The organism is Sphingopyxis terrae subsp. terrae NBRC 15098 (genome assembly GCF_001598815.1).
In the GTDB taxonomy this organism is placed as follows: domain Bacteria; phylum Pseudomonadota; class Alphaproteobacteria; order Sphingomonadales; family Sphingomonadaceae; genus Sphingopyxis; species Sphingopyxis terrae.
In genome coordinates this window covers 1-52,464 of record NZ_BCZQ01000016.1, presented here as the reverse complement: position 1 = coordinate 52,464, position 52,464 = coordinate 1, and the positions used below count along the sequence as shown (strand labels likewise).

At 64.4% G+C, this 52,464-nt stretch carries 67 protein-coding genes and 1 pseudogene (1 of these 68 only partly in view); 20 read left to right on the top strand and 48 right to left on the bottom strand.

Features of this window, described 5'->3' with window-relative positions:
• From secY to rpsL, 27 genes are all read right to left on the bottom strand, one after another.
• Positions 1 to 1,162, bottom strand: the 5' portion of a protein-coding gene (gene secY, locus STE01S_RS10275) for a preprotein translocase subunit SecY (protein WP_062767475.1). 212 nt of this gene lie to the left of the window's left edge; the window shows 1,162 of its 1,374 coding nt (coding positions 1-1,162); the start codon lies at positions 1,160 to 1,162; its stop codon lies beyond the left edge, outside the window.
• 237 nt (positions 1,163 to 1,399) lie between these two features.
• Positions 1,400 to 1,882, bottom strand: a complete 483-nt coding sequence (gene rplO / locus STE01S_RS10270; RefSeq protein WP_062767596.1) for a 50S ribosomal protein L15 — start codon at positions 1,880 to 1,882, stop codon at positions 1,400 to 1,402.
• Between the two features lie 43 nt (positions 1,883 to 1,925).
• Positions 1,926 to 2,132 (bottom strand): DUF1737 domain-containing protein, encoded by a 207-nt coding sequence (locus STE01S_RS10265; protein WP_003042257.1) that lies wholly within the window; start codon positions 2,130 to 2,132, stop codon positions 1,926 to 1,928.
• Between the two features lies 1 nt (position 2,133).
• Positions 2,134 to 2,319, bottom strand: coding sequence for a 50S ribosomal protein L30 (gene rpmD, locus STE01S_RS10260; RefSeq protein WP_003042255.1), 186 nt, complete (start codon positions 2,317 to 2,319; stop codon positions 2,134 to 2,136).
• Between the two features lie 4 nt (positions 2,320 to 2,323).
• Complete coding sequence (rpsE, locus tag STE01S_RS10255; protein ID WP_003042253.1) at positions 2,324 to 3,037, bottom strand: 30S ribosomal protein S5; 714 nt, start codon at positions 3,035 to 3,037, stop codon at positions 2,324 to 2,326.
• Positions 3,038 to 3,039: 2 nt separating this feature from the next.
• Entirely contained in the window at positions 3,040 to 3,393 is a 354-nt protein-coding gene (rplR, locus tag STE01S_RS10250) for a 50S ribosomal protein L18 (RefSeq protein ID WP_003042250.1), read from the bottom strand.
• A 3-nt stretch (positions 3,394 to 3,396) separates the two neighbouring features.
• The gene (gene rplF / locus STE01S_RS10245) at positions 3,397 to 3,930 is read right to left on the bottom strand and encodes a 50S ribosomal protein L6 (protein ID WP_003042248.1); all 534 of its coding nucleotides are present in this window, start codon (positions 3,928 to 3,930) and stop codon (positions 3,397 to 3,399) included.
• A complete protein-coding gene (gene rpsH / locus STE01S_RS10240; protein ID WP_003042244.1) occupies positions 3,930 to 4,334 on the bottom strand; it encodes a 30S ribosomal protein S8 in 405 nt (134 codons plus the stop codon). Before rpsH ends, rplF begins: the two co-directional genes overlap by 1 nt.
• A 12-nt stretch (positions 4,335 to 4,346) precedes the next feature.
• Positions 4,347 to 4,652 (bottom strand): 30S ribosomal protein S14, encoded by a 306-nt coding sequence (gene rpsN, locus STE01S_RS10235; protein WP_003042242.1) that lies wholly within the window; start codon positions 4,650 to 4,652, stop codon positions 4,347 to 4,349.
• A 52-nt stretch (positions 4,653 to 4,704) separates the two neighbouring features.
• Complete coding sequence (rplE, locus tag STE01S_RS10230) at positions 4,705 to 5,283, bottom strand: 50S ribosomal protein L5 (RefSeq protein WP_003042239.1); 579 nt, start codon at positions 5,281 to 5,283, stop codon at positions 4,705 to 4,707.
• Positions 5,276 to 5,596, bottom strand: coding sequence for a 50S ribosomal protein L24 (gene rplX, locus STE01S_RS10225; RefSeq protein WP_040589516.1), 321 nt, complete (start codon positions 5,594 to 5,596; stop codon positions 5,276 to 5,278). The genes rplE and rplX overlap by 8 nt, the downstream gene beginning before the upstream one ends.
• A gap of 2 nt (positions 5,597 to 5,598) precedes the next feature.
• Positions 5,599 to 5,967 carry a 50S ribosomal protein L14 gene (gene rplN, locus STE01S_RS10220; RefSeq protein ID WP_003042233.1) on the bottom strand — a complete coding sequence of 123 codons (369 nt, stop codon included), beginning with the start codon at positions 5,965 to 5,967 and terminating at the stop codon, positions 5,599 to 5,601.
• A 68-nt stretch (positions 5,968 to 6,035) separates the two neighbouring features.
• A complete protein-coding gene (gene rpsQ / locus STE01S_RS10215) occupies positions 6,036 to 6,302 on the bottom strand; it encodes a 30S ribosomal protein S17 (protein WP_003042229.1) in 267 nt (88 codons plus the stop codon).
• Between the two features lie 10 nt (positions 6,303 to 6,312).
• Positions 6,313 to 6,516: a 50S ribosomal protein L29 gene (gene rpmC, locus STE01S_RS10210; protein ID WP_003042226.1), complete on the bottom strand. Its 204-nt coding sequence runs from the start codon at positions 6,514 to 6,516 to the stop codon at positions 6,313 to 6,315.
• Positions 6,517 to 6,521: 5 nt separating this feature from the next.
• Complete coding sequence (rplP, locus tag STE01S_RS10205; RefSeq protein ID WP_003042223.1) at positions 6,522 to 6,953, bottom strand: 50S ribosomal protein L16; 432 nt, start codon at positions 6,951 to 6,953, stop codon at positions 6,522 to 6,524.
• 11 nt (positions 6,954 to 6,964) lie between these two features.
• Positions 6,965 to 7,672, bottom strand: a complete 708-nt coding sequence (gene rpsC, locus STE01S_RS10200) for a 30S ribosomal protein S3 (RefSeq protein ID WP_003042222.1) — start codon at positions 7,670 to 7,672, stop codon at positions 6,965 to 6,967.
• 1 nt (position 7,673) lies between these two features.
• The gene (rplV, locus tag STE01S_RS10195; RefSeq protein WP_003042218.1) at positions 7,674 to 8,054 is read right to left on the bottom strand and encodes a 50S ribosomal protein L22; all 381 of its coding nucleotides are present in this window, start codon (positions 8,052 to 8,054) and stop codon (positions 7,674 to 7,676) included.
• Positions 8,054 to 8,329 carry a 30S ribosomal protein S19 gene (gene rpsS / locus STE01S_RS10190; protein ID WP_003042215.1) on the bottom strand — a complete coding sequence of 92 codons (276 nt, stop codon included), beginning with the start codon at positions 8,327 to 8,329 and terminating at the stop codon, positions 8,054 to 8,056. Before rpsS ends, rplV begins: the two co-directional genes overlap by 1 nt.
• A 3-nt stretch (positions 8,330 to 8,332) precedes the next feature.
• Complete coding sequence (gene rplB, locus STE01S_RS10185) at positions 8,333 to 9,169, bottom strand: 50S ribosomal protein L2 (protein ID WP_003042210.1); 837 nt, start codon at positions 9,167 to 9,169, stop codon at positions 8,333 to 8,335.
• Positions 9,170 to 9,191: 22 nt separating this feature from the next.
• On the bottom strand, positions 9,192 to 9,500 hold the full coding sequence (locus tag STE01S_RS10180) for a 50S ribosomal protein L23 (protein WP_003042207.1): 309 nt from the start codon (positions 9,498 to 9,500) through the stop codon (positions 9,192 to 9,194).
• Positions 9,493 to 10,119: a 50S ribosomal protein L4 gene (gene rplD / locus STE01S_RS10175; RefSeq protein WP_003042204.1), complete on the bottom strand. Its 627-nt coding sequence runs from the start codon at positions 10,117 to 10,119 to the stop codon at positions 9,493 to 9,495. Before rplD ends, STE01S_RS10180 begins: the two co-directional genes overlap by 8 nt.
• 2 nt (positions 10,120 to 10,121) lie before the next feature.
• Entirely contained in the window at positions 10,122 to 10,880 is a 759-nt protein-coding gene (rplC, locus tag STE01S_RS10170; RefSeq protein ID WP_040589724.1) for a 50S ribosomal protein L3, read from the bottom strand.
• Positions 10,881 to 11,183: 303 nt separating this feature from the next.
• Positions 11,184 to 11,495, bottom strand: coding sequence for a 30S ribosomal protein S10 (gene rpsJ, locus STE01S_RS10165; protein ID WP_003042199.1), 312 nt, complete (start codon positions 11,493 to 11,495; stop codon positions 11,184 to 11,186).
• A gap of 147 nt (positions 11,496 to 11,642) precedes the next feature.
• The gene (gene tuf / locus STE01S_RS10160; RefSeq protein WP_003042197.1) at positions 11,643 to 12,833 is read right to left on the bottom strand and encodes an elongation factor Tu; all 1,191 of its coding nucleotides are present in this window, start codon (positions 12,831 to 12,833) and stop codon (positions 11,643 to 11,645) included.
• Between the two features lie 153 nt (positions 12,834 to 12,986).
• Positions 12,987 to 15,080, bottom strand: coding sequence for an elongation factor G (fusA, locus tag STE01S_RS10155; RefSeq protein WP_003042194.1), 2,094 nt, complete (start codon positions 15,078 to 15,080; stop codon positions 12,987 to 12,989).
• A gap of 96 nt (positions 15,081 to 15,176) precedes the next feature.
• Entirely contained in the window at positions 15,177 to 15,647 is a 471-nt protein-coding gene (rpsG, locus tag STE01S_RS10150; protein ID WP_003042192.1) for a 30S ribosomal protein S7, read from the bottom strand.
• 73 nt (positions 15,648 to 15,720) lie between these two features.
• On the bottom strand, positions 15,721 to 16,092 hold the full coding sequence (gene rpsL / locus STE01S_RS10145; RefSeq protein WP_003042180.1) for a 30S ribosomal protein S12: 372 nt from the start codon (positions 16,090 to 16,092) through the stop codon (positions 15,721 to 15,723).
• A 289-nt stretch (positions 16,093 to 16,381) separates the two neighbouring features.
• Here rpsL and STE01S_RS10140 point away from each other — a divergent pair, with 289 nt between their 5' ends.
• The gene (locus STE01S_RS10140) at positions 16,382 to 16,879 is read left to right on the top strand and encodes a DNA-deoxyinosine glycosylase (RefSeq protein WP_003042177.1); all 498 of its coding nucleotides are present in this window, start codon (positions 16,382 to 16,384) and stop codon (positions 16,877 to 16,879) included.
• Between the two features lie 97 nt (positions 16,880 to 16,976).
• Here the strand turns inward: STE01S_RS10140 and STE01S_RS10135 are convergent, their stop codons facing one another.
• Positions 16,977 to 18,278 (bottom strand): metal-dependent hydrolase family protein, encoded by a 1,302-nt coding sequence (locus tag STE01S_RS10135; RefSeq protein ID WP_062767473.1) that lies wholly within the window; start codon positions 18,276 to 18,278, stop codon positions 16,977 to 16,979.
• Between the two features lie 115 nt (positions 18,279 to 18,393).
• Here STE01S_RS10135 and STE01S_RS10130 point away from each other — a divergent pair, with 115 nt between their 5' ends.
• Positions 18,394 to 19,068, top strand: coding sequence for a pyrimidine 5'-nucleotidase (locus STE01S_RS10130; RefSeq protein WP_062767594.1), 675 nt, complete (start codon positions 18,394 to 18,396; stop codon positions 19,066 to 19,068).
• A 14-nt stretch (positions 19,069 to 19,082) separates the two neighbouring features.
• A complete protein-coding gene (gene dapD / locus STE01S_RS10125) occupies positions 19,083 to 19,925 on the top strand; it encodes a 2,3,4,5-tetrahydropyridine-2,6-dicarboxylate N-succinyltransferase (protein ID WP_062767592.1) in 843 nt (280 codons plus the stop codon).
• A 91-nt stretch (positions 19,926 to 20,016) separates the two neighbouring features.
• Here the strand turns inward: dapD and gpmA are convergent, their stop codons facing one another.
• Positions 20,017 to 20,703: a 2,3-diphosphoglycerate-dependent phosphoglycerate mutase gene (gene gpmA, locus STE01S_RS10120; RefSeq protein ID WP_062767590.1), complete on the bottom strand. Its 687-nt coding sequence runs from the start codon at positions 20,701 to 20,703 to the stop codon at positions 20,017 to 20,019.
• A 207-nt stretch (positions 20,704 to 20,910) separates the two neighbouring features.
• On the opposite strand from gpmA, the gene STE01S_RS10115 reads away from it, so the two are divergent.
• Positions 20,911 to 21,366, top strand: a complete 456-nt coding sequence (locus STE01S_RS10115) for an Hsp20 family protein (RefSeq protein WP_003042165.1) — start codon at positions 20,911 to 20,913, stop codon at positions 21,364 to 21,366.
• An 82-nt stretch (positions 21,367 to 21,448) separates the two neighbouring features.
• On the opposite strand, the gene STE01S_RS10110 is transcribed toward STE01S_RS10115, so the two are convergent.
• From STE01S_RS10110 to STE01S_RS10055, 12 genes are all read right to left on the bottom strand, one after another.
• Positions 21,449 to 21,931 carry a GNAT family N-acetyltransferase gene (locus tag STE01S_RS10110; RefSeq protein ID WP_082813299.1) on the bottom strand — a complete coding sequence of 161 codons (483 nt, stop codon included), beginning with the start codon at positions 21,929 to 21,931 and terminating at the stop codon, positions 21,449 to 21,451.
• Positions 21,928 to 23,037, bottom strand: coding sequence for a M14 family metallopeptidase (locus STE01S_RS10105; RefSeq protein WP_062767471.1), 1,110 nt, complete (start codon positions 23,035 to 23,037; stop codon positions 21,928 to 21,930). The genes STE01S_RS10110 and STE01S_RS10105 overlap by 4 nt, the downstream gene beginning before the upstream one ends.
• Positions 23,034 to 23,660: a DUF4136 domain-containing protein gene (locus STE01S_RS10100; RefSeq protein ID WP_062767469.1), complete on the bottom strand. Its 627-nt coding sequence runs from the start codon at positions 23,658 to 23,660 to the stop codon at positions 23,034 to 23,036. The genes STE01S_RS10105 and STE01S_RS10100 overlap by 4 nt, the downstream gene beginning before the upstream one ends.
• 73 nt (positions 23,661 to 23,733) lie before the next feature.
• Positions 23,734 to 24,366: a cell wall hydrolase gene (locus tag STE01S_RS10095; protein WP_062767467.1), complete on the bottom strand. Its 633-nt coding sequence runs from the start codon at positions 24,364 to 24,366 to the stop codon at positions 23,734 to 23,736.
• Between the two features lie 195 nt (positions 24,367 to 24,561).
• A complete protein-coding gene (locus STE01S_RS10090; protein WP_058810834.1) occupies positions 24,562 to 24,900 on the bottom strand; it encodes a DUF1491 family protein in 339 nt (112 codons plus the stop codon).
• Between the two features lie 21 nt (positions 24,901 to 24,921).
• Positions 24,922 to 25,386 carry a PTS sugar transporter subunit IIA gene (locus tag STE01S_RS10085; protein WP_003042148.1) on the bottom strand — a complete coding sequence of 155 codons (465 nt, stop codon included), beginning with the start codon at positions 25,384 to 25,386 and terminating at the stop codon, positions 24,922 to 24,924.
• Positions 25,387 to 25,550: 164 nt separating this feature from the next.
• The gene (gene hpf, locus STE01S_RS10080) at positions 25,551 to 26,126 is read right to left on the bottom strand and encodes a ribosome hibernation-promoting factor, HPF/YfiA family (protein WP_003042145.1); all 576 of its coding nucleotides are present in this window, start codon (positions 26,124 to 26,126) and stop codon (positions 25,551 to 25,553) included.
• A gap of 47 nt (positions 26,127 to 26,173) precedes the next feature.
• Entirely contained in the window at positions 26,174 to 26,875 is a 702-nt protein-coding gene (gene dnaQ / locus STE01S_RS10075) for a DNA polymerase III subunit epsilon (RefSeq protein WP_003042143.1), read from the bottom strand.
• A 19-nt stretch (positions 26,876 to 26,894) separates the two neighbouring features.
• Positions 26,895 to 27,518, bottom strand: a complete 624-nt coding sequence (coaE, locus tag STE01S_RS10070; protein WP_062767465.1) for a dephospho-CoA kinase — start codon at positions 27,516 to 27,518, stop codon at positions 26,895 to 26,897.
• Positions 27,515 to 28,339, bottom strand: coding sequence for a shikimate dehydrogenase (gene aroE / locus STE01S_RS10065; RefSeq protein ID WP_058811258.1), 825 nt, complete (start codon positions 28,337 to 28,339; stop codon positions 27,515 to 27,517). The genes coaE and aroE overlap by 4 nt, the downstream gene beginning before the upstream one ends.
• Positions 28,336 to 28,935 (bottom strand): Maf family protein, encoded by a 600-nt coding sequence (locus tag STE01S_RS10060; RefSeq protein WP_082813298.1) that lies wholly within the window; start codon positions 28,933 to 28,935, stop codon positions 28,336 to 28,338. Before STE01S_RS10060 ends, aroE begins: the two co-directional genes overlap by 4 nt.
• Positions 28,932 to 29,750: a pyruvate, water dikinase regulatory protein gene (locus STE01S_RS10055; protein WP_062767463.1), complete on the bottom strand. Its 819-nt coding sequence runs from the start codon at positions 29,748 to 29,750 to the stop codon at positions 28,932 to 28,934. Before STE01S_RS10055 ends, STE01S_RS10060 begins: the two co-directional genes overlap by 4 nt.
• 336 nt (positions 29,751 to 30,086) lie before the next feature.
• Between STE01S_RS10055 and hemE the strand changes: the two genes are divergently transcribed.
• The 6 genes from hemE (at position 30,087) to STE01S_RS10025 (ending at position 34,505) form a co-directional block, all read left to right on the top strand.
• Positions 30,087 to 31,115 carry a uroporphyrinogen decarboxylase gene (gene hemE / locus STE01S_RS10050; RefSeq protein WP_062767461.1) on the top strand — a complete coding sequence of 343 codons (1,029 nt, stop codon included), beginning with the start codon at positions 30,087 to 30,089 and terminating at the stop codon, positions 31,113 to 31,115.
• A 4-nt stretch (positions 31,116 to 31,119) separates the two neighbouring features.
• On the top strand, positions 31,120 to 31,572 hold the full coding sequence (locus tag STE01S_RS10045; protein WP_003042130.1) for a CopD family protein: 453 nt from the start codon (positions 31,120 to 31,122) through the stop codon (positions 31,570 to 31,572).
• Between the two features lie 192 nt (positions 31,573 to 31,764).
• On the top strand, positions 31,765 to 33,021 hold the full coding sequence (gene rho / locus STE01S_RS10040) for a transcription termination factor Rho (RefSeq protein WP_003042126.1): 1,257 nt from the start codon (positions 31,765 to 31,767) through the stop codon (positions 33,019 to 33,021).
• 6 nt (positions 33,022 to 33,027) lie between these two features.
• The gene (locus STE01S_RS10035; protein ID WP_003042123.1) at positions 33,028 to 33,321 is read left to right on the top strand and encodes an antibiotic biosynthesis monooxygenase family protein; all 294 of its coding nucleotides are present in this window, start codon (positions 33,028 to 33,030) and stop codon (positions 33,319 to 33,321) included.
• A gap of 8 nt (positions 33,322 to 33,329) precedes the next feature.
• Entirely contained in the window at positions 33,330 to 34,040 is a 711-nt protein-coding gene (locus STE01S_RS10030; RefSeq protein ID WP_062767584.1) for a TerC family protein, read from the top strand.
• 63 nt (positions 34,041 to 34,103) lie between these two features.
• A complete protein-coding gene (locus STE01S_RS10025; protein ID WP_062767459.1) occupies positions 34,104 to 34,505 on the top strand; it encodes a DUF1489 family protein in 402 nt (133 codons plus the stop codon).
• Here STE01S_RS10025 and STE01S_RS10020 read toward each other — a convergent pair.
• The 3 genes from STE01S_RS10020 to STE01S_RS10010 are packed head-to-tail and all read right to left on the bottom strand — an operon-like array spanning position 34,502 to position 37,221.
• Entirely contained in the window at positions 34,502 to 36,100 is a 1,599-nt protein-coding gene (locus STE01S_RS10020; RefSeq protein ID WP_062767457.1) for an FMN-binding glutamate synthase family protein, read from the bottom strand. The genes STE01S_RS10025 and STE01S_RS10020 overlap by 4 nt on opposite strands.
• 15 nt (positions 36,101 to 36,115) lie before the next feature.
• Positions 36,116 to 36,526 (bottom strand): nuclear transport factor 2 family protein, encoded by a 411-nt coding sequence (locus STE01S_RS10015; protein WP_062767455.1) that lies wholly within the window; start codon positions 36,524 to 36,526, stop codon positions 36,116 to 36,118.
• Entirely contained in the window at positions 36,523 to 37,221 is a 699-nt protein-coding gene (locus tag STE01S_RS10010; protein WP_062767453.1) for a dienelactone hydrolase family protein, read from the bottom strand. Before STE01S_RS10010 ends, STE01S_RS10015 begins: the two co-directional genes overlap by 4 nt.
• A 93-nt stretch (positions 37,222 to 37,314) precedes the next feature.
• Here STE01S_RS10010 and STE01S_RS20005 point away from each other — a divergent pair, with 93 nt between their 5' ends.
• The 9 genes from STE01S_RS20005 (at position 37,315) to STE01S_RS09965 (ending at position 48,199) form a co-directional block, all read left to right on the top strand.
• Positions 37,315 to 37,611 carry a DUF6489 family protein gene (locus STE01S_RS20005; protein ID WP_003042105.1) on the top strand — a complete coding sequence of 99 codons (297 nt, stop codon included), beginning with the start codon at positions 37,315 to 37,317 and terminating at the stop codon, positions 37,609 to 37,611.
• A gap of 8 nt (positions 37,612 to 37,619) precedes the next feature.
• The gene (gene mnmE, locus STE01S_RS10000) at positions 37,620 to 38,939 is read left to right on the top strand and encodes a tRNA uridine-5-carboxymethylaminomethyl(34) synthesis GTPase MnmE (protein ID WP_082813297.1); all 1,320 of its coding nucleotides are present in this window, start codon (positions 37,620 to 37,622) and stop codon (positions 38,937 to 38,939) included.
• Between the two features lie 86 nt (positions 38,940 to 39,025).
• Complete coding sequence (mnmG, locus tag STE01S_RS09995; protein WP_062767449.1) at positions 39,026 to 40,897, top strand: tRNA uridine-5-carboxymethylaminomethyl(34) synthesis enzyme MnmG; 1,872 nt, start codon at positions 39,026 to 39,028, stop codon at positions 40,895 to 40,897.
• A 244-nt stretch (positions 40,898 to 41,141) separates the two neighbouring features.
• Complete coding sequence (gene rsmG / locus STE01S_RS09990; RefSeq protein ID WP_062767447.1) at positions 41,142 to 41,798, top strand: 16S rRNA (guanine(527)-N(7))-methyltransferase RsmG; 657 nt, start codon at positions 41,142 to 41,144, stop codon at positions 41,796 to 41,798.
• Positions 41,795 to 42,577, top strand: coding sequence for a ParA family protein (locus STE01S_RS09985; RefSeq protein WP_003042095.1), 783 nt, complete (start codon positions 41,795 to 41,797; stop codon positions 42,575 to 42,577). The genes rsmG and STE01S_RS09985 overlap by 4 nt, the downstream gene beginning before the upstream one ends.
• Complete coding sequence (locus STE01S_RS09980; RefSeq protein WP_062767445.1) at positions 42,578 to 43,537, top strand: ParB/RepB/Spo0J family partition protein; 960 nt, start codon at positions 42,578 to 42,580, stop codon at positions 43,535 to 43,537. It abuts the gene before it with no gap.
• 285 nt (positions 43,538 to 43,822) lie between these two features.
• The gene (locus STE01S_RS09975) at positions 43,823 to 44,320 is read left to right on the top strand and encodes a DUF4402 domain-containing protein (RefSeq protein ID WP_058810817.1); all 498 of its coding nucleotides are present in this window, start codon (positions 43,823 to 43,825) and stop codon (positions 44,318 to 44,320) included.
• 225 nt (positions 44,321 to 44,545) lie between these two features.
• Positions 44,546 to 45,373, top strand: a complete 828-nt coding sequence (locus STE01S_RS09970; RefSeq protein WP_062767443.1) for a fimbrial biogenesis chaperone — start codon at positions 44,546 to 44,548, stop codon at positions 45,371 to 45,373.
• A gap of 33 nt (positions 45,374 to 45,406) precedes the next feature.
• Positions 45,407 to 48,199, top strand: a complete 2,793-nt coding sequence (locus STE01S_RS09965) for a hypothetical protein (protein WP_062767441.1) — start codon at positions 45,407 to 45,409, stop codon at positions 48,197 to 48,199.
• A 34-nt stretch (positions 48,200 to 48,233) separates the two neighbouring features.
• Here the strand turns inward: STE01S_RS09965 and glpX are convergent, their stop codons facing one another.
• A complete protein-coding gene (gene glpX / locus STE01S_RS09960) occupies positions 48,234 to 49,208 on the bottom strand; it encodes a class II fructose-bisphosphatase (RefSeq protein ID WP_003042088.1) in 975 nt (324 codons plus the stop codon).
• A 102-nt stretch (positions 49,209 to 49,310) separates the two neighbouring features.
• On the opposite strand from glpX, the gene STE01S_RS09955 reads away from it, so the two are divergent.
• Complete coding sequence (locus STE01S_RS09955; RefSeq protein ID WP_082813296.1) at positions 49,311 to 49,724, top strand: hypothetical protein; 414 nt, start codon at positions 49,311 to 49,313, stop codon at positions 49,722 to 49,724.
• On the opposite strand, the gene STE01S_RS09950 is transcribed toward STE01S_RS09955, so the two are convergent.
• From STE01S_RS09950 to STE01S_RS09940, 3 genes and pseudogenes are all read right to left on the bottom strand, one after another.
• A complete protein-coding gene (locus tag STE01S_RS09950; RefSeq protein ID WP_062767437.1) occupies positions 49,721 to 50,551 on the bottom strand; it encodes a hypothetical protein in 831 nt (276 codons plus the stop codon). The two genes, STE01S_RS09955 and STE01S_RS09950, sit on opposite strands and share 4 nt — an antisense overlap.
• Positions 50,552 to 50,605: 54 nt before the next feature.
• The gene (locus tag STE01S_RS09945) at positions 50,606 to 51,925 is read right to left on the bottom strand and encodes a homoserine dehydrogenase (protein ID WP_062767435.1); all 1,320 of its coding nucleotides are present in this window, start codon (positions 51,923 to 51,925) and stop codon (positions 50,606 to 50,608) included.
• Between the two features lie 111 nt (positions 51,926 to 52,036).
• Positions 52,037 to 52,464: pseudogene (locus STE01S_RS09940) on the bottom strand (hypothetical protein); the annotation flags it as partial.

Sequence of the window (52,464 nt, the reverse complement as noted above, 5' to 3'; positions counted from 1 at the left end):
TCACGGTGATGCGGGTCAGCACGAAATCGAGATAGGCCGCGGTATTCTTGCCCGGACGGATGCCGGGGATGAAACCGTTCTGGCGCTTCAGATTGTCGGCGGTTTCCTCGGGGTTGAAGACGACCGCGACGTAGAAGAAGCAGAAGAAGATGATGCCCGCGGCATAGAGCGCCATATAGAGCGGCTGGCCGTGCGCGAGATACTGGTTGATCGTGATGAGGAAATCGCCCCAGGCGGTGTCGCCCTTCACATTATTGCCCAGCATCTGCGTGACGGTCAGCGGCATCAGCAGCAGCGACGAGGCGAAGATCGGCGGAATCACGCCTGCAGTATTGACCTTCAGCGGCAGGTGGCTGCGCTCGGCCTGCATCACGCCGCGCTGCGTCGCGCGCTTCGGATATTGCACCAGCACGCGGCGCTGTGCGCGTTCCATGAAGCTGATGAAGGCGATGATGATGATCGCGCCGCCGATGACCGCGACGATCGTGCCGCCGCCCATCGATCCTTCACGAACCTGCGTGAACATCTGGGCAAAGCTGCGCGGAAGCTGCGCGAGGATGCCCGCCATGATGATCAGCGAGACGCCGTTGCCGATCCCGCGGCTGGTGATCTGTTCGCCAAGCCACATCAGGAACAGCGTACCGCCGACGATGCTGATGACTGCGCCGACGCGGAACATCATGCCTGGGTCGACGACCGCGGCGATGCCCTGGCTCTGCCCGAGCGTTTCCAGGCCGACGGCAATGAAATAGCCCTGGATCGCGGTGAGCAGCACGGTGCCGTAGCGCGTATATTGGTTGAGCTTCTTGCGGCCGCTTTCGCCCTCTTTCTTGAGCGCGGCGAGGCTCGGGGCCAGCGCCGCGGCGAGCTGCACGACGATCGACGCCGTGATATAGGGCATGACGCCGAGCGCGATGATGCTCATGCGCTCCAGGCTGCCGCCCGAGAAGGTGTTGAAGATGTCGAGGATGCCGCCCGACGCCGCCTGGCTGTAAAGGCGCGACAGCGCCACGGGGTCGACCCCGGGCAGCGGCACGAACGACAGGAAGCGGAAGACGATCAGCGCACCGATCGTGAACCAGATGCGGTTCTTGAGTTCGGTCGCCTTGCCGAACTTCGAAAAATTGATGCTGGAAGCAAGCTGGTCGGCGCGAGAGGCCATGGGTAGTTTCCTCGAGGATATTCCGGACCGCGCCCCCGGCGACCCCGCGCCTATGTGCGTTCGGCGGTTACGAAGCGCAAGGGGAAAGGCCCATTTTTGATGGGGCGTTCATTCGCCCCATCGATCCGCTCGCATCTGGCGGGGCCGGAATGCCTCTCGAACCTGCGCTATCGAACGGGAATAGAGATGATCACAAAGACGAAGGGCGATCCCTTTCGGAACCGCCCCTTGTCCGAATTACTCGGCCTTCGCTTCGGCCGCCGGCAGGTCGACCTTGCCGCCCGCCTTTTCGACCGCCTCGATCGCGCCCTTCGACGCGCCGGCAACGGCGAAGTTGAGCTTCGCGGTCAGTTCGCCCTTGGCGAGGAGACGGACGCCGTCCTTGCCGCCGCGGGCCACACCGGCAGCCTTCAGCGCCGCGTGGTCGACGGTCGCCTTGGGGTCGAGCTTCTTGGCATCGACCAGCTTCTGCACCTGGCCCAGGTTCACGATCGCGAAATCCTTGCCGAAGATGTTGTTGAAGCCGCGCTTCGGGATGCGCATGTGGAGCGGCATCTGGCCGCCTTCGAAGCCGTTGATCGCGACACCGCTGCGGGCCTTCTGGCCCTTCTGGCCGCGGCCGGCGGTCTTGCCCTTGCCCGAACCGATGCCGCGTCCGACGCGCATGCGGCCCTTGCGGGCGCCATTGTTGTCACGAAGATCGTTAAGCTTGATAGTCATTTTGCACTCGCTTTCGCTTTTGTCGCGCTTTGAACCCGGTGTTTCAGTCGGGTTCGATTTCACTCGACGGTTGGAAGCCGGGATAGGGCCCGGCCTTTTCCATCACGATCGCCTGCGCCACATGGCCGCGGCCATCGACGCAGGTGATCGACGGACTTCCGTGAAGTTGCCACCCCCGATTGAGCAGCCCTTCGACACGCGCGCAGAAGGCGGCATCATCGGGACCGGTCAACAGGCGATAGAGCTTCACCTTAGCCCTCGATTACTTCCACCATGTGGGGAAGCTTGCGGATCATGCCGCGCACTTCCGGGGTGTCGACCAGTTCGACTTCGCGGTTCATCTTGCCCAGGCCGAGGCCGGTCAGGATCTTGCGCTGGTCCTTGGGACGACGGATCGGCGAACCGATCTGGCGGATCTTGATCTTCTTGTCGGCCATTGTCTTACTCCGTCACCGCCGCGGCCTCAGCCTCGGCTGCACGATCGGACACGCCGCCGCGCTTGATCAGGTCCGAAACCTTCTTGCCGCGACGCTGCGCGACCGACTTCGGGCTGGTCTGTTCGCCGAGCGCCTGGAAGGTCGCGCGGATCATGTTGTAGGGGTTCGACGTGCCGACCGACTTGGTCACCACATCGGCAACACCGAGCGATTCGAACACGGCACGCATCGGGCCACCAGCGATGATGCCGGTACCTGCAGGCGCCGAACGCACGGTGACGTTGCCGGCGCCGAAATGGCCGCGCCCGTCATGGTGCAGCGTGCGGCCATCGCGCAGCGGAACGCGAATCATCGCCTTCTTCGCAGCGGCGGTCGCCTTCGAAATGGCTTCGGGCACTTCGCGCGCCTTGCCATGACCGAAACCGGCGCGGCCCTTGCCGTCACCGACGACGACGAGCGCGGCGAAACCAAAGCGCTTGCCGCCCTTCACGGTCTTCGAAACGCGGTTGATGTGAACGAGCTTTTCGATCAGCTCTTCGCCACCATCCTCGTCGCGCGGACGCCGATCGTCGCGGCGACCACGGCCACCGTCGCGACCGCCACGTCCGCCATCACGACCGCCGCGACCACGGCGACCCGTGACTTCGGCGTTGGTGGTTTCAGGCGCCAGGATCGCCTCGGGCTGGTTGCCCTGACCCGTGGTGTTTTCGTCAGCCATAATCAGAACTCCAATCCGCCTTCGCGCGCCGCGTCGGCCAGCGCCTTGATGCGCCCGTGGAACAGGAAGCCGCCGCGGTCGAACACGACCTGCGTCACGCCCGCCTTCTTGGCGGCGTCGGCAAGGCGCTTGCCGACTTCGGCAGCAGCCGAAGCCGTCGCGCCGGTCTTGCCGCGCAAATCCTTGTCGAGCGTCGAAGCCGCAGCCAGCGTCTTGCCGGCGGCGTCATCGATGAGCTGCGCATAGATGTGGCGGCCCGAGCGGTGCACCGAAAGGCGCGGACGCCCGGCAGCACGCAGACGGAGTGCGGTACGAACGCGCTGGCGGCGTTTTTCGAAAGGGGTAAGATGTGCCATGGCTTACTTCTTCTTGCCTTCTTTGCGGAAGATGTACTCGCCGCGATACTTGATACCCTTGCCCTTATAGGGTTCGGGCTTGCGCCAGCGACGGATTTCCGCCGCGACCTGGCCGACCTGCTGCTTGTCGATACCGCTGATCTCGATCGTCGTGTTATCCGGCGTCTTGATCTCGATGCCTTCCGGCACCGCGAAATCGACATCGTGGCTGTAGCCGAGCTGCAGCTTCAGATTCTTGCCCTGCGCGTTGGCGCGGTAGCCGACACCCGTGATTTCGAGCACCTTGGTGAAGCCTTCGGTCACGCCCGTGATCAGGTTCTGCACCAGCGTGCGCTGCATGCCCCAGAAAGCGCGCGCTTCGCGGCTTTCGTTCGCGGGCTGCACCGAGATGGCGCCTTCGCCGACTTCATATTTAATGTTGTCGGACAGCGGCATCGCCAGCGTGCCCTTGGGGCCCTTGACCGACAGCTGGCCGCCGTCGATCGCAGCGGTAACGCCGCTGGGGATCGCCACTGCCTTTTTACCGATGCGCGACATTAGAACACCTCCGCCAGCACTTCGCCGCCGACATTATGCTCGCGTGCTTCGGCGTCCGAAAGGACACCGCGCGGGGTCGACACGATGGTGATGCCCAGGCCGTTGCGAACCACCGGCAGTTCTTTCGAACCCGAATAGACGCGGCGACCCGGCTTCGAGACGCGCGCCACGTGGCGGATCGCCGGCTGGCCTTCGAAATATTTGAGCTCGATGCGGATGCCCTTGTGCTGGCCCTTGGTGCCGAGCACTTCTTCGCTGTAGCCACGGATGTAGCCTTCGCGCTTGAGCACGTCGAGAACGCGGACACGCAGCGTCGAAGCCGGCGTCAGGACGCTGTCCTTCTTCGCCTGCTGGCCGTTGCGGATGCGGGTGAGCATATCACCCAAAGGATCGGTCATTGCCATGTTGCGTGTTCCTTACCAGCTCGACTTCACAACGCCGGGGATCAGGCCCTTGTTGGCCAGATCGCGGAGCTGAATACGGCACAGCCGGAATTTGCGATAATAAGCGCGCGGACGGCCCGTCAGTTCGCACCGGTTACGGATACGGGTCGGGTTACCGTTGCGCGGAATTTCCGCCATCTTGAGGCGCGCGATCAGACGCTCGCCGTCGTCGAGCGAGGTGTCGGCCGCAATAGCCTTCAGTTTCGCATAGCGGCCGGCATATTTCTTCACCAGCTTCTTGCGACGCTCATTCTTGTTCACCGAACTCAGTTTCGCCATGACTTAAGTTCTCTTTCCTTGTTCCTGTCCGGCCCGAGGTCCCAGCGGGGACTCAGGCGGCTTCCTTGGCCTGGGCTTCGATCGGGAAGGGGAAGCCGAACAGCTTGAGCAGTTCGCGGGCTTCCTCGTCCGTACGTGCCGACGTGGTCACGATCACATCCATGCCGCGCACCTGATCGATGCGGTCATAGTTGATCTCGGGGAAGATGATCTGTTCCTTCAGGCCGAGGGCATAGTTGCCCCGACCGTCGAAGCTCTTCGGCGACACGCCACGGAAGTCGCGGATGCGCGGCATCGCGATGGTGATCAGGCGGTCGAGGAATTCATACATCCGCTCGCGACGCAGGGTCACCTTGCAGCCGATCGGCATGCCTTCACGCAGCTTGAAGCCGGCAATCGACTTCTTCGCCTTGGTGATAACGGGCTTCTGGCCCGCGATCAGTTCCATTTCCGAAGCGGCCGTTTCGACCTTCTTCTTGTCCTGGACCGCATCGCCCACGCCCATGTTGAGCGTGATCTTCTCGATCTTCGGAACTTCCATCGCATTCTTGTAACCGAACTTTTCGGTCATCGCCTTGACGATCTGGTCGTCATAGAGCTTGCGCATGCGCGGGGTGTAGTTGTCAGCCATTGATCGTCTCCCCGGACTTCACGGCCACGCGGACCTTCTTGCCGTCCTTGGTTTCAAAGCGGACGCGCGTCGGCTTGCCGGTCTTGGGATCGGCAACCGCGACCTTGCTGACGTGCAGCGGCGCTTCCTTGCGCTCGAGGCCGCCCTGCGGATCCTGCTGGTTCGGCTTCTTGTGGCGGGTGATGATGTTGACGCCAGCGACGACGACCTTGCCGTCCTTCGGCAGGCTCTGCGTCACTTCGCCGGTCTTGCCCTTGTCCTTGCCGGACAGGACGACGACGGTGTCACCCTTCTTGATCTTGGCCATACCCATGGTCAAAGCACCTCCGGCGCCAGGCTGATGATCTTCATATAGCCCTTGCCGCGCAGTTCGCGGACGACGGGGCCGAAGATACGGGTGCCGATCGGCTCTTCATTCTTGTTGACGAGCACGGCGGCGTTGCTGTCGAAACGGATCACCGAACCGTCGGCACGACGAACGTCCTTGGCGGTGCGAACGATGACGGCACGATGCACGTCGCCCTTCTTCACCTTGCCGCGCGGCTGGGCTTCCTTGATCGAGACGACGATAAGGTCGCCCACGCCAGCCGTGCGACGCTTCGAGCCGCCCAGCACCTTGATGCACTGGACGCGCTTCGCGCCGCTGTTGTCGGCGACTTCCAGTTGTGACTGCATCTGGATCATCGATGCATTTCCTTCTTCCTTGGCCTACCGGGCCATCCCGGCGGTTCCGTGAAACTTGCGTGAAGCCCTCAGGCTTCGGCCGCTTTCGGCTTGGTGGAGGTTTCGACCTTTTCGAGAACCTTCCACGTCTTCAGCTTCGAAATCGGCTTCGTTTCCTCGATGCGGACGGTTTCGCCAGCCTTGATGGCGTTGTCCTCATCATGGGCGTGATACTTCTTCGAACGCCGGATGATCTTGCCGTAGAGCGGGTGCTTAACCTTACGCTCCACCTTCACCACGACGGTCTTGTCGCCCTTGTCGGACACTACCGTGCCGGTCAGAATGCGCTTCGGCATGACAGTCTCCTTACTTCGCCGCCGCGCGAACGCGCGCGGTTTGTTCGGTCTTGATGCGGGCGATCGTGCGCCGCACTTCCTTGACCCGCGAAGCCTTTTCAAGCTGGCCCGTGGCGGCCTGGAAACGGAGGTTGAATGCCTCGCGCTTCAGTTCGCCAAGCTGTTCGGCGAGCTGGTCGTCGGTCTTCTTGGTCACATCTTCGGTCTTGGCCATGGCCCTCAACCCTCCAGGTGCGAGGTGTCGCCGAGGCGGGCGACGACCTTCGTCTTGATCGGCAGCTTCATCGCCGCACGCTCGAACGCCAGCGCGGCCACTGGGCCGGGAACGCCGTCGAGTTCGAACAGGATGCGGCCGGGCTTGACGCGAGCGGCCCAATATTCGGGCGCGCCCTTGCCTTTACCCATACGGACTTCGGCGGGCTTCGACGACACGGGAAGGTCGGGAAACACGCGAATCCAGAGGCGGCCCTGACGCTTGATCGCACGGCTGATCGCGCGGCGAGCCGCTTCGATCTGGCGCGCGGTGATGCGCTCGGGTTCCATCGCCTTCAGGCCGTAGGAGCCGAAGTTCAGGCTGGTGCCACCCTTGGCATTGCCATGGATGCGGCCCTTGAAGGCCTTGCGGAACTTGGTTTTCTTCGGTTGCAACATGTCAGCGTTCCTTAACGGCGTTCATCGCGCGCCGGGCGAACGCCCGACGTCTGCGCGTCGAGCATCAGCCGGTCGGTCGCCATCGGGTCGTGGCCCAGGATCTCGCCCTTGAAGATCCAGACCTTCATGCCACACACGCCATAGGCGGTGTGGGCTTCGGCCTCGGCATAATCGACGTTCGCACGCAGCGTGTGCAGCGGAACGCGGCCTTCGCGATACCATTCGGTGCGGGCGATTTCCGCGCCGCCGAGACGACCCGCACAGTTGATGCGGATGCCTTCGGCACCCAGACGCATCGCCGACTGAACCGCGCGCTTCATCGCACGGCGGAAGGCAACGCGGCGTTCGAGCTGGTCGGCAATGCCCTGCGCGACGAGCTTGGCATCGACTTCCGGCTTGCGGATTTCGACGATGTTCAGGCTCACGTCGCTGCCGGTCATTTCGCCGAGCGCCTTGCGCAGCTTTTCGATGTCCGCGCCCTTCTTGCCGATGATGACGCCCGGACGGGCGGCATAGATCGACACGCGGCACAGCTTCGCCGGACGTTCGATGACGACCTTCGAAATCGCGGCCTGCGGCAGGGTCTTGAACACATATTTGCGGATCTTCAGATCCTCGATAAGCATGCGTCCATAATCCTGGCCTTCCGCGAACCAGCGGCTGTCCCAGGTGCGGTTGACCTGCAGGCGCAGGCCGATCGGATTGCTCTTCTGGCCCATCTTACGCCTCTTCTTCCTGTTCGCGGACGACGATGCGGATGCGGCTGAACGGCTTTTCGATCCGGGTCGATTTGCCGCGACCGCGCGCATGCCAGCGCTTCATCGTGAACGACTTGCCGACGCTCGCTTCCTTGACGACGAGTGCATCGACATCGAGGTTGTGATTGTTTTCCGCGTTGGCGACGGCGCTGGCGAGAACCTTGCGCACGTCGACAGCCATCGCCTTCTTCGAGAAAGCGAGGACGTTCATCGCGTCTTCGACCTTGCGGCCGCGAATCAGCGCGGCAACGAGGTTCAGCTTCTGCGCCGAACCGCGAATCTGCGTGCCGACCGACAGCGCCTCATTGTCCGCAACGCGGCGAGGGGATTTTTCCTTGCCCATTAGCGTTTGCCCTTCTTGTCGGCCGCGTGACCGGGGAAGAAGCGCGTCGGCGCAAATTCACCCAGCTTCATGCCGACCATGTCTTCATTGACCGACACCGGCACGAACTTGCGGCCGTTGTAGACGTTGAAGGTCAGCCCGACGAACTGCGGCAGGATAGTGGAGCGACGCGACCAGGTCTTGATCGGCGCTGAGCTGCCGCCGTCCTGAGCCGCTTCGGCTTTCTTGAGGAGATGAAGGTCGACGAACGGACCCTTCCAGACCGAGCGTGCCATGGCTTACCTCTTCTTCTTCGCGTGACGCGACCGGATGATCATCTTGTCGGTCGACTTGTTGTGGCGGGTACGGGCGCCCTTGGTCGGCTTGCCCCACGGGGTGACCGGGTGACGGCCGCCCGAGGTGCGGCCTTCACCACCGCCGTGCGGGTGGTCGACCGGGTTCTTGGCGACGCCGCGGGTCAGCGGACGCTTGCCGAGCCAGCGGCTGCGGCCGGCCTTGCCCAGGTTGGTGTTCTGGTTGTCGGGGTTCGACACCGCACCGACCGTGCCCATGCATTCACCGCGAATGTAGCGCTGCTCGCCGGAACCGAGACGCACGATGACAAGACCGCGGTCACGACCGACGACCTGGGCATAAGTGCCGGCCGAACGGGCGATCTGGCCGCCCTTGCCCGGCTTCATCTCGATATTGTGGACGATCGTGCCGACCGGCATCTGCGACAATTCCATCGCGTTGCCGGGCTTCACGTCGGTCTTCTTGTCCGCGACGACCGTATCGCCGACCGCCAGGCGCTGCGGCGCCAGGATATAGGCCAGATCACCGTCCTCATATTTGATGAGCGCGATGAAGGCCGTGCGGTTCGGGTCATATTCGAGCCGTTCGACGGTCGCCGGAACGCCCCACTTGCGACGCTTGAAGTCGATGAAGCGATACTTCTGCTTGTGACCGCCGGCGATGCCGCGCGAGGTCACATGGCCCTTGTTGTTGCGGCCACCGGTCTTGCGCTTGCCTTCGGTCAGCGCCTTGACGGGCTTGCCCTTCCACAGCGACGACTTGTCGACGAGGATCAGGCCACGCTGTCCAGGGCTTGTCGGATTATAGGATTTGAGTGCCATTTTCTCTGCCTTCCCCTATCCGTCAGACGCCGGTGGTGACGTCGATCGACTGGCCTTCGGCCAGGCGAACGATCGCCTTCTTCACGTCGCTGCGGGTGTAGGGCTTGCCCTTCCAGCGCTTGGTCTTGCCCTTGGTGACCAGCGTGTTCACGCTGAGCACCTTGACATCGAACAGCGCCTCGACGGCGGCCTTGATCGCCGGCTTCGTTGCGTCGTTGGCGACGCGGAAGACGACGGCGTCGTTTTCGCTGAGCAGCGTCGACTTTTCGGTGATCACTGGCGACAGGATCACGTCATAGTGACGCGCATCGATGGTCTTTGCCTTAGCCATTGCAGCGGGCCTCCAGCTTTTCGACCGCCGCGCGGGTCAGGACCAGCGTGTCGGCGCGAAGGATGTCATAGACGTTGGCACCGATCGCCGGCAGCGAATCGACGCCGACGATGTTGGCCGAAGCCTGGGCGAAGCTGTCATGGACCGCATCGCCGTCGATGAAGAGCGCACGGCGACCGAGGTCGAGCTTGCCGAGCTTGCCGGCCAGCACCTTGGTCTTGGCTTCCTTGAGCTCGAGCGTGTCGATGACAACGAGCTTGCCGCCCTTTGCCTTGTCGCTCAGCGCCATCTTGAGACCAAGAGCGCGGATCTTCTTGTTCAGCGAGTGGCCGAAAGTGCGGGCCCGGGGACCGTGCGCCTTGCCACCGCCGATGAAGATCGGCGCCTTGCGATCGCCGTGACGGGCGGTACCGCCGCCCTTCTGGCGACCGAACTTCTTGCCGGTGCGGGCAACGTCGCTGCGCTCGCGGGCGGCGCGGGCGGGGCCGCGACGCTTTTCGAGCTGCCAGGCGACGACACGGTGGAGGATGTCCGCCCGCGCGTCGACGCCGAAGACGTCGTCGTTAAGATCGATGTCGGCGCCAGCCTTGCCATCGAGGGTCTGTACCTTGACCTTCATGATCAGGACTCCTGTGCGCCGTCGGCCGCGGTCGTTTCGACCTCTGCTTCCGCAGGGGTTTCAGCCGGGGCATTGTTGCTGTTCGCCGCGCTCTTGACCGCCGCCGGATAAGGGGCTTCGGGGTGACGCGGCAGCTTCATCGCATCGCGCACCAGCAGCCAGCCGCCCTTCGAGCCAGGGACCGAACCCTTGACGAAGAGAAGACCGCGCTCGGCGTCGGTGCGGACGATTTCGAGATTCTGCTGGGTGCGATTGCGCGCGCCCATGTGGCCAGCCATCTTCTTGTTCTTGAAGACGCGGCCCGGATCCTGGCGGTTACCGGTCGAACCATGGGCACGGTGGCTGATCGAAACACCGTGGGTGGCGCGCATACCGCCGAAACCCCAGCGCTTCATCGCACCGGCAAAGCCCTTACCCTGGGTGACACCCTGGATATCGACCATCTGGCCGGCGACGAAATGGTCGGCCGACAGTTCGGCGCCGACGTCGAGCGTCGCGTCGTCAGCAACGCGGAATTCGACGAGCTTCGCCTTGGGCTCGACTTCGGCCTTGCCATAGGCCCCGCGCTGCGGCTTGGCGACATTCTTCGCCTTTGCCGAGCCGGCACCGAGCTGGACGGCCACATAGCCGTCGCGTTCCTTTTCGCGAACCGAGACGACCTGGCAGCCTTCGAGGCTCAGAACGGTGACGGGCACATGGCGGCCATCGTCCTGAAACAGGCGGGTCATCCCCATTTTTTTCGCGATCACGCCAGTGCGCATGATCATTCACTCCTAACAGAGGCCGGGCAGAACCATTTCCGCACGGCGTGTGGACCCCACCGAACCTGCGTTCGATGACTGTCCTCCCAGCCCGAAATTTCGATGCATCGCCCCGTCCGGGCTGAGGTGCCGCTTTCCCGTGGGGTCAGCGGCAAGACGGGGGACGCAGCCCGGATCAATCCGGCGGTATCCTCCGAAACCTAAATGTGTTCCTGCGAAAGCAGAAACCCAGGGCGGCTTCAGTGCGACCTATCGGCCGCTTCTACCCTGGGCTCCGGATCAAGTCCGGAGCACGCTGGCTATTTAGGCCAACTTGATTTCGACGTTCACGCCCGCGGCGAGGTCGAGCTTCATCAGCGCATCGACCGTCTGCGGGGTGGGCTGCACGATGTCGAGCAGCCGCTTGTGGGTACGCACCTCGAACTGCTCGCGCGACTTCTTGTCGACATGCGGACCGCGGTTCACGGTGAATTTTTCAATGCGCGTCGGCAGCGGGATGGGACCGCGAATGAGGGCGCCCGTACGACGTGCCGTATCGGCGATGTCGGTGGTGGCCTGATCGAGCACGCGGTGATCAAAGGCCTTCAGGCGAATGCGAATATTCTGCGTTTCCATGACTATTCCAGTCGAATCCCGTCTGACGATGCGAAAGAGCCGAAATGGCCCGTCCCGACCCCCGCATGGAGGCCGGAAAGGCCATCAAAAATCTCAAAAGCTACGAGCCGCCCGAATCACCCGATTCGAGCGGCTCGTGGCCCTATATTACTTAATGATCGAGGCCACAACCCCTGCGCCGACCGTGCGGCCACCTTCGCGGATCGCGAAGCGCAGGCCCTGGTCCATTGCGATCGGAGCGATGAGCTTGACCGTCAGCTGGACGTTGTCGCCCGGCATGACCATTTCCGTGCCTTCCGGCAGGATGACTTCGCCGGTGACGTCGGTGGTGCGGAAGTAGAACTGCGGACGATAGTTCGCGAAGAACGGCGTGTGACGGCCGCCTTCGTCCTTCGACAGGACGTACACTTCCGAGGTGAACTCGGTGTGCGGCGTGATCGAGCCGGGCTTCGCCAGAACCTGGCCACGCTCGACTTCTTCACGACCGACGCCGCGGATCAGCGCGCCGATGTTGTCGCCAGCCTGGCCCTGATCGAGCAGCTTTCGGAACATTTCGACGCCGGTGACGGTCGTCTTCTTGGTGTCCTTGATGCCGACGATTTCGACTTCTTCACCAACCTTGACGATGCCGGTTTCGACGCGGCCGGTGACAACCGTACCACGACCCGAAATCGAGAACACGTCTTCGATCGGCATCAGGAAGGGCTTGTCAAGCGGACGTTCCGGCTGCGGGATCCAGCTGTCGACGGCTTCCATCAGCTTCAGGATAGCTTCCTTGCCGATGTTGTCGTCGCGGCTTTCGAGGGCGGCCAGAGCCGAACCCGCGATGATCGGAATATTGTCGCCGTCGAAGTCGCGCTTCGAGAGTTCTTCACGGATTTCGAGTTCGACGAGTTCGAGCAGTTCGGGATCGTCGAGCTGGTCAACCTTGTTCAGGAAGACGACCATGGTCGGGACGCCGACCTGCTTCGCGAGCAGGATGTGCTCCTTGGTCTGCGGCATCGGGCCGTCAGCAGCCGAAACCACCAGGATCGCGCCGTCCATCTGCGCCGCGCCGGTGATCATGTTCTTCACATAGTCGGCGTGACCCGGGCAGTCGACGTGCGCATAGTGGCGTTCCTTGGTTTCATATTCGACGTGCGCGGTCGAAATGGTGATGCCGCGTTCGCGCTCTTCGGGCGCCTTGTCGATGTTTTCGAAGTCGACCTTCTGCGACAGACCTTCTTCGGCGAGCACCTTGGTGATCGCAGCGGTCAGCGAGGTCTTGCCATGGTCGACGTGACCGATGGTGCCGATGTTGCAGTGCGGCTTCGTCCGCTCAAATTTAGCCTTGGCCATGTTTCTTGAACCTTCTTGTTCGCGTGTTGAGTTGATCAGTCCTGGACGAGCCTGCTGAATCAGGCGCCGCCCTTAGTAGGTCTTGCCGCGCGGTGCAAGCCCGCGCTTGTCCGGGTCCGCCGTGCGAGGCAAGCCCCGCACGGCCAAACCGGATCAGGCCATCTTCGCCTTCACCTCGTCCGCGACGTTGTTCGGCACTTCTTCATAGTGCGAGAACTGCATCGTGTACTGGGCGCGGCCCTGGGTGAAAGAACGCAGCTGGTTGACGTAGCCGAACATATTGGCGAGCGGCACGATGGCTTCAACCACCTGGGCGTTGCCGCGGCTGTCCGTACCCTGGATCTGGCCACGACGGCTGTTGAGGTCGCCGATCACGTCGCCCATGAATTCTTCAGGGGTAACAACTTCGACCTTCATCACCGGTTCGAGCAGCTTGATGCCGGCCTTTGCCGCCACTTCGCGCATCGCCGCACGGCCCGCGATTTCGAACGCCAGCGCCGACGAGTCGACATCGTGGTACGCACCGTCGATCAGCTTGATGTCGAAGTCGATGATCGGGAAGCCGATCATGTGACCGTTTTCAGCCGATTCGCGGAAACCCTTTTCGACCGCCGGGATATATTCGCGCGGGATGTTGCCGCCCTTGATCTCGTCGGTGAAAGTGACGCCGCTGCCGCGCTCGCCCGGGGTGACCTGGACCTTGACGCGACCGAACTGACCCGAACCACCCGACTGCTTCTTGTGGGTGTAGTCGACTTCGACCGGCTTCGCGAGGCTTTCGCGATACGCCACCTGCGGCGCACCGACATTTGCTTCGACCTTGAATTCACGCTTCATGCGATCGACGAGAATGTCGAGGTGAAGCTCGCCCATGCCCTTGATGATCGTCTGGCCCGATTCATGGTCGGTCGAGACGCGGAACGAGGGATCCTCGGCAGCCAGGCGGTTGAGGGCAACGCCCATCTTTTCCTGGTCGGCCTTGGTCTTGGGTTCGACCGACAGCTCGATGACCGGCTCGGGGAATTCCATCCGTTCGAGGATGATCGGCGCATTGCTCGCGCAGATCGTGTCGCCCGTGGTGGTTTCCTTGAGGCCGGCGAGCGCGACGATGTCGCCCGCATAGGCTTCTTCGATGTCCTCACGCGAATTGGCGTGCATGAGGAGCATACGGCCGATCTTTTCCTTCTTGTCCTTCACCGAGTTCAGGTAGGTGCCCTTCGAGAGCGTACCCGAATAGATGCGCGCGAAGGTGAGCGAGCCGACGAACGGGTCGTTCATGATCTTGAACGCGAGCATCGACAGCGGTGCGCTGTCCGACGTCGGACGCGAATCGGCTTCCTCGGTGTCCGGGTTGATGCCCTGGACGTCGGGGATGTCGAGCGGCGAAGGCAGATAGTCGACGACCGCGTCGAGCAGCGTCTGGACGCCCTTGTTCTTGAACGCCGAGCCGCACAGGACCGGTACGAACGCCTGACCGAGCGTGCCCTTGCGGATCAGCGCTTTCAGCGTCGCCACGTCGGGCAGCGTGCCTTCGAGATAGGCTTCCATCGCATCGTCGTCCTGTTCGACGGCGAGTTCGACGAGCTTTTCGCGATATTCGGCAGCCTTGTCGGCGAGGTCGGCCGGGATGTCTTCGTAGAAGAATTCGGCGCCCAGGCTTTCATCCTTCCAGATGATCGCGCGTTCGTTGACGAGGTCGACGAGGCCCTTGAAGTCCGATTCCGCGCCGATGGGGAGGTACAGGACGGCCGGCACCGCACCCAGGCGATCGATGATCGTCTGGACGCAGTAATAGAAATTGGCGCCGGTGCGGTCGAGCTTGTTGATGAAGCACATCCGCGGAACCTTGTACTTGTCCGCCTGACGCCACACGGTTTCCGACTGGGGTTCGACACCGGCAACGCCGTCGAACGCGGCGACGGCGCCGTCGAGGACGCGCAAGCTACGTTCGACTTCGATGGTGAAGTCGACGTGGCCGGGGGTGTCGATGATGTTCAGGCGGTGTTCCGGACCCTGACCTTCATCGGCCTTCCACAGGCAGGTGGTGGCAGCCGACGTGATCGTGATGCCGCGTTCCTGTTCCTGTTCCATCCAGTCCATCGTGGCAGCGCCGTCGTGGACTTCGCCGATCTTGTAGGACTTGCCGGTGTAATAGAGAATGCGCTCGGTCGTCGTGGTCTTGCCGGCGTCGATGTGCGCCATGATACCGAAATTGCGATAGCGTTCGAGCGGATGGCTGCGTGCCATGATCTTTTCCTCGGTTTTTGGGGGAAGCCTTGGGAGCCGCCCCCGATATAGGAAGTTTTGTTGCGATTGCGAGACGCCGCGGGGCGCCCTCGCAAATTACCAGCGGTAGTGGCTGAAGGCGCGGTTCGCTTCGGCCATGCGGTGCGTGTCTTCGCGCTTCTTGACCGCGTTGCCGCGATTGTTCGACGCATCGAGCAGTTCGCCCGACAGGCGCGCGGCCATCGTGGTTTCGCTGCGGTTGCGCGCCGCGGTGATCAGCCAGCGGATCGCGAGCGCCTGCGCGCGGTCCGGACGGACTTCGACCGGAACCTGATAGGTCGCACCGCCGACGCGGCGGCTGCGCACTTCGATGTTCGGACGGATGTTGGCGAGCGCCTCATGGAACACGCCGAGCGGTTCCTTCTTGGCGCGGGCTTCGACCGCTTCGAGCGCACCATAGACGATGCTTTCGGCGACCGACTTCTTACCGTCGAGCATGACACTGTTCATGAACTTCGACAGCACGACATCCCCGAAACGGGGATCGGGCAGGATTTCGCGGCGTTCAGGACGACGACGACGAGCCATAGGTAATTCCTTTTACAACAGCACCCCGGCGCAACGCGCCCGCGGGATGATCAAATAGCCGAAAAAGCCGTCCTTACTTCGGACGCTTCGCACCGTATTTTGAACGGCTCTGCTTGCGGTCTTTCACACCCTGGGTGTCCAGAACGCCGCGCAGGACGTGGTAACGGACACCGGGAAGGTCGCGCACACGGCCGCCGCGGATCAGCACGACGCTGTGTTCCTGGAGGTTGTGGCCTTCGCCGGGGATGTAGGAAATGACTTCGCGCTGGTTGGTCAGGCGGACCTTCGCAACCTTGCGGAGCGCCGAGTTCGGCTTTTTCGGGGTCGTCGTATAGACACGGGTGCAAACGCCGCGCTTCTGCGGGTTTGCTTCCATCGCCGGGACCTTGGACTTCACCTTCTGCGGAGTCCGGCCCTTGCGGACCAGCTGGTTGATCGTGGGCATGAATGCTTCACCTTCAAGTGTCCGCCCATCGGAGCGAACGGTTACTCTACCGCGGTGGATGAAGCTCCGAGGCATCGAAATGCCCCGACCTGATAACAGCAAAAGACCCCGGCGGACACATTCGTCCTCCGGAGGCTCCATCCGCGCCAGCAATGTTCAAGCGCTGTTGTGAACGAGTTTGGCGAAAAGTCCGCCGCTTTCGATCGGGGGCGCCCCTAGCGGTGATTCCCTTTGCGGTCAAGCGTCAAGCGGCTTGCGCCGCGGATTTCCGGCCGGTAGCGCCCCGTAAATGCCGCCGGTCCGCCACGCCAGCTTCGCACCGCACGTCGCGCCCGACGCGCGCCTGCTGATTCTCGGCAGCCTGCCCGGCGCGCGGTCGCTCGCCGAGCGGCGCTATTATGCGCATCCGACGAACCAGTTCTGGCGGCTGGTGGGCGCAGCGATCGACCGGCCACTCGCCACCATGACCTATGACGAGCGGCTGGGCGCACTCGCGGATGCGAAGATCGGGCTGTGGGACGTGATCCGTTCGGCCGAGCGGCTTACGAGCAGCGATTCGCTGATCCGCGAGGCCGAGGCGCACGACCTTGCGACACTGATCGCGGCACTGCCCGACATGCGCATGATTGCCTTCAACGGCGGCAAGGCCGCAGCGATCGGGCGAAGGCAATTGCCAGTGCTTGAGGGCGTCGCGCTCGTCGATCTGCCATCAAGCAGCGCAGCGAATACGGTGGGCTATGCGGCGAAGCTGGAGCGGTGGCTGGAGTTGCGCGCGGCGTTGGCATAATGAAGCTCGTCATTGCGAGCGAAGCGAAGCAATCCAGAGCTGGTTGACGCTACCCTGGATTGCCGCGTCGCTTCACTCCTCGCAATGACGATGCGGGTCAATCAACCACTTCCCCCCGCGCCATCACGAAATCGACTTTCTTCAGCACGGTCACGTCGGCGACCGGGTCGCTCGCCACCGCGATGATATCGGCGCTCTTGCCCGGCGCGATCGTGCCGATTTCGTCGGAGAGGCCGAGCAGATCGGCGGCGTTGACCGTCGCGGCCTTGATCGCGTCGATCGGCGTCACACCGTGCTGGACCATCAGTTCGAATTCGTCGGCGTTGCGGCCATGCTTGGACACGCCCGCGTCGGTGCCAAAGGCGATACGGACGCCGCGCGGGACGAGTTGCTCGAGACTCTTGCCGGTGATCGAGATGCGCCAGCGGATCTTGGCGAGCACATCGGGTTCATAGGCATTCGCGTTCGCCGCCAGCCGTTCCTTGTAGCCGTTCACGGTCGACAGGGTCGGAACATAATAGGCCTTCGACTTCGTCCAGGCGGTGATCGTTGCTTCGTCGAGGATCGTGCCATGCTCGATCGAATCGGCGCCGGCGTCGAGCGCCAGACGGATGCCGTCAGCGCCATGCGCATGGACCGCGACCTTTTTGCCGAACATATGCGCGGTATCGACGATCGCCTTGGCTTCGTCGTCGAACATCTGCTTGCCGAGCCCGGCGCCGATGCGGCTGTTGACGCCGCCGGTCGAGGCGAATTTGATCACGTCGGCGCCGCGCCCAACCTGAAGCCGGACGGCACGGCGGCAATCGTCGGCACCGTTGCAGGTGTTGCCCGCTCCCTGGAAATAGGGGCGCAGTTCGTCCCGATAGCCGAGCGATCCGTCCATATGCCCGGCGCTGCCCGAAATCGCGTTGCCCGCATCGACGATGCGCGGTCCCTGCACCTTCCCCGCAAGGATCGCGTCGCGCAACGCCAGCGTGGCCCCGTCACCATCGCCGAGATTGCGCACCGTGGTGAAGCCCGCGCGCAGGGTCTTCAGGCCGTTTACCTCGGCATTGAAAGCCTGTGCCGCGGGGCTGAGCGTCACTTCCTCGAGCTGGCCCGCCAGACCGCCAGCATCGCTGGTCAGGTGGACGTGGCTGTCGATCAGGCCGGGCAGGACATATTTGTCCTTGAGATCGATCAGCACCGCGCCGGCATCGGCCGGCTGGTAGCCGTCGAGAATCGCAACCACCTTGCCATTTTCGACGATGATCGTCGTCGCGCCGCGCACCGGCTTGCCCGGCTCCGCCATCAATTTGCCCGCGTGGATCACCGTGCGCGTCGGCGCCTGCGCCGCGACCGGTGCCGAAAGCAGCGCGCCTGCCAGCGCGAGCGGAAGAAGCATCGTCGATTTCATCAGTCTGTCCCCTGTTGCCCGGTGGCAGCCTGCTTAGCGGGGTAACATGGGAACCGCAAAGTGTGCCACGGCTACCTTGCCGTCGCTGGCGCCGCGTCCTATGGCGCGCGGCGTCATGACGGTACCGATCGATCATATCGACTGCTGGATCTTCGATCTCGACAACACGCTCTACCATCCGTCGGCGCGGCTGTTCGACCTGATCGACGCGCGCATGGGCGCCTTCATCATGCGCCTGATGGGCGTCGATGCGGTCGAAGCGCGGCGCGTGCAGAAGCAATATTTCCATGATCATGGCACGACGATGGCGGGGCTGATGCGCCACCACGGCGTCGATCCTGAAGATTTCCTGATCGACGTTCACGATATCCCGCTCGACCGGCTGGCGCCCGATGCGCGGCTGCGCGCCGGGCTCGAACGCCTGCCCGGCCGCCGTCTGATCTTCACCAACGCCGATGCCGATTATGCGGCCCGCGTGCTCGACGCGCGGGGCATCGCCGATCTGTTCGACGGCATCTGCGATATTCGCACGACGCACTATACGCCGAAGCCCGAAGCCGAAGCTTATCGCATGATGATCGGCCATCTCGGAATCGATCCGGCGAAGAGCCTGTTCGTCGAGGATATGGCGCGCAATCTGACCCCCGCCAAAGCGCTGGGAATGACGACCGTATGGCTGGACAATGGCAGCGAAAGCGGCCATCGCGACCACCTGCCGGACCATGTCGATTTTCATGTGAACGACATCGCCGACTGGCTTGATGCGCTTCCGGAACATTTTGGGCCGTAACCTTGGGGAATTTCATGACCACCGACCTGCAATCGACGATCGAAGCCGCCTGGGATGCACGCGAAACGCTCGGGCTGACGACGACCGGAGTGGTGCGCGATGCGGTCGAGGCGGCGCTCGCGGGCCTTGATGACGGCAGCTTCCGCGTTGCCGAGCGCGATGCCGGCGGGACGTGGCAGGTCAATCAGTGGCTCAAGAAGGCGGTGCTGCTCTCCTTCCGCCTTAACGACATGGAGATTATCGAGGGCGGCGCCGGCGGCGCGACCTGGTGGGACAAGGTGCCGTCGAAATTCGCCGGCTGGGGCGAGAACCGCTTCCGCGATGCGGGCTTCCGCGCCGTCCCCGGATCGATCGTGCGCCGGGGCGCCTTCATCAGCAAGGGCGCCGTGCTGATGCCGAGCTTCGTCAACATCGGCGCCTATGTCGGCGAGGGATCGATGGTCGATGCCTGGGCCACCGTCGGCAGCTGCGCGCAGATCGGCGCGAACGTCCATCTGTCGGGCGGCGCGGGGATCGGCGGCGTGCTCGAACCGCTGCAGGCCGGACCCGTGGTGATCGAGGATGGTGCCTTCATCGGCGCGCGCGCCGAAGTGGCCGAGGGCGTGATCGTGCGCGAGGGCGCGGTGCTGTCGATGGGCGTCTATCTCGGCGCCTCGACCAAGATTATCGACCGCGCGACCGGCGAAGTCTTCATCGGCGAGGTTCCGGCTTATTCGGTCGTCGTCCCGGGTTCGCTTCCGGGCAAGCCGCTTCCCGACGGAACGCCGGGGCCGTCGCTCTATTGCGCCGTCATCGTCAAGCGCGTCGATGCGCAGACGCGCGCGAAGACGGGCATCAACGAACTGCTGCGCGACTAAAGCAGATACGTCGCCCCCGCGAAGGCGGGGGCCGTTGGAGGCCTTGTGCCACGCCGATAGCGGCCCCCGCCTTCGCGGGGGCGACGAGACTTTACCGCTCGCTAAGATAATAGCGTTCGCGCGCCGTCAGATCGTCGTTCAGATCATAGACGATCGGCTGGCCGGTCGGGATTTCGAGGCCGGTGATGTCGGCGTCGGAAATGCCCGACAGATGCTTCACCAGCGCGCGCAGGCTGTTGCCGTGCGCCGAGATCAGCACCGTCCTGCCGTCCCGCAACTGCGGCGCGATCGCGCTGTCATAATAGGGAAGAACGCGCGCGATCGTGTCTTTCAGGCTTTCGGTCGCCGGGATCGCGATGCCCGCATAGCGCGGATCACGCGACAGGTCGTAGGGCGAGCCGGCCTCAAGCGGCGGCGGCGGGGTGTCGAAGCTGCGGCGCCAGATCTTCACCTGATCCTCGCCATGCCTGGCCGCGGTCTCCGCCTTGTCGAGGCCGGTGAGCCCGCCATAATGGCGTTCATTGAGGTGCCAATCCTTCGTCACCGGCAGCCAGAGCCGGCCCATCGCCTCGAGCGCGAGGTTGAGCGTCTTGATCGCGCGCGTCTGGACCGAGGTGAAGCAGGTGTCGGGTGCGATACCCTTTTCCTTCATCAGTTCGCCCGCCGCCCACGCCTCGGCCGCGCCTTTATCGGTGACATCGACGTCCCACCAGCCGGTGAAGCGGTTTTCGAGATTCCACTGCGACTGGCCGTGACGGATGAGGATGAGCTGCGGCATGATCTGTCCTTTCGACAAAGGGCGCGCCCGCGCGGGCGATTCGGGGGCGCCATAGCGCGGCTTTCGGGCAAGGGCCACCGCCCCTCTTGAAAAGGGTCGGCGCCATCCCAGATTCGGATCATCCGGTCGCCGAAACGGGGCCGGATGGAAGCCGCGGCAGGCCATGCCGCGGCCCGATGACTTCGCTTTGCAAGGAAGGAATGACCCATGCGTAACAGCTTTGACTGGACCCCCTATCGCCGCTCGACCGTCGGTTTCGATCGTCTGTTCGACTTTCTGGAAAACAGCGGTTCTGCCGAAAATTATCCGCCCTTCGATATCGAGAAGGTCGCCGACGACCATTTCCGCATCACTGTCGCGGTGGCGGGTTTCAAGAGCGACGAGATCGACATCACCGCGCAGCAGAATATGCTGACCGTCAGCGGCCGCAAGGCGCCCGCGAAGGACGGCGAAACGCGCCAGCTTCTGTATAGCGGCATTGCGACGCGCGCCTTCGAGCGCCGCTTCCAGCTTGCCGATTTCGTGCGCGTAGATCGCGCCGACCTGGCCGACGGGCTGCTGATCATCGACTTGGTGCGCGAAGTGCCCGAAGCGATGAAGCCGCACAAGATCGCCATCGGCGGCACGCAGCCCACGGCGATCGAAGCCAAGAAAGCCGCGTAAGCCAGCGGCTAACGCCGGTCCGAATGGGCCGTACGAACGGGGTCCGGCTGTCCCTTCCGGGCCCCGTTTCTGTTCTGCGTTGCTAGATTGCGCGCGTCATGAAGCGACTGAATGGATCGGGCCTGTAATCCGCGAAAGGCGCACAGTCCGTGAAGCCATGCCGCCGGTAGAGCGCAAGTGCCGGTTCGAAGGCAGCGCCTGACCCGGTTTCGAGGCTGAGCCGCTCAAGCCCGCCCGCGCGGGCCTCTTCGATGATGTGGTCCAGCATCCGGGCGGCGACGCCGCGGCGCAGAAAGGCGTCGGCGGTGCGCATCGACTTGATCTCGCCGTGCCGGCCATCGAGTCGCTTCAGCGCGCCGCAACCCGCCAGATCGGGGCCGCAATGAATCGACCAGAAGGTAACGCCCGGCGCCTTCAGCCCCTCGAAATCGAGGAAATGGCAGCTTTCCTCGGGCGAGTTTGCGAGCATGCCGGCAAAATGCCGTTCGAGCAGCGCGCGGATCGGGGCGCCCGACAGATCGTCCTCGACGATACGCCAGCCATCCCGATCCGCGGCATCGGTCAAAGCATCTGGTCCAGCGTCGCGAGACACGCGTGCGCCAGCAGCTTCGATCGTTCGGGCGACCAGCCGGCGACGGGATCGGGCAGATCGCGATTGTCCTTGAACGGCATTTCGATCGTCATCGACACCGCACCAAAGCGTTCGGCGAGCTGCGTCGTCGACATCGACAGATTGGCCTTGCCCGGCGCCGAGCTTTCATAGCCGAGGGCGGTCTGGAAATCGGGCGTGTTGACGGCGAGCGCCGACTGGAAGGCCAGATAGCGCGCCTGTTGTTCCTCCTTCAGCGACGGGATGCCTTCGAAACCCGCGAGGAACACCGCCGGAATCGCCTCGTCGCCATGAACGTCCATCGCCCAGTCGACGCCGCTTTCGTCCATCGCGTTGCGCACCGCGAGCACTTCGGGGCTGCGATCGGCAGTCGGATTGTCCCATTCGCGGTTGAGATTCACCCCGGCAAAGTTGGTGCGCAGATGACCGCGGCGCGACCCGTCGGGGTTCATGTTCGGGACGATGTGGAATCGGCATTTCTGCCGTAGCGACCGGGCATGGGGATCGGCCGGATCGGTGAGCTTTTCAAGCGCGCCTTCCATCCACCATTCGGCCATGCTCTCGCCCGGATGCTGGCGCGCATACAGCCACACCTGGACCGGCCCCGTGCCCATTTCGAGGCAGTCGATCGGCTGCCCCTCGAGACTGGTGCCGAGACAGCGATAGGAAACGCCGTCGCATTCGGCCACGGAGGCGACCAGATCGTGATGCCGTTCCATCGAATAGGGAGCAAAATAGGCGATCCACAGAAGCTGCCCTTCGGCGCTGTGGTTGATGGTCAGCGTCCCGGCATCGTAGCCGGTGTCGAGCCGGAACCAGTTTTCCCGGTCATAGCTGGCGCAGGCGGCATAGCCGGGCCAGCCATCGGGATAGGCCGAATCGCCCAGCCCGGCGATCGCCAGTTCAAGTTCATCGCCCACCGCGCAGGCCACGCGGAAATGGAACCACTGAAAGAAATCGGATTCGCGATCCTTGCGGATCGAAAGGCGGGCACGCGTGCCATCGACCGAATCCACGACGATATTGCCGCTGTCGAAAGCGGCGTTGATGCTGATTGTCATGGGACGCTGATAGTGCGTCCCGATTCGCCGGGGAAGTCCTTGAATAGGGCTTCGGCCAATTTCGCCGCAGCAATCGACGGTTGTGCCGCAGGCGCCTTCACCGGCACCGCACTGAGCGCCCGGCCTTCCCATACGGCCTGGCCCGTGGCCGCATCATCGATGCGCACAGACAGCTGCAGATCCTGCATCTGTTTCGGCCCGCCACCAAGATTGATGCCGATCCCGAGGCCCACCCCCGAGCCATAGCTGCCAGTCGATCCGCCAACGCCGACCGAAACCGGCGAACGCTTTGCAAGCGGCATGCGATCGTTTCGGTCGAAGGCGATGCGAACCTTGAGCGGCGCGGCGGTGCCTTCGGGCGCAGCGACGAAGCCCAGCAATTGCAGCTGACGCTCAACCGCGATGCGATAGCTGTTCCATTCGAGCGACGGCTGCGCCGCGCCGCCCGTCGCCGAGGCATCGCCATGCGGCAGCACCTCGACGGCATAGCGCGTGCCTGGGGCCAGGCCGGCGGTCGCATTGTTATGGAAGCGGGTAACCTCGACGGGTGGAACCGCCGTGGCACAACCGCCGAGCGCAAGCGCCGCTGCCGCGAGCAGGGCGACGGAAAAATGACGCGTCATACCCGCATCATGCGCCAGCAAAAATGGCTTGGCAATGAACGAGGTGGGGGGCGTGGCCCCCGCACCCGCGAATTCAGCGATAGAAGATATGGTTGTCGATCTGCGCGATGCGCGTCTTGCGCCAGCCGGGCGAGACGTAGCGCGCATGGAAGAACAGTGCGCCGGGCGCCCTATTCTGCCAGCTGTCGTCGCGCGCAATCTGCGCGATCGCCAGCGCGTTCGACCATTGGACGGCATTGCGCACGGCGGGCATCTTGCCGCGGCGCACGAAGCTGAACTGGCTCGGCTGATGGACGACGCCGCACAGGGTCGTCGGGAAGCGGCCCGACTTCGCGCGGTTGATCACGACATGCGCGACCGCGAGCTGCCCCGCGAGCGATTCGCCGCGCGATTCGAAATAGACCGCCTGCGCCAGACAGCGCAGTTCGGGATCGATCGTCTCGGGCTTCGGGGTCGCCGCGACCAACTGGGCCAATGTATCGGCAACAGCGCTGTCGTCGGTGGCGATATCGACCGGCGTTTCGGCTTCGGTCGACGGAGCTGCCGCATCGCTGTCGGCCGGCGCATCGGCGGCAGGCAGCGTGATTGCGGGGATGTTGGCGTCGGCGGCCAGGTCACTGGCGAAGCCGGGTTCGGCCAACGACAGCGCGGCAAAGGCAGTCATGCCCACGGCAGCCACGCTGGCAGCGTTCAGAATACGACTCATCTAATCCGTCAAAAGGGCGGCTGACGAACCTAAATCTAACAGGCTGGGGGATCGTCGATCCTGAACCACCTGCGGTCGTCATCCGACTGCGTGTCCATATCGGGAAATCGGGCCTGTCCGAAAAGACGGATGCAACCCGCGATACGACCTACGCGTTATCAAGTGGCCGGGCACTTATTGTGCGCTGCAACAGAGTCAAGTTAACGCGCCCCACTCCGCGACGAGTCGTGGCGCATCTGCGATATCCAGTTCGACGATCCACAAGTCGGGATCGGCCTTTCGCCGCCGGTCCTGATAGTTTGCGCGTTCTTCACCATCGCTAGCGGGGTCGGGTCCGACCGCTTCCCATACATAATTGCCGGTCATCGCAAAGCGGCGTTCGAGCAGCGGCCCCGCGACCCCGCGGTCGCTGCACTGGACGAGGATCGAGCCGGAATGATCGTCGCCCGCGGCCAGAACCGCGGCGAAACCGCCCGCGGCCTCGGTTTCGCGGATAAGAAGATCGACGAGGAACCGGCTGGTGAAGCGCGTCATCGGAGCATCCGCCCCGGAAGGTCAGGCCGCGTCGCGCGCTTCGGCATCGACGAGCATGGCATAAAGCGCTTCGTCATTCTTCGCACCGCGCAATCGTTCGGCAATGCTGTCGTTGCGCAGCATCCGCGATACGCCGGCGAGGGCCTTCAGATGGTCGGCGCCCGCGTCGAGCGGCGACAGCAGTACGAAGAGAAGGTCGACCGGCAAACCATCGACCGCCTGAAAATCGATCGGGCGCGCGAGCTGCAGGAACATGCCGCGCACCCCGTTGAGATCGGCCATCTTGGCATGCGGCAAGGCAATGCCGCGACCGAAGCCGGTCGAACCGAGCCGTTCGCGCTCGAGCAGCGCCTCGCTCACTTCGCCCGCGTCGAGCCCCAGCGACCGCGCCGCCAGTTCGCCCACATAGGGGAACAGCGCCTTTTTGGCATCAAGCTGCACATTGGCACGCACGGTGGCCGGATACAGGAGGGAGGATAGGTTCATCGGTCTGGTCAAATCTGCATGGCCGCAAGGCGACGCCACGCGGGTCATCCTGTTGGCGTTGGTTCGCTTGAGCGGACTAGGCTGGCCCCCGCCGTCCGGCTTTCGGGCTTTGTTGGGCGCGGCCCTTAGGCCGAACGGCAGAGAAAATCCAGCCCTATTGTCTGCTAGCGCGGCTCGACCCAGCCGATCGTGCCGTCGCGGCGACGATAGACCATGTTGTGCGACCCGGTCTTGCTGTTGACGAAAAGCAGCGCATTGGTGTCACGCAAATCAAGCATCATGACCGCATCGGACACGCTGCTCGTCGGGATATCGACGCGGGTTTCGGCGATGATCGCAGGCGCATCGCCCGCATCTTCATCATCGGTGCCGCCGTCGAAAACGACGTAGCTGGCGTTGTCCTCGATCGTCTCGATCGTCACCAACTGCGCACCATTGCCGTTGTTGCGGTCCTTCAGCCGGCGCATATAGCGGCGCAGCTGCTTTTCGATACGGTCGGCCGCGCCCTCAAACGCGACATGCGCGTCCTGCGCCTGGCCATGGCCTTTCAGGACCAGACCCTGCATGACATGCGCGACGATGTCGCACTGGAAACTGTCGTGCGGTCCCTTTCCGAAGGTCGCGTGCGCCCCGATCGCGCGCGAGAAATATTTGTCGGCAATCGCGTTCATCCGGTCCGACACATGCGCCTGCAGCGCTTCGCCGGTTTCGATCTGGTGGCCAGAGACGCGGATTTCCATTTTTCTTCTCCTTCAGTCATGTCCACGGGATCGCAGGGGAGCCGCGATCAGGGACTATCGTGCCACAGGGGTTGATTGAGCGTGGCGACGAATTCTGCATGACGCGCCAGTTCGGCCGGGGTTGCACCGTGCGGGCGCGGTTCGCGAAACGGGCGGGTGGGGGCGACGGATCGGACTGGTGCCGGTGCGGCACCCCGCGCCGCGGCGGTGGGTTCGGCGGCGAGCCCCAGCCCGATCTGCCGCCCGCCGGTCATTTCGATATAGAGGTGCGCCAGCAGTTCGGCGTCGAGCAGCGCGCCGTGCTTGACGCGGTGGCTGCGGTCGATGCCGTAGCGCGTGCAAAGCGCATCGAGGCTGTGCTTAGCGCCCGGATGAAGCTTGCGTGCCATCTGCACGGTGCAGCACATGCGCGCCATATCGAGCGGCGGCCGGCCGACGCGCGCCAGTTCGGCGTTGACGAAACCGAAGTCGAAAGCAGCATTGTGCGCCACCATCGGCGCATCACCAAGAAAGTCGAGCAATTCGTCGACGCGCGCGGCAAAGAGCGGCTTGTCGGACAGAAACTGGATCGAAAGGCCGTGCACCGCCTCGGCCTCGGCCGGCATATCGCGTTCGGGGTGAAAATAGGCGTGAAAGGTCCGCCCCGATTCGCGGCGGTCGATCAATTCGATGCACCCGATTTCGACCAGCCTGTGCCCCGTTCTGGGGTCGAGTCCCGTGGTTTCCGTATCGAAGATTATCTCACGCATCTTTCAAACAATCTGGACCCTATTGCGTATGGAAACAAGAGGCGATCCGCCGAATCTGACGATGGGTCTCGCTTTTCGGGCGGCCGGTTTCGATCAGGAAATCGGCGCGTGCGCGCTTGACGCGATCGGGAACCTGCAGGCCCCGGATCGCCTTGAACTTTGCGTTGGTCATGCCGGGCCGGCGCAGCACGCGTTTGCGCTGGATCCACATCGGTGCGGTGACGACAGCGACGGCGCCGACGCGGTGCCAGCCTCCTTTTTCGAACAGGAGCGGAATGTCGAGCACGACGACGTCGCGCGCGCGGTGACGGGCAAGGAATTTCTTCTGCGCGCGGACGACTGCGGGATGGACGATCGCTTCGAGTGCGGCAAGCTCGTGGCGGTTGCCGAGCACGCGGCGGCTGAGTTCCTGGCGATCGACGCCGCGCGGACCGGTGGTGCCGGGAAAGCGCGCCTCGATCGCGGCGACCAAGGCACCGCCGGGACCTTGCAGCCGGTGAACTTCGGCATCGGCGTCGAACACCGGCACCCCTTCGCGTTCGAACATCGTCGCCGCGGTCGATTTCCCCATGCCGATCGAACCCGTCAGGCCGAGAATGAACGGTCGGCGAAGCCGCGATCCGGGGCGCTTGTAATGCGTCATGCCGTCAGAATCGCGCGCAATTCCTCGTCGCGTCCCTCGGGCGGCGGCGCGCCGAAAAACAGCTCGAATGCCAGGGCCGCCTGACCGATCAGCATGTCGAGCCCATCGACGATGTCCAGCCCGCGCGCGTCCGCAGCGCGGAGCAGCCCTGTCATCAGCGGTGCGTAAACAAGATCGTATACGATCGCATCGTCGGGCAACGGCGACAGGTCGAGGTCGAGCGGCGGCTGCCCCGTCATGCCAAGACTGCTCGAATTCACGAGCAACGCGGCCGGCGGAAGCGGGACATCGAGCGCGACGACATCGCCCTTGAGCCCGAAGGTGGCAAGCAGGCCCATCGCTTTCAGCGGGGAACGGTTGAGGATGGTGACATGCCCGACCTTCGCGCGCGCGAGCGCGAAAAGCACCGCCCGCGCTGCGCCGCCCGCGCCGATCAGCACTACCGGCGCGCCTTCGAGATCGAGTTCGGCGAGCGGGGCATAGAAGCCCGCAGCATCGGTGTTGGTCCCGATAAGCGCCCCGTCTCGCTGCCGCACGATCGTATTCATCGCGCCGATCGTGCCGCGAATGTCGCCCGGATCATCGACCAGATCCATCACCGCGATCTTGTGCGGAATGGTGACATTGCATCCGCGCCAGGCGGGATCTGTCCGGCGCTCGGCGATATAGGCCGCCAGATCGTCGGGCTTCACATGCGCGCGCCGATACGCGCCCTTCATGCCCAGCGCATCGAGCCAGAAGCCATGGATCAGCGGCGATTTCGACTGGGCGATCGGATCGCCGATCACCTCGGCATAAGGGGCAGAATCGGCAGCGCTCATTGCGGCGCCAGCCCGGTCGCGCGCAGCCATGCCATCAACGGCAGCATCGGCATGCCGATGATCGTCCAGGGATCGCCTTCGACCCGATCGAACAATTGCACGCCCGCCCCCTCGATTTCGTAACAGCCAACGGTCCAGCGGATGCTGTCCCAATGCTGCGCCACATAGTCGGCGATGAAGGCGTCCGACAAGGGCCGCATCCACAGCCGCGCCTCGCCGATCGCGCGCCAGACCGGCGCGCCGTCGCGCGCCGCAACGACCGCGCTGAACAATTTGTGCCGCGTTCCCGCCATGCGGCGCAGATGGTCTGCTGCCTCATCGGGGCTCTCGGGCTTGGCGAGCATCGTCCCATCGGCGAGCGCGAGCGTCGAATCGGCACCGATTACGGTAACGCCGGGCAGCCGAGAAGAAATCTTGATCGCCTTGGCCTCCGCCAGCGCATCGGCGATGTTGCGCGCCGTCTGGCCGGCGGCAACGAGACCGGCCGTCAGCGCCTCTTCATCGACATGCGCCGCGGTTGCTTCGAACGCGATTCCGGCCGCGCGCAGCATCGCGGCACGGCCGCTGCTCTGCGATGCAAGGACGATCTGCGTCATGCCGGCCGGCCCCCGCGATCCTCGACCAGCTTGATCACCGCAGCCGCCGTTTCCTCGATCGAACGGCGTGTGACGTCGATCACCGGCCAGTCATTGTCGGCGAACATGCGGCGGGCATAGGCGATTTCGGCTTTCACGCGTTCATCGTCCACATAGGCGGTTTCGGGCGCCTGATTGAGCGAGAGCAGACGGTTGCGCCGAACCTGGACAAGGCGGTCGAGGCTGGTCGTCAGCCCGACGACGAGCGGACGCTTCAGATGATAGAGCGCGTCGGGCGGCGGCGATTCGGGAACAATCGGAATATTGGCCGTCTTGTATCCCCGATTCGCCAGATAGATGCTCGTCGGCGTTTTGGAGGTTCGCGATACGCCGGCGAGGACGATGTCGGCCTGTTCCCAATTTTCCCAGCCGATCCCGTCGTCATGTGCGACGGTGAACTGGATCGCCTCGACGCGCGCGAAATAGGCGGCATCGAGCGCATGCTGACGGCCCGGTCGCGCCTTGGCTTCCTGCCCGAGCATGCGCGACAAGGCGTCGGTTACGGCGTCGAGCGCAGGAACAAGCGGCAGGCCCTGAGCCTCGGCGCGGCGCTCGAGACTGGCGCGCAACTCACCGTTGACGAGGGTGAAGAGGATCATGCCCGGGCTCGCCTGGACCTCCGCCATGATCCGGTCGAGATGCGATTCCGAGCGCACCATCGGCCAGAAATGGCGCACGACTTCGACATCGTCGAACTGTGCGATCGCGGCCTTGGCAATATTTTCGAGCGTTTCGCCGGTGGAATCGGATATGAGGTGAAGGTGGAGGCGGTCCATCGCCTCTCTTGCCGCCTTGCGATCCGAAAAGGCAAGCCGCGAAGCGAATTTCCGAGGCTGTGGATAAGTTCGCGGACAAGCCCCGGGGTGAAATCGGCAGGGCGATTCCATCCCCGGCCGCGTCGATTCCGCCCCACCGCTTATCCACAAGGAACGAGTCTTATCCACAGGCTGTGAATAGCGGGGATGAGAACCAACGACTCCGTGGCGCTTGGCGGGCCAGCGGGAGTCAAGCTGTTGGCAAAAAGGGCGGCGGCGCCTAAAGCGCGCTTATCCGCCCGCCAACAATCCACCACAATCATTTATATATATTATGAAGAGAGAAAGAGGGGCCGCGTGAAGGCGTCATCGAAGAGCTTGCTGGCAACGCTGCGTGGGGTGCGGCAGGAACGGCCCGCCCTGTGGCTGATGCGCCAGGCTGGTCGTTATCTTCCCGAATATCGTGCGTTGCGGGCGACCAAGGGCGGCTTCCTGGAACTATGCTATGATCCTGAGGCCGCAGCTGAAGTGACGCTGCAGCCAATCCGCCGTTTCGGTTTCGACGGCGCCATTCTCTTTTCGGACATTCTGGTTGTGCCGCACGCGCTGGGCCAGCAGCTGTGGTTCGAGACGGGTGAGGGGCCGCGGCTCGCCCCGCCGCTCGTCGATAGCGCTCTGGCGTCGCTCGAGGCGGCGCCCGAGCGGCTTGACGCGGTCTATGCAACGGTAGCGCGCGTGGCAGCCGCCTTGCCGCCCCAGACGACCTTTCTGGGATTTGCCGGCAGTCCCTGGACAGTCGCCACCTATATGGTCGCCGGCCAAGGATCGAAGGACCAGGCGGCCGCCCGGCGCATGGCGCTTTCCGATCCGGCGGCGTTCGGCGCGATCATCGATGCGATCGTCGACCTCAGCGTGACCTATTTGTCGGGGCAGATCGAACAGGGGGTCGAGGCGGTCCAGTTGTTCGACAGCTGGGCAGGAACCCTGTCGCCCGCCGAGTTCGAACGCTGGGTGATCGCGCCCAATGCCGAAATCGTCCGGCAACTGAAGGCGCTCCATCCCGACACGCCGATCATCGGTTTCCCGAAGGGCGCGGGCGGCAAGCTGGCGGCTTATGCGCGCGGCGTCGGCGCCGATGCGATCGGTCTTGACGAAACGGTCGATCCCGCTTGGGCCAATGATATTCTTCCCGGTCATCTGCCGGTGCAGGGCAATCTTGATCCGCTTGCGCTGGTCGCCGGCGGCCCGGCTCTTGACGCTGCGATCGATCGCATCCTTGCAGCTTTCCCCGAACGGCCCCATATCTTCAATCTCGGCCATGGTATCGTGCCCGACACGCCCATAGCCCATGTCGAACATCTGATCAGGCGCGTGCGAGGCGAGTAGCGGGATGGCAGACTGGACTGGATTTCTGGGGGTCACGATGTTGTGGGTGAAAGCGGCGCATGTGATTTTCGTCATCTTCCTGATGGCGGGGCTGTTCATGATGCCACGCTTTTTCGTCTATCATCACCAATGTGCGGTGGGATCGGACGAGGACAGGAAATGGATCGAGCGCGAAGATCGCCTGCGCAAGATCATCCTCAATCCCTCGCTCGTCATCGTCTGGATCCTGGGTCTGATGCTCGCTTTCAATGGCGGCTACTGGTCGCAGGGCTGGTTTCACGCCAAGCTCCTGCTTGTCCTGCTGCTATCGGGCTATCACGGCTGGACAATCGGCTATTTCAAGAAGCTGAAGCGCGGCGAACGACCGCTGTCCGAAAAGCGCCTGCGGATGCTCAACGAGGTGCCGGGCGTGGCCGCGGCGATCATCGTCATTCTGGCGGTCGTCCGGCCCTTTTGACCGGTCGTCTCGGCGACAGCCGATTGACTTGACGAAATCGGCGGCTTAGGGGCCGATCAACCCGGCTTTCCGTCGGCGGCGCGATCTTGGCGCCGAAGCTATCGTGAACGGTCGTCCCCCGGCCGGATAGGCACCGCCTGGTGCGCCGTATCGAACGAATTTTCCTATATTTCTGTTACCTGGAATCCATCCATGCATCTTAAAGAACTCAAGACAAAATCGCCCGCGCAGCTCGTCGAAATGGCTGAAGAGCTGGGCGTCGAGGGCGCCTCGACGCTGCGCAAGCAGGATCTGATGTTCTCGATCCTCAAGGAACTCGCCGAAGAGGGCGAGGAAATCATCGGATCGGGAACGATCGAGGTTCTGCCCGACAGCTTCGGTTTTCTGCGCAGTCCCGAAGCCAATTATCTTGCCGGTCCCGACGACATCTATGTGTCGCCCAATCAGGTCCGCAAATATGGTCTGCGCACCGGCGACACCGTCGAGGGCGAGATTCGCGCGCCGAAGGACGGCGAACGCTATTTCGCGCTGACCAAGCTGATCAGCGTCAATTTCGACAATCCCGAGGTCGTGCGCCACCGCGTCAATTTCGACAATCTGACACCGCTCTATCCGAACCAGAAGCTCAAGCTCGATACGATCGATCCGACCGTCAAGGACAAGTCGGCGCGCGTGATCGATCTCGTCAGTCCGCAGGGCAAGGGCCAGCGCGCGCTGATCGTCGCGCCGCCGCGCACGGGTAAGACGGTGCTGCTGCAAAATATCGCCAAGGCGATCACCGACAATCACCCCGAGGTCTATCTGATCGTCCTGCTGATCGACGAGCGGCCCGAGGAAGTCACCGACATGCAGCGCAGCGTCAATGGCGAGGTCGTCTCCTCGACCTTCGACGAGCCCGCGACGCGCCACGTCCAGGTCGCCGAAATGGTGATCGAAAAGGCGAAGCGGTTGGTCGAGCACAAAAAGGATGTCGTCATCCTGCTCGACTCGATCACCCGCCTCGGCCGCGCGTACAACACCGTAGTGCCGAGCTCGGGCAAGGTGCTGACCGGCGGCGTCGATGCGAATGCACTTCAGCGTCCCAAGCGCTTCTTCGGTGCCGCGCGCAATATCGAGGAAGGCGGATCGCTGTCGATCATCGCGACCGCGCTGATCGATACCGGCAGCCGCATGGACGAAGTGATCTTCGAAGAATTCAAGGGCACGGGTAACAGCGAAATCGTCCTCGACCGCAAGGTCGCCGACAAGCGCATTTTCCCGTCGCTCGACGTCGGCAAGTCGGGCACCCGCAAGGAAGAACTGCTCGTCGAGAAGGACAAGCTCAGCAAGATGTGGGTGCTGCGCCGCATCCTCATGCAAATGGGCACGGTCGATGCGATGGAATTCCTGCTCGACAAGATCAAGGATTCCAAGACCAACGAAGATTTCTTCGACAGCATGAACCAGTAAGCCGCGATGGCCGTGATCGAGCATGCCTTGCTGCCGGTCCGGCCTGGAATGGAAGTGGAATTCGAAGCGGCCGTTGCGGAAGCGCGGCCGCTGATCGAAGCATCGCCCGGCTTCCTTTCGCTGACAATTCGCCGGCCATTGGGAACCGGGCAGCCCTATCTGTTGTTGGCAGAATGGCGCACCGTTGCGGATCATCGCGATGGTTTTCGTCGATCCGACCGCTATGAACGGTGGCGGGCGCTGTTGCATCGCTTTTACGACCCCGTGCCGGGGGTCAGCTATTTCGGAGACGCCGTGTGATTTTGGAAATGTTGACGCAGGCGGCGGCCGCTGCCGGGCCCGGTGGGTTCGGCGAAATCTGGTCGCACATCGTCGCCGATTTTTCGAACATCACCGAACCCGCCGCGCTCGCTGCCTTCGTGCAGGTGCTGATGATTGACATCGTGCTGGCCGGCGACAATGCGATCGTCGTCGGCGCGCTCGCCGCTGGGCTGCCCGCCGATCAGCGCAAGAAGGTGATCCTGATCGGCGTTCTGGCGGCGCTCGTCCTGCGCATCGCCTTCGCACTTGTCGTCACGCAATTGATGCAGATTGTAGGTCTGATCTTCGTCGGCGGTCTGCTGCTGATCTGGGTCGCCTGGAAGATGTGGCGCGAACTGCGCGAAGGCGCGCATTCGGCCGGATCGCCTGAGATCGAGGGCGACGAACATTCGGGGCTGAAGCCTGCGAAAAGCTTTGCCGCCGCCGCCTGGGCGGTTGCGATCGCCGATGTCAGCATGAGCCTCGACAATGTGCTTGCGGTTGCCGGCGCGGCGCGCGAGCATCCGGGCATCCTGATCGTCGGGCTGATCTTCGCGGTCGCACTGATGGGTGTGGCGGCGAATATCATCGCCAAATATATCGAGCGCTATCGCTGGATCGCCTATGTCGGCCTTGCCGTCATCCTCTATGTCGCGGTCAAGATGATCCACGAAGGCTGGATCGACCCCGCGGTCGGACTGGGAACGCTGTTCGGCTGAGCAAAGGCCGGTCTCGTAAGAGGCCAGCTTTTCTTTTGGCGATGGAATCCCCATTTGGCGGATATGGCAAAGCTCCATCTCACCCGGGTTGCTGTGGGTTGTCCAGACTATCCGTCGCTGGAGGCGCGGATTGCCGCACGTGCGGAGCATGGCGAAGTGCGGTTCACGACGCGGTTCAAGCCGAAACGTGCCGACGACCTGATCGGCGGCAGATTGCATTTCATCATTCGCCATATGATCGTCGGGCGCGTCGAAATCCTGGCCTTTGACGATCGGGATGACGGGCGGGTCGATATCGTCTGTGCGGCCAGGCTCGAACCCGTTCATCCGCAGCCCAAGCGTGCGCACCAGGGCTGGCGTTATCTGAGCGAGGCCGACGCGCCCAAGACTGCGGATGGCGCGAGCGGAATCGGCGATCTGCCGCCCGAACTCTATCGCGAATTGGCGGCGATCAGCCTGATCTAGCGCTCGCCGGGTGTGCCCTCGATGGCGGCGCGAAAGCTGTCGGCACGCGCCATCGCCCAATAGCGTGCGCTGGCGACCGATCCCGGATCGTCGAGCAGAATGGAGCGCGGGTAGAAGCTGTAGATGCGGTCGATCGAATCCGAGCGCGCTGAATTCAGCCGCTCGTGCAGATGGTGCGGCCTTATCTGCCATGGATCGTCGAGGCCCATCGCGCAGCTGATATCCCATAGCGCCGAAACGGTGGACGCCTGGAATCGGCGGACACGCTCGGCCTTGTCCTCGACGACCAGACCGCGCTGGCGCCCGGCATCCTGCGTCGCCACACCCGTCGGACATTCGTCGGTGTGGCATTTGAGCGACTGGACGCAGCCGAGACTGAACATGAAAGCGCGCGCCGCGTTCGACCAGTCGGCGCCGAGGGCACAGTTGACCGCGAGCCCGGCGCCCGAATGCACCTTGCCCGATGCAGCGAGACGGATTTCTTCCTTGAGTCCGCAGCCGACAAGCGCGTTGCGGACGAAGATCAAGCCTTCGCGAAGCGGCATGCCGACGCGGTTCGAAAATTCGACCGGAGCGGCGCCGGTACCGCCTTCGGCGCCGTCGACGACGATATAGTCGAGGCGGATTCCCGTCTCGAGCATGGCCTTCATGACGGCATAGATTTCGTGCGGCTGGCCCACGCAAAGCTTGATCCCGACCGGCTTTCCGCCGGACAGATCGCGCAGTTTCGCCGCCCATTCGACCATTTCGATCGGAGTCGAAAAGGCGGAATGCGAGGCCGGCGATACGCAATCCTTGCCTTTGGGAACGCCGCGCGTCGCAGCGATCTCGGCGCTCACTTTCGGGCCGGGGAGGACGCCGCCATGGCCGGGCTTCGCGCCCTGGCTGAGCTTGATTTCGATCATCTTGACCTGATCATGTTGCGCGGCATCGCGAAAGCGATCCGGGTCGAAACGACCCCCATCGTCGCGACAACCGAAATAGCCGCTGCCCAATTCCCAAACGATGTCGCCGCCGTGGACACGGTGATAAGGGCTGAAGCCGCCTTCGCCGGTATCGTGGTAGAAATCGCCCGCCTTGGCGCCAAGATTGAGCGCCTCGATCGCCTTGGCGCCGAGCGACCCGAAGCTCATGGCCGAAATATTGAGGAGGGCCGCATCATAAGGCCGTGCACATTGTGCGGTTCCGACGCGGACTCGCCGCGTCCGGTCATGCGCTTCGGCGGGCGCAATACTGTGGCTCATCCATTCATATTCGTCCGAATAGACGTCGAGTTCGGTTCCGAAGGGGTGGCTGTCGAGTTGCCCCTTGGCGCGGGCATAGACCAGATCTCGTTCGTTGCGCGCGAAGGGGCGGCCGTCGAGCGGGCTTTCGACGACATAAGCGTAAAGAAAGGGCCGCAACGCCTCGAACAACCAGCGGATGCGCGCGATCAGCGGATAGTTGCGACGCAGCGAATGGTGCGACTGCATGACGTCGTAGAGCGCCACGAGCAGCAACGGCGTCCAGATCAGCAAGCTCCAGCGCGCGGGCGCCCACCATAGCGCCAGCGCAATCGCAGCGATCAGGACGGGAAAGACGATCCAGCGGCGCATGACAGGGAAACGCGGTCAGCCCGCCTGCGCTGCAAGCATCGCCGCCATCTTCTCCCAAACCTTGTTGATCGCCTTGAGCGGGCGAACCATCACCTTGAAATCCTGTATCTTTCCATCATCGTTCCAGCGAATGATGTCGACGCCGTTGATGTGGATTCCTTCGAGCTCGGTCGCAAATTCGAGGCAAGCCTGGTTGCCGTCGGCGATTTCGCGCAGATAGCGGAAATTGTCGCCGCCGAGCACATGGCTCGCCGCGTGCAGATAGGCGAACACCTTGTCGCGGCCCTCTTGCGGCGAATGAACGACGGGCGAATGAAACACCGCATCGTCGGCCAGCATCGCGCGCAATGTTTCCGGCTCGCCGCCCGCCGCCATATAGGCGTGCCAGGCGGCAAGTCCGGGATGGACGTCGGATCCGGCGCTCATGCAAGAGCCTCGGCGAAGAAGTCGCGCGTGCGGCTATCGGCAAGCTGCGCGCCATCGTCGTTGCGGCGATTGCCCATCGTTGCCGCGAAGCCATGGTCGAGGCCGGGATAATCGTGGAGCGTGACTTTGGGATTGGGATCGAGCGCTTCGTGGATCTTTGCCTGCGCGGCATGATCGACGAAATGGTCCTCGGTCGGAATGTGGAGCATCAGCGGCTTGGCAATCGCATGCGCCTCGCTCAGCATCGTGTCGATCATGACGCCATAATAGCCGACCGAAGCGTCGATATCGGTTCGCGTCGCCGCCATATAGGCCAGCCGTCCGCCAAGGCAGAAGCCGACGCAGCCGACCTTGGTTGCGCCCTGGCTGCGCAGCCAGCGGATCGCGGCCTCGATATCCTTGACACCCAGATCGGCATCATATTGCCCGAAATAGCCAAGCGCTTCCTGAAATTCGGATTCGATATCGGGGCTGAGTTCGACACCGGGCGCGAACCGCCAGAAAATGTCGGGGGCGATCGCCAGATAACCGAGCGCCGCCCAGTCGTCGGCCTTTTTGCGGATGCCTTCGTTCACGCCGAAAATCTCCGGGATCACGATGATCGCGCGCGTCGTGTCGGCATCGGGCCGCGCGACATAGGCGGGAATCCGGCCTTCGCCGTCGAGTGCGGCGATTTCGCTGTTGGTTGGCGACATGAGGGGGCTCTCCTGACTCTTGCTTATTGGCTGTGAAAGCGCGAAGCTAGCCGCCGACAGGGCGACGCTCAAGCGCGGAAAGGGCGGAAAACAATGAAGTTCAATATCGAGGTCGATTGCACGCCCGAAGAGGCGCGGCGCTTGTTCGGACTTCCCGACCTCGAGCCGCTGCACGACATCTACCTCAGCCGCGTCAAGGAACTGATGGCGAAGGGGATCACGCCCGACATGGTCCAGTCGATGGTCAAGAGCTGGGTCCCGATGGGCGAGAGCGGATTGAACCTGGTGCAATCGCTGCTCGGTCAGTTCGGTGGCGGGCTGATGGGGGCAGCGACGAAGCCCGCGGCCAAGGATGACGATGACAAGCCGGCGCGGGGAAGCAAGCGCTGATCAACACGCTGGCAAGCGAAACAATTTTTGCCCTGTCGAGCGGGATGCCGCCGGCGGCGATCGCGGTCGTGCGGGTCAGCGGCGCACACGCCGCCGATGCCGTGCGGGCGTTAGCGGGGCGCCTGCCGTCGCCGCGTCATGCATCGCTTGCCGATCTGGCGGATGCAACGGGCGCGCCGCTCGATCGGGCGCTTATCCTCTGGTTTCCGGGACCGAATACGGCGACGGGCGAAGATCTGGCCGAGTTTCATCTGCATGGCGGCCGCGCAGTCGTCGCTGCGGTCGAAGCGGCGCTGACAGCGCTTCCGGGGTTGCGCCGCGCCGAGGCGGGCGAATTCACCCGGCGCGCTTTTCTGAATGGCCGGATCGATCTGGCCGAGACCGAGGGGCTTGCCGACCTGCTCGCAGCCGAAACCGAAAGCCAGCGGGTGCAGGCGCTCGGGCTAGCAAGCGGCCATGTGTCGCGCGCGGTGGCCGCGTGGCAGGAACGCTTGCTGGCGTTGATGGCGGCGGCAGAGGCAGAGCTGAACTTTGCCGACGAGGATGACGTCGACGTTTACGAAGGCGCTGCCGCACGGTTGGTTGCGGGGATGGCGGCACTGGTGGCGGAGTTGGGCGACTGGCTGGCGCGACCGGCGGCCGAAGTGATCGCAGAAGGACTGTCGGTGGTGATCGCCGGGCCGCCGAACGCCGGAAAATCCACGCTTATCAACGCATTGGCGCAGCGCGAATTGGCGATCGTATCGCCCGTCGCGGGGACGACGCGCGACGTCATCGAAACCCCGCTGGCGATGGACGGCATTGCGATGCGCTTTTCGGACACTGCGGGATTGCGCGGCGAAGGCGCCGATGTCGTCGAAGCGATCGGTATCGACCGCGCGCGCGCCGCGGTGGAGGCGGCGGACATTGTCCTTTGGCTCGGCCCGCCGCGTGACGCCCCGGACCATCCCCGCTGCATCCTGATTGCGGCGCAGGCCGACCGCTGGCGCGGCGACGCCGCCGCCGAAGCCGATGCGGCACGCAGCGATCTGATCCTGTCGGCGGCGACCGGTGAAGGGATGGAAGCGCTGCACGGCATGATCGTCGACATGGCGCGAACGCTGTTGCCCCGCGAAGGCGAAGCGGCGCTGCGCCAGCGTCAGCGCGCCGCACTTGCCGAAGCGCAGCAATGGCTTGCGATCGACCCGAGGTCGCGCGAGGCCGGCGACCTGATCCTTATTGCCGAACGCCTGCGTCTGGCCGCGGGCGCGCTCGACCGGATCACCGGGCGCGCCGGCGTCGAGGATATGCTCGATGCGTTGTTCGGGCGGTTTTGCATCGGCAAATGATGTTCCACGTGGAACATGTTCATGCCGCCCCATGCGCGCGGGCGCCGTAGACCGACCCCGCCGAATCGGCTAAGGGCGCGGCAATCATGGACAGCAGCAAGATTTTCGACGTGATCGTCGTCGGCGGAGGGCACGCCGGGACCGAGGCCGCGGGTGCCGCGGCGCGGCTCGGCGCGCACGTTGCGCTCGTCAGTTTCGACCCGACGCTTATCGGCACGATGTCGTGCAACCCGGCGATCGGTGGCCTCGGCAAGGGCCATCTGATGCGCGAAGTCGATGCACTCGACGGCTGGATGGCGCGCGCCGCCGATGCCGCCGCGATTCACTATCGGATGCTCAACGCGTCGAAGGGCGCTGCGGTGCAGGGGCCGCGCATCCAAGCCGACCGGAAACTCTATCGTGATGCGATCCAGGCGTTGCTTGCAGCGGAGGAGAGGATTCGCGTCGTGGCGGGCGAAGCCGCTGCGCTGGTGCTGGGTGACAATGGCGCGCGCGTCGAAGGTATCGAACTGGGCGACGGGACGCGTCTCGTTGCCCCAGCGGTAGTGCTCGCGACGGGCACCTTCCTCGGCGGGCGCCTGTTTCGGGGTGAGGAGCGCATGGCGGGCGGGCGGCTCGGCGAATCCGGCGCACACCGGCTCGCCGAGCAATTGCGTTCTGCGGCTTTGCCGATGGCGCGGCTCAAGACCGGAACCCCGCCGCGGCTCGACGGGCGCTCGATCGATTGGGCGCGGCTCGAGGAACAACCGTCGGACAGCGCCGAAGGCGCGCGCTGGACCTGTTCCACGTGGAACAGCGAGCGGACAGTGCCGCAGATTTTCTGCGCAATCACGCGCACCAACACCGAATCGCATCGCATCATCGCCGACAATCTCGACCGCTCGCCGCTTTTCACCGGCGCGATCGGGGCGGCAGGGCCGCGTTACTGCCCGTCGATCGAGGACAAGATCCACCGCTTCGCCGACCGCGACGGGCATCAGGTATTTCTGGAACCCGAGGGGCTCGATTCGCCGCTCGTCTATCCGAACGGCATTTCGACCTCGCTACCCGCCGATGTCCAGCTCGCGATGCTGCGCTCGATGGAGGGTCTGGAACGCGTCGAGATGACCGTGCCCGGCTATGCGGTCGAATATGACCATATCGATCCGCGGGCGCTCGATCGCAGTCTGCAGGTGCGCGCGATCGCCGGCCTGTGGTGCGCGGGTCAGATCAACGGCACCACCGGATATGAGGAAGCGGCGGCCCAGGGACTGGTCGCGGGGGCGAATGCCGCACTGGCGGCGCAGGGCCGCGAGCCGCTGATCCTCGATCGGTCTGAATCCTATATCGGGGTGATGGTCGACGATCTGGTGTTGCAGGGTGTCACCGAGCCCTATCGCATGCTCACCGCGCGCGCAGAATATCGCCTCCGGCTGCGCGCCGACAATGCCGCGACGCGGTTGACGCCGAAGGGGATCGCGCTGGGGCTGGTGCGACCGGCGACGGCGGCGCAGTTCGAAGCGCGCATGGCAGAGCGCGCCAAAGCGACCGAGCTGTTGTCAGCGCCGGTAGCGAGCGCCGATTATGCCGCCATCGGCCTGGCATTGCCGGGCGACGGGGCGTCGCGGGCGCGAATCGACCTGTTGCGCTATTCGGGTATCGCGATCCGCGACCTTGCGGTGCTCGCGCCAGAGCTTGCCGACTTCGATCCGACATTGCTCGCCGAACTTGCAGAGGATGCGCACTACGCGCCGTATATCGCGCGGCAGGACGCCGAACTGCGCGCACTCGCGGCGAATGAGGCTATCTTGCTCGACCCCGCGCTCGACTATGCCGCGATCGGCGGCCTTTCGCGCGAAATGGTCGAGCGCCTAACCAAGGCTAGACCCGAAACACTCGGGCAGGCGGGGCGCATTGACGGCGTGACCCCAGCTGCGCTGACCGCGATCATGGTGCATAGTCGACGACGGGCGGCGTGAGTTGGGTTTGGCCGACATTTCTATCGAATAGCTGCTATTGCCGCAAAGCGGGTCAAGCAGAAGAGACTCCGTTACCACCTCCAACACTCACGCTGGTGGTTCTCGGCCCTTCCTCCGTTTGGCTAACGTTGAAGCCGGTCCGCCGTGTGACCGACCTCGCACCCCGACGCCGGATTCAAATGCCGATCGAGAGGCGTTAGGGTGGGTGAGGTCGAGGGCCATTGATCGACGGGACAATATACGCATGACGGTCGAATTGCTGACAAGCGAAGCGGAGGCACGGAGTTGGATCGGGGCGACATTTGCGCCGAACGAACGGCAATGGGCGCAGCTCGAGCGCTTTGCCGCGATGCTGGTCGAGGAGAATGCCCGGCAGAATCTGATCGCTGCATCGACAGTCTCGACCTTGTGGGTGCGGCATATCGCCGACAGCGCGCAGTTGTTGGCGCTCGACGGTGCGATCGAGGGGCTCTGGATCGATCTGGGAAGCGGGCCGGGACTGCCCGGGCTGGTCGTCGCAATCCTGTCGCCGCGCCCGATGCTGCTTGTCGAATCACGGCGTCGGCGCTGTGATTTTTTGCGTGCGGTCGCGAGCGAGCTCGATCTCGCGCACGTCGAGGTTGCCGAAGCGCCGCTCGAACGCATCGAAACGCGCCCCGCCGCGACGATCAGCGCGCGGGCCTTTGCGCCGCTCGACAAGCTGATCACCTTATCCACGCGTTTTTCCACCGAATCGACGCGGTGGCTGCTGCCAAAGGGGCGAAATGCGGTTAAGGAACTGGCATCTCTGCCGCAGCCATGGCAGAGAATGTTTCACGTGGAACAGAGCCGGACCGACGCCGACAGCCAGATATTGGTGGGCACGGGGATGATCGGTGGAAAGCAGCGAGGAAAGCGATGATCCGTATCGCCGTGGCGAACCAGAAAGGCGGGGTCGGCAAGACGACGACCGCGATCAATCTGGCGACAGCGCTTGCGGCGACGGGCTGGCGCACGCTGATCATCGACCTCGATCCGCAGGGCAACGCCTCAACGGGGCTCGGAATCGCGCAGTCGCAGCGCGAATTTTCGAGTTATGAATTGCTGCGCGGCGATGCGCAGCTGGCCGATTGTGCCGTCCCGACCGCAGTGCCGCGGCTTGATATCGTCCCTGCGACGGTCGATCTGTCGGGTGCCGAGATCGAACTGATCGAATTTGCCGATCGGCTCCATCGCCTTGAGCAGGCGTTGACGAGTGCCGAGGCGGGGCAGTGGGATATCTGCCTGATCGACTGTCCGCCGTCGCTCGGCATGCTGACGCTGAACGCGCTGATCGCCGCCGAATCGCTGATCGTGCCGTTGCAGTGTGAATTCTTTGCGCTAGAAGGGTTGAGCCAACTGCTCACTACGGTCGAGCGCGTACGCGGTCGCTTCAACCAGAAATTGTCAATTCTCGGCGTCGCGCTGACGATGTTCGATCGCCGCAACCGGCTGACCGACCAGGTTTCGGACGATGTGCGCGAAGTGCTGGGGCCGGTGGTCTTTCAGACCGTCATTCCGCGCAACGTGCGGCTGTCCGAAGCGCCGAGCCACGGGCTTCCGGCGCTGATCTACGATCATCGCTGCGCTGGCTCAGCCGCCTATATTGCGCTCGCGCGCGAATTGATCGACCGCCTGCCCAATGTTCGCAAGGCTGCATAAATGGCTGATAATAAAGATGAAACCGGACAATCTGCACCGCGCAAACGCCCGTCGGGACTCGGCCGCGGGCTGAACGCGCTGTTCGGCGACGTAGCGGCAGAAGCCCCGGTACTCGCGAGTCCCGGGGCCGCCCGCCCGGCGACGTCAGCACCTGCTGGCGATTCGGTGCAGCATATCGCGGTGGGCGCGATTCGCCCGCTTCCCGGCCAGCCGCGCCGCCACTTCGATGAAAATGCGATTGCCGAGCTTGCCGATTCGATCGGGACGCGCGGCCTGTTGCAGCCGATCATCGTCCGGCGCGCGCCGGGGGGCGAGGGGTACCAGTTGGTCGCCGGCGAACGCCGCTGGCGCGCAGCGCAGCGCGCGGGGCTGCACCAGATTCCGGCGCTGGTGCGCGAACTCGACGACGCTGCCACCTATGAGATTGCGCTGGTCGAGAATATCCAGCGCCAGGATCTGAACGCCATCGAAGAGGCGAGCGCCTATCGCAAGCTGATCGAGGATTTCGGTCACAGCCAGGAAGCGCTGGCAAAGCTGGTCGGCAAGTCGCGCAGCCATGTTTCGAATCTGATGCGTCTGCTCGACCTTCCGGTCGAAGTGCAGGATCTGGTCGGTGACGGATCGCTGTCGATGGGTCATGCGCGCGCGCTGATCGGGGCCGACGGCGCCGAGGCGATCGCGCGCAGGGTCGTCCAGGAAGGCTTGTCGGTGCGTACGGTCGAGGCGCTGGTGCGCGAGGCGAAGGGGGGCGGCCGCAGGGCGCCCGCCGAAAGCCCGAGCGCGGCTGGCGGCGGGCGCGATCCCGACATCGTCGCGGTCGAGCGGCATCTGTCCGAGCTGCTCGGAATTGGCGTTGCGATTCACTATGCGGGCGGAGGCAAGGGCGCGTTGACCCTGAAATTCGCGTCGCTCGACCAGCTCGACATGATCTGCCAGCGGCTGTCGGGCGAATCGATCTGATCGGCGCCTGCCGACCTATCGCGATTCGCTGCTGATATCTTTCTATCCGACGCGCTTAATCTGTCCCGCAGCGGGCCGTTAAGGGGGGGGGCGGCAATCCCCACGATTGACCGAAAACTGGCGTAACGCCTTGTTTTTGCTCGCTTGTACCCTGCAACGCGGGCCAATTCTATATGCGCTGTTAACCATGCTTGTTGGGCAAAAGCTGAACCGGTCGCCCGCTAAAGGGGTCGGCGAATGGGGTGGGATTTCCATTCGATTATCGACTGTTCAAGGGACCAACTTATGCGCACCATTGGAATGAAGCGCGCCCTCATCGGCGCCGCGATTGCTGCTCTCGCCATGAACGCCCCGGCGGCGCATGCGGCGACGGCCACGGGTACGGCGAAGGCGAAGATCCTTCGCCAGATCACGCTCTCCAACACCAGCGACCTGCAGTTCGCGACCGTCATCAGCGGCGCGACCGCCTCGACGGTTGCGGTGTCGACCGCGGGCGGCGTGACCTGCGGCACCGGGCTGACCTGCACCGGCACCACGACGGCGGCCAATTTCGACATCACCGGCACCAATGGTGCGGTTGTCGTGGTCGGCGGCGACGCGAATGTCACGCTCAACGGATCGCTCGGCGGCACGATGAACTCGACGCTCAGCTATTCGGCGACGAACGTCACGCTCGGTGCGACCGGCGGCAGCTTTCAGGTCGGCGGCACGCTCAGCGTTGGCGCCAACCAGACGGCTGGCGATTACAGCGGCACGTTCAACGTCACTGCCAACTACCAGTAAACCCTGATTATCAGGTGGGGGGATCGGCGCGCCTGTGGGCGTGCCGGCCATCGAAAGGGGTCGCCGGATACCAGCTCCGGCGGCCCCTTTTCGTATGCGCGGCGCAGGACGAAGTGCGCGGGCCCCGGCATGGTTAGCGAAATATCAACCATGATGGCGCAACAGGGATGCGACCAACCTGGGGGCGGCGACCGCGGCCCCCGCACGATTGTGGGGATCGTATCTATGTTTCGCTTTTTCAGGGGCTTTTGCCTGCTCGCGGCGGCTGTGTGCAGCAGCACCGCGCCGTCCGCGCACGCCGCGGGCGATCTGCTCGTGGCACCGACGCGCGTGATTCTCGACGGATCGCGCGGCACCGAGGTGGTGCTCAACAACATCGGGGCCGAACCCGCAACCTACCGCGTCAGCCTGGAGGTCAAGCGGATGACCGCCGAGGGCGGGCTCGACGAGATCGACGAAGCGAACGCGAACGCTGCCGAACGCGCCGCGCTCGACATGATCGCCTTCAGCCCGCGCCGCGTGACGCTGCCGCCGAACCAGCCGCAGGTGATCCGCATCGGCGTGCGTATCCCCGAAGGACTCGCGCCGGGTGAATATCGCGCGCATATGCTGTTCCGCGCGGTTCCCGATGCGGCACCGGCCGTGGTCGATCCTGCCAAGCCGAAGGGCGAAGGTGTGTCGATCGCGCTTACCCCCATCTATGGCATCACTATCCCGATCATCGTGCGTGTCGGCGACCTCGCGGCGACCGCAAAGATCGGGGAGGCTTGGGTTGGGGATACGCGCGACGGACCTGCCTTCAATTTCCACCTGACGCGCACCGGCAACCGGTCGGTCTATGGCGATATCGCGGTGACGCGGCCGGGTGTGGCCGAGCCGCTGCTGCTGGCGCGCGGCATCGCCGTCTATCCCGAGGTCGGCGATCGCACCGTTTCGCTGCGCGTGCCGGCCGAGGTCGCGGCGAAGCTGAGGGGGCCTGTGCAGATCCGCTATTCGGAGGATCGCGAAGTCGGCGGCGCGACGATCGATCAGGCCGACCGGGTGGTGAAATAGCCGGACGGCGCGCGGGACCGGACGGAGGCGGCGATGCTCGGCGCCCTCCTGAAACGCCTGCTGCCGGCGCTCGCTGCCGGGATGGCGCTGGTGGGCACGCTGCCCACCGGCGCCCATGCCGCTGAAAAAACAGATATTTCTCAAATTCCTAGCGACGGCTGGAAACCGAACGAAGACGACCGCTGGCTGTTCGATCTGCGCTCGGGCCAATATCGGCTCGGCGACGGGGTGCGGGGTTATCAGACGCCGCAGGGGCTGTGCGTCGATCTTGCCGATGTCGTGCTCGCACTCGATCTCGCGGTGCGCGTCGACCGTAAGTTGCGCCGCGCAACCGGCTGGGTGCTCGACGAGCGCCGCACCTTCCTGATCGACCGCGACGCGGGCGAAGTCCGCGCGGGCAGCGAGCGCATCCGGATCGGGGCGAATACGATCCGCGACACGGCGGCGGGGTGGTGCGTCGACCTTGCCAGCCTGTCGAAATGGATCGGCGTGCCGATCAGCGCCGACCTGTCGAATGCGGTTCTGCGCATCGATTCGAAGGAAAAATTGCCGTTTCAGCTCGCCGCCGAACGCCGCGCGCGCGCCGCAACGATCCGTCCGCAGACGCGCTTCGACCTCGCCAGCCTGCCGCAAACGACGCGCCCCTACCGAACGTGGAGCACGCCGTCGGTCGACGTTGTCGCTTCGGCAGGCGTGGTGTCCGACAAGCAGGGCGGCTCTTCGACGCAGGCGCGCTACGAAATCTTCGCGGCCGGCGAATTGCTCAAGCAGAGCTTCGATGCGCGCCTGTCGTCCGACGACAAGGGCGTCCCCGACAGTCTTCGCCTGCGGCTCTATCGCACCGATCCCACCGGCCAGCTTCTCGGCCCGCTCCACGCGACGCATTATGCGGTCGGCGATGTCAGCCTGTTGTCGACGGGAATCGTCGCCCAGTCGGTACCGGGCCGCGGCGCGGTCCTGACCAATCGCCCGGTCGAACGCCCCGATGCGTTCGACAAGACCGATTTCCGGGGCGATTTGCCCGCCGGATGGGACGCCGAACTCTATCGCAACGGCCAGTTGCTGGCCTTTACCAGCCCCAATGGCGATGGCCGCTACGAATTTCTGGGCGTCCCACTGCAATATGGATCGAACCGGTTCGAAATCGTCCTTTATGGCCCGCAGGGACAAGTGCGGCGCGAAATCCGGCAGTTGCAGGTCGGGCTCGATTCGATTCCGCCGCAAAAGACCTGGTATTGGGCCGGGATTGCCCAGGACGATACCGACCTGATCGAGTTCGGCGGGCCGCGCGGCGGCGCCTTCCGGCGCGGCTGGCGCGGTTCGCTGGGGATCGAGCGCGGCCTCGATACCCGCACCTCGATCGCCGCCTATTTCCACAGCCTGTTGATCGAAAATGTCCGTCGCAACTATGGCGAAGCGGCACTGCGCCGGTCGATCGGCCCGACCTTGCTGGAGGTCGGCGCCGCCTATGCCGACGACGGCGGTCGCGCGCTGCGGGCCAGCTGGCTCACCGGCTTTGGCGAAACCTATATCCGCGCTGACGCCATGCGCGGTTGGGGCGGTTTTGTTTCGGACCGTTTCATCAATAATATCAACGGCCTCTATTCGGTGTCGATCGACCAGTCGGTAAAATTGGGCCAGACGGTGCTGCCGTTGCATGTCGATCTGGCGAAGATCGACCGGACCTCGGGCGTTTCGAGCATCGAGGCCTCGGCGCGCGCCTCGGCGAGTTTCCGCACGATAACGCTGACCGGACAGATCGACTGGTCGCGATCGGATGTGCCCTATGGCCCCGACCCGCCCGATAATCTGACCGCCACACTGCTCGCCAATGCGCGCATCGGGCGCGTCCGCCTGCGCGGTGAGGCGCGCTTTGCGCTGGCGGGATCGAACGCCGATTCGCGCCTGACCGCGATTGCCGAATGGTCGGGCAAGCGCGACGCCGAATGGCGCGCCGAGCTGGGATATGACAAGGGGCTCGACCGCGCGCGCGCCGGGATTGGCTACACGCGCCGTTTCGACAAGTTTCAGCTTTCGGGCTTCGGTGAGGTGGCGAGCGACGGATCGGTCGCGGCGTCATTGTCGCTCGCCTTCAGCTTCGGGCCGCGCAGCCGGGCCGATGGCGGCAGCGGGGGCTGGCGCGTGTCGAGCGAAAAACTGGCGAGCCGCGGTCAGGTGCTCGCCGAAGTGTGGATGGACGATAATGGCGATGGCATCCGCCAACCCGGCGAAGCGGCGGTCGCCGACGTCCCGCTGACCGCGGGCAATACCTTTGTCGATCGCGCGACCGCGAAGGATGGCCGTGCCACGATCGACGGACTCGAACCCTTTCGTCCGGTGATGATCGGCATCGACGCCGGGAGCCTGCCCGATCCCTATGTCCAGCCCGCGCTGCCCGGTGTGGTCGTCACGCCGCGGCCCGGCGTCGCGACGCGGGTCGCGCTGCCGCTGACCGCCGCCGGCGAAATCGAAGGCGTCGCAATGCGCGACGGCGGCAATGCGATCGGGGGATTGCAGCTCGAGCTGGTCGATGCCGAAGGACGGGTGCGCGCGACCACGCTGACCGAGTTTGACGGATATTTCCTTTTCGAAAGCGTAGCTTACGGGCGTTACACGGTGCGGATGGCGAAAGCATCGGCGGCCGCTTTGCGGCTCGATCCCGCTTTCGTGCTGTCCGCCGTCCCCGGCAAGCAGATGCCGCGCGTTCGGCTCGGAACGCTGGCGCTAAGGCCGCTGGCGCGCGCGCTGGCGGGCGGGGACGCCGCCGACGGGGGACAGGGCGGCGCACGGGCACCGCCCAATGATGCGCGGGATGGCGGCGGCTAGAGTCCTGATCCCGCTTTGGGGTGGCAGGGCATCCTCAGCCGAGGCGATGTTCGCCCTTCACCCAGCGCACCGTACCCGACGATGCGCGCATCACGACCGTTTCGGTGGTCAAAATGCCGCCGCGCCGGTGCTTGACGCCGCGCAGCAGCGAGCCGTCGGTGACGCCGGTTGCGGCGAAGATCACATCGCCCTTCGCCAGATCTTCGAGGTCATAGACGCGGTCGAGATCTTCGATCCCCCATTTCTTCGCGCGCAGCCGCTCGTCGTCGTTGCGGAAAAGCAGGCGACCCTTGAACTGGCCGCCGACGCAGCGCAGCGCCGCTGCGGCGAGGACGCCTTCGGGGGCGCCGCCCGATCCCATATAGATGTCGACATTGGTTTCGGGATTGGTCGTCGCGATCACGCCCGCGACGTCGCCGTCGGGGATCAGCGCAACGCCGCAGCCGATCGCGCGCAGTTCGGCGATGATCGCCTCGTGGCGCGGACGGTCGAGGACGCAGACGATGATGTCGGCCGGCGCGCAGCCCTTTTCGCGGGCCACCGCTTCGACATTTTCGCGCACGCTATTGTCGAAATTGACGATGCCGGGCGAATAGCCGGGGCCGACCGCAAGCTTGTCCATATAGACGTCGGGGGCGTTGAGCAGGCAGCCTTCTTCGGCGATCGCGAGCACCGCGAGCGCGTTGGGGCCGGCCTTGGCGGTGATCGTCGTGCCTTCCAGCGGATCGACCGCAATGTCGATCTTCGGACCCTTGCCGGGCGCATTGCCGACCTTTTCGCCGATATAGAGCATCGGCGCTTCGTCGCGCTCGCCTTCGCCGATGACGATCGTGCCGTCCATATAGAGCGTGTTGAACGCGTTGCGCATCGCCTCCACGGCGGCGGCATCGGCCGCCTTTTCATCGCCGCGACCGATCAGCTTGGCTGCGGCGATCGCCGCGGCTTCGGTGACGCGCACCATTTCGAGCACCAGGACCCGGTCGAGGTTGCTACCGCCACTTTTTGCCATCGGTACACATCTCCGTCTTTACTTGCTCCGCCCCATCGGCATGCTGCGCGCCATATGGTCGTGCGCCCCGCTTGTCGAGATCGCTTCGCCCGATTCGGGGGCGTGATTACGCTGTCGTGCGTCATCGGCATGACAGCGCCGCCGCTCGCGGCGCAGGAGGCGTCGCCGCCGCCCGCGCAGGACGCCGAGGGGGCGATCGCGCGCAGCCGGGTGCTGCCCGACCCCGTGCGCCGCTGCGGCCCGATCAAGGCTGGCGAGATTCTGGTGTGCGGCTCCGATACCGACCGCAATCGCCTGTCGCCCGAACTGCGCGCCATCGCCGGTGTGGGTCAGGATGCATCGCCGCAAATCCCGCGCGCCGAGGCGAAGGCGATGAGCCTCGACAAGCTGCCCTATAACTGGATGCCGATCGGCGGGCGGTACAAGCCCGGCCCCGAATATAATCCGCTTTACGAGATGGCGAAGCGCGCGACCGATCCCGAAACGGGAACCCCCGCGCTGCCCGAGGAGCCCTAGGCAAACACCTCGACCGTGGTGCGATCTTCGGAGGCGCGGTAGAGACCCGCCGGAACGAGCAGCAGCATCAGGAAATAGGCGGCCCAGAACAACAGCCATCCGACGCTCATTGCCGTTTCCGCGAAGCTGCCGGGCGCGCTGTTGAACAGAATGAAGAGATGCGGTGCGAGCAGCGCCAGCGTCAGCAGGCCGGACAGGACATAGATGGCAAGATAGAGCCAGAGGAGGCGCGGCCATGCCGTTCGCGTACGGCGCCAGGATTCGGCAAAGGCCGATACCGGCTCGAGCCGCCCGCTCGCCGCCATCACCGGTCCGACGAGGCAGAAGCGCGCGTAAATCCACGAGCCGAGCAGCGCCGACACGATATAGCGGACGATCACAAGGGCGATTCCATAGCTCTGAACAGACTGAAATGCCGCGAGCAGCAGGATCGGCAACGACAGGATGATCCCGACGCCGAAATAGAGGATCATATTGACCGCCAGATAGGCCGCCCCCGCGACGAGCCCGTACATGATCTCCGAAATATAACCCTCGCGGATGTCGGCGAGCAGCGCATTCCACGCCGCGAGCAGCGCGCCGCTGACGATCAGGCTGACGATACCCAGAAGATAGAGCGGTCCGGTGATCGAGCCGCTGACGCGATAGGTCCAGGGATCGGCGGCGATGGCGACAAGGGTGCGCAGATCGAAGATCGGCTCGCTCGACAGCAACAGAAAGGGCAGCACGACGCCGAGGCCGACATAGGCCAGCAGCGCTTGCCAATGCCGGCGGGCCAGTGTGCGTGCTTCGGCCAGGCCGTCCCGGATCGCTATATCCATGTCCATCCCCCCGTTCCCCTATGCGAGGGGTAACAGGGGGTTTCGCGAATGCAAGCGGGGTCAGAGCGCCAGAATCGGCATGTGCATCGGCGTACCGATGACATGATCCGAAGCCGCGAGCGCGGCGAGCGCTGCGGCGACGGCGCGGCCCGGGCCTTCGTGCGTCACGAGCGCGATCAGGACGCAGTCTTCGGCATCGTCGCCGCGCTGGATGAAGCTTTCGATCGAAACGCCGGCGTCGCGCATCGCGGTCGCGATCTCGGCAAGCACGCCGATCCGGTCCTCGACGATCAGGCGGACATAATGTTTTCCGACGCGCGCGCCCGCATCGGCGGCGGGGGCGGCATCGAGCGCATCGACCGGCATCGCGAAGGCGGGACCATATTCGTCGCGCGCGATGTCGATGATGTCGGCGACGATCGCCGAGGCCGTCGGCCCCGCGCCCGCGCCCGCGCCTTCGAAAAACAGGCGGCCGACGAAATTGCCCTCGGCGACGACGGCGTTGAGCGCGCCGGGGACATAGGCCAGCGGATGGTCGGCGGGGACGAGGCACGGCTGGACATGCTGATAGAGGCCGCTTTCGTCGCGTTCAGCCATGCCGATCAGGCGGACGCGGTGGCCGAGCGCGGCGGCCTCGCGAATGTCGGCGGCAATCAGGCCGCGGATACCCTCGGCGGTCACCGTGTCGAAATCGAGCCGGGTGCCGAAACAGAGCGCGGCGAGGATCGACAGCTTGTGCGCGGCGTCGATTCCATCGACGTCGAAGGTCGGATCGGCTTCGGCATAGCCTTCGGCTTGTGCCGCGGCGAGCGCATCGGCGAAGCTCGCGCCCTCGCGCTCCATCAGCGTCAGGATATAATTGCAGGTGCCGTTGAGGATGCCATAGACGCGCGCGATCTCGTTCGCCGAGGCGCCTTCGCGGATCGCCTTGATGACCGGGATGCCGCCCGCGACCGCGGCTTCATATTTCAGCGGCCTGTCCTGCGCCTCGGCGATCCGCGCCAGATCGAGCCCGTGATGCGCGATCATCGCCTTGTTCGCGGTGACGAGCGCCTTGCCGGCGCCCAGCGCTTGGCGGGCGAGCGTCAAAGCCGGGCCGTCGGCGCCGCCGACCATTTCGACGACGACATCGACATCCTCGGCCTCGACCAGCGCCGCCATATCGTCTTCCCAGCGATAGGGCGACAGATCGACGCCGCGATCCTTCTGGCGGTCGCGCGCGGAGATGGCGACGATCTCGACCGCGCGGCCGGCGCGGCGGGCGATCAGGTCGCGATTGGCCTCGAGCAACCGGACGACGCCGCCGCCGACGACGCCGATACCGGCGAGCGCGACACGCAACGGCGGGCGCGGGGCAGCGGGGACGGGCTGAGGCGACATGCAGGCACTCCTTGGCAGGGCGGGCCGAAGCCCGCGGTCGCCTGCGCCCCTATCGGCTTTTCGCCCGGAAACAAGGCCCCGCGTTGCCGCAGGCCCGGCAATTCGGCTGGATCAGAGGCCCGGCGGCGGCGTGCGGGTGCGCGTGCATTGGCCGAGCGCGCCGAGGACGACGGCATAGTCGGCGGCCGCCTTCTTGCGGTCTTCGGGGGCGGTGCCACCGAGCTTGCTGAGCGGCAGGCTGCGCGGCAGGCCGCAGGCGAGGCGATACCAGCCGAGCGTGTTCTGGCGCGGAATCGGCGCGCTTTCGTCGACGATCTCGCCAAACGCGGCCGACCAGCGGCGCGATCCGTCGGCGGCGGTCAGGACGGTGATCGACACCGGCTCGCCGGTTTTGGTTTCGAGGAACAGCTGCGTCTCGCCCTCGCCGGGCAACGTGCCGGGGACGTGGAAGCCGTTGGCGATTCCGGTAATCGCGGGCGGCGCGCCGGGCTTGACCAGCTCGGTCAGGATCGCGCGCAGCCGCGATTCGGTCGCAGCGT

What these genes read in the sequence shown, in the direction of transcription:
- rplO (WP_062767596.1), bottom strand. Translation starts at nt 1,882, where the DNA reads ATGACTATCAAGCTTAACGATCTTCGTGACAACAATGGCGCCCGCAAG.
- rpmD (WP_003042255.1), bottom strand. Translation starts at nt 2,319, where the DNA reads ATGGCCGACAAGAAGATCAAGATCCGCCAGATCGGTTCGCCGATCCGT.
- rpsE (WP_003042253.1), bottom strand. Translation starts at nt 3,037, where the DNA reads ATGGCTGACGAAAACACCACGGGTCAGGGCAACCAGCCCGAGGCGATC.
- rplR (WP_003042250.1), bottom strand. Translation starts at nt 3,393, where the DNA reads ATGGCACATCTTACCCCTTTCGAAAAACGCCGCCAGCGCGTTCGTACC.
- rplF (WP_003042248.1), bottom strand. Translation starts at nt 3,930, where the DNA reads ATGTCGCGCATCGGTAAAAAGGCAGTGGCGATCCCCAGCGGCGTTACC.
- rpsH (WP_003042244.1), bottom strand. Translation starts at nt 4,334, where the DNA reads ATGGCAATGACCGATCCTTTGGGTGATATGCTCACCCGCATCCGCAAC.
- rpsN (WP_003042242.1), bottom strand. Translation starts at nt 4,652, where the DNA reads ATGGCGAAACTGAGTTCGGTGAACAAGAATGAGCGTCGCAAGAAGCTG.
- rplE (WP_003042239.1), bottom strand. Translation starts at nt 5,283, where the DNA reads ATGGCTGACAACTACACCCCGCGCATGCGCAAGCTCTATGACGACCAG.
- rplX (WP_040589516.1), bottom strand. Translation starts at nt 5,596, where the DNA reads ATGGGTATGGCCAAGATCAAGAAGGGTGACACCGTCGTCGTCCTGTCC.
- rplN (WP_003042233.1), bottom strand. Translation starts at nt 5,967, where the DNA reads ATGATCCAGATGCAGTCACAACTGGAAGTCGCCGACAACAGCGGCGCG.
- rpsQ (WP_003042229.1), bottom strand. Translation starts at nt 6,302, where the DNA reads ATGCCGAAGCGCATTCTGACCGGCACGGTAGTGTCCGACAAGGGCGAC.
- rpmC (WP_003042226.1), bottom strand. Translation starts at nt 6,516, where the DNA reads ATGGCCAAGACCGAAGATGTGACCAAGAAGACCGACGACCAGCTCGCC.
- rplP (WP_003042223.1), bottom strand. Translation starts at nt 6,953, where the DNA reads ATGTTGCAACCGAAGAAAACCAAGTTCCGCAAGGCCTTCAAGGGCCGC.
- rpsC (WP_003042222.1), bottom strand. Translation starts at nt 7,672, where the DNA reads ATGGGCCAGAAGAGCAATCCGATCGGCCTGCGCCTGCAGGTCAACCGC.
- rplV (WP_003042218.1), bottom strand. Translation starts at nt 8,054, where the DNA reads ATGGGCAAGGAAAAATCCCCTCGCCGCGTTGCGGACAATGAGGCGCTG.
- rpsS (WP_003042215.1), bottom strand. Translation starts at nt 8,329, where the DNA reads ATGGCACGCTCGGTCTGGAAGGGTCCGTTCGTCGACCTTCATCTCCTC.
- rplB (WP_003042210.1), bottom strand. Translation starts at nt 9,169, where the DNA reads ATGGCACTCAAATCCTATAATCCGACAAGCCCTGGACAGCGTGGCCTG.
- STE01S_RS10180 (WP_003042207.1), bottom strand. Translation starts at nt 9,500, where the DNA reads ATGGCTAAGGCAAAGACCATCGATGCGCGTCACTATGACGTGATCCTG.
- rplD (WP_003042204.1), bottom strand. Translation starts at nt 10,119, where the DNA reads ATGAAGGTCAAGGTACAGACCCTCGATGGCAAGGCTGGCGCCGACATC.
- rplC (WP_040589724.1), bottom strand. Translation starts at nt 10,880, where the DNA reads ATGCGCACTGGCGTGATCGCGAAAAAAATGGGGATGACCCGCCTGTTT.
- rpsJ (WP_003042199.1), bottom strand. Translation starts at nt 11,495, where the DNA reads ATGGAAACGCAGAATATTCGCATTCGCCTGAAGGCCTTTGATCACCGC.
- tuf (WP_003042197.1), bottom strand. Translation starts at nt 12,833, where the DNA reads ATGGCCAAGGCTAAATTTGAGCGGACGAAGCCGCACTGCAACATCGGC.
- fusA (WP_003042194.1), bottom strand. Translation starts at nt 15,080, where the DNA reads ATGGCACGCAGCCATCCGCTCGAACGCTATCGCAATTTCGGTATCATG.
- rpsG (WP_003042192.1), bottom strand. Translation starts at nt 15,647, where the DNA reads ATGGCTCGTCGTCGTCGTCCTGAACGCCGCGAAATCCTGCCCGATCCC.
- rpsL (WP_003042180.1), bottom strand. Translation starts at nt 16,092, where the DNA reads ATGCCCACGATCAACCAGCTGGTCCGCAAGGGCCGGACTCCGCAGAAG.
- STE01S_RS10140 (WP_003042177.1), top strand. Translation starts at nt 16,382, where the DNA reads ATGCCGCCGGTCCGCCACGCCAGCTTCGCACCGCACGTCGCGCCCGAC.
- STE01S_RS10135 (WP_062767473.1), bottom strand. Translation starts at nt 18,278, where the DNA reads ATGAAATCGACGATGCTTCTTCCGCTCGCGCTGGCAGGCGCGCTGCTT.
- STE01S_RS10130 (WP_062767594.1), top strand. Translation starts at nt 18,394, where the DNA reads ATGACGGTACCGATCGATCATATCGACTGCTGGATCTTCGATCTCGAC.
- dapD (WP_062767592.1), top strand. Translation starts at nt 19,083, where the DNA reads ATGACCACCGACCTGCAATCGACGATCGAAGCCGCCTGGGATGCACGC.
- gpmA (WP_062767590.1), bottom strand. Translation starts at nt 20,703, where the DNA reads ATGCCGCAGCTCATCCTCATCCGTCACGGCCAGTCGCAGTGGAATCTC.
- STE01S_RS10115 (WP_003042165.1), top strand. Translation starts at nt 20,911, where the DNA reads ATGCGTAACAGCTTTGACTGGACCCCCTATCGCCGCTCGACCGTCGGT.
- STE01S_RS10105 (WP_062767471.1), bottom strand. Translation starts at nt 23,037, where the DNA reads ATGACAATCAGCATCAACGCCGCTTTCGACAGCGGCAATATCGTCGTG.
- STE01S_RS10100 (WP_062767469.1), bottom strand. Translation starts at nt 23,660, where the DNA reads ATGACGCGTCATTTTTCCGTCGCCCTGCTCGCGGCAGCGGCGCTTGCG.
- STE01S_RS10095 (WP_062767467.1), bottom strand. Translation starts at nt 24,366, where the DNA reads ATGAGTCGTATTCTGAACGCTGCCAGCGTGGCTGCCGTGGGCATGACT.
- STE01S_RS10090 (WP_058810834.1), bottom strand. Translation starts at nt 24,900, where the DNA reads ATGACGCGCTTCACCAGCCGGTTCCTCGTCGATCTTCTTATCCGCGAA.
- STE01S_RS10085 (WP_003042148.1), bottom strand. Translation starts at nt 25,386, where the DNA reads ATGAACCTATCCTCCCTCCTGTATCCGGCCACCGTGCGTGCCAATGTG.
- hpf (WP_003042145.1), bottom strand. Translation starts at nt 26,126, where the DNA reads ATGGAAATCCGCGTCTCTGGCCACCAGATCGAAACCGGCGAAGCGCTG.
- dnaQ (WP_003042143.1), bottom strand. Translation starts at nt 26,875, where the DNA reads ATGCGTGAGATAATCTTCGATACGGAAACCACGGGACTCGACCCCAGA.
- coaE (WP_062767465.1), bottom strand. Translation starts at nt 27,518, where the DNA reads ATGACGCATTACAAGCGCCCCGGATCGCGGCTTCGCCGACCGTTCATT.
- aroE (WP_058811258.1), bottom strand. Translation starts at nt 28,339, where the DNA reads ATGAGCGCTGCCGATTCTGCCCCTTATGCCGAGGTGATCGGCGATCCG.
- STE01S_RS10060 (WP_082813298.1), bottom strand. Translation starts at nt 28,935, where the DNA reads ATGACGCAGATCGTCCTTGCATCGCAGAGCAGCGGCCGTGCCGCGATG.
- STE01S_RS10055 (WP_062767463.1), bottom strand. Translation starts at nt 29,750, where the DNA reads ATGGACCGCCTCCACCTTCACCTCATATCCGATTCCACCGGCGAAACG.
- STE01S_RS10045 (WP_003042130.1), top strand. Translation starts at nt 31,120, where the DNA reads ATGGCAGACTGGACTGGATTTCTGGGGGTCACGATGTTGTGGGTGAAA.
- rho (WP_003042126.1), top strand. Translation starts at nt 31,765, where the DNA reads ATGCATCTTAAAGAACTCAAGACAAAATCGCCCGCGCAGCTCGTCGAA.
- STE01S_RS10035 (WP_003042123.1), top strand. Translation starts at nt 33,028, where the DNA reads ATGGCCGTGATCGAGCATGCCTTGCTGCCGGTCCGGCCTGGAATGGAA.
- STE01S_RS10030 (WP_062767584.1), top strand. Translation starts at nt 33,330, where the DNA reads ATGTTGACGCAGGCGGCGGCCGCTGCCGGGCCCGGTGGGTTCGGCGAA.
- STE01S_RS10025 (WP_062767459.1), top strand. Translation starts at nt 34,104, where the DNA reads ATGGCAAAGCTCCATCTCACCCGGGTTGCTGTGGGTTGTCCAGACTAT.
- STE01S_RS10020 (WP_062767457.1), bottom strand. Translation starts at nt 36,100, where the DNA reads ATGCGCCGCTGGATCGTCTTTCCCGTCCTGATCGCTGCGATTGCGCTG.
- STE01S_RS10015 (WP_062767455.1), bottom strand. Translation starts at nt 36,526, where the DNA reads ATGAGCGCCGGATCCGACGTCCATCCCGGACTTGCCGCCTGGCACGCC.
- STE01S_RS10010 (WP_062767453.1), bottom strand. Translation starts at nt 37,221, where the DNA reads ATGTCGCCAACCAACAGCGAAATCGCCGCACTCGACGGCGAAGGCCGG.
- STE01S_RS20005 (WP_003042105.1), top strand. Translation starts at nt 37,315, where the DNA reads ATGAAGTTCAATATCGAGGTCGATTGCACGCCCGAAGAGGCGCGGCGC.
- mnmG (WP_062767449.1), top strand. Translation starts at nt 39,026, where the DNA reads ATGGACAGCAGCAAGATTTTCGACGTGATCGTCGTCGGCGGAGGGCAC.
- rsmG (WP_062767447.1), top strand. Translation starts at nt 41,142, where the DNA reads ATGACGGTCGAATTGCTGACAAGCGAAGCGGAGGCACGGAGTTGGATC.
- STE01S_RS09985 (WP_003042095.1), top strand. Translation starts at nt 41,795, where the DNA reads ATGATCCGTATCGCCGTGGCGAACCAGAAAGGCGGGGTCGGCAAGACG.
- STE01S_RS09980 (WP_062767445.1), top strand. Translation starts at nt 42,578, where the DNA reads ATGGCTGATAATAAAGATGAAACCGGACAATCTGCACCGCGCAAACGC.
- STE01S_RS09975 (WP_058810817.1), top strand. Translation starts at nt 43,823, where the DNA reads ATGCGCACCATTGGAATGAAGCGCGCCCTCATCGGCGCCGCGATTGCT.
- STE01S_RS09970 (WP_062767443.1), top strand. Translation starts at nt 44,546, where the DNA reads ATGTTTCGCTTTTTCAGGGGCTTTTGCCTGCTCGCGGCGGCTGTGTGC.
- STE01S_RS09965 (WP_062767441.1), top strand. Translation starts at nt 45,407, where the DNA reads ATGCTCGGCGCCCTCCTGAAACGCCTGCTGCCGGCGCTCGCTGCCGGG.
- glpX (WP_003042088.1), bottom strand. Translation starts at nt 49,208, where the DNA reads ATGGCAAAAAGTGGCGGTAGCAACCTCGACCGGGTCCTGGTGCTCGAA.
- STE01S_RS09950 (WP_062767437.1), bottom strand. Translation starts at nt 50,551, where the DNA reads ATGGACATGGATATAGCGATCCGGGACGGCCTGGCCGAAGCACGCACA.
- STE01S_RS09945 (WP_062767435.1), bottom strand. Translation starts at nt 51,925, where the DNA reads ATGTCGCCTCAGCCCGTCCCCGCTGCCCCGCGCCCGCCGTTGCGTGTC.